Annotated in this window: 39 protein-coding genes, 3 pseudogenes and 4 CRISPR repeat arrays (1 of these 46 running past the window's edge); of the genes and pseudogenes, 27 read left to right on the forward strand and 15 right to left on the reverse strand. The window is 70.9% G+C overall.

Features of this window, described 5'->3' with window-relative positions; all coding sequences use genetic code 11:
- From AB9M23_RS18950 to AB9M23_RS18965, 4 genes and pseudogenes are all read right to left on the reverse strand, one after another.
- Positions 1-241: pseudogene (locus AB9M23_RS18950) on the reverse strand (hypothetical protein); the annotation flags it as partial.
- A gap of 130 nt (positions 242-371) precedes the next feature.
- On the reverse strand, positions 372-3,197 hold the full coding sequence (locus tag AB9M23_RS18955; RefSeq protein ID WP_372426148.1) for an FtsK/SpoIIIE family DNA translocase: 2,826 nt from the start codon (positions 3,195-3,197) through the stop codon (positions 372-374).
- Between the two features lie 233 nt (positions 3,198-3,430).
- Complete coding sequence (locus tag AB9M23_RS22575) at positions 3,431-3,670, reverse strand: hypothetical protein (RefSeq protein ID WP_504985726.1); 240 nt, start codon at positions 3,668-3,670, stop codon at positions 3,431-3,433.
- 229 nt (positions 3,671-3,899) lie between these two features.
- Positions 3,900-4,463, reverse strand: a complete 564-nt coding sequence (locus tag AB9M23_RS18965; protein WP_372426194.1) for a DUF2231 domain-containing protein — start codon at positions 4,461-4,463, stop codon at positions 3,900-3,902.
- 108 nt (positions 4,464-4,571) lie between these two features.
- Here AB9M23_RS18965 and coxB point away from each other — a divergent pair, with 108 nt between their 5' ends.
- The 9 genes from coxB to AB9M23_RS19010 all read left to right on the forward strand — a co-directional run bounded on the left by coxB (position 4,572) and on the right by AB9M23_RS19010 (position 21,055).
- A complete protein-coding gene (gene coxB, locus AB9M23_RS18970) occupies positions 4,572-5,198 on the forward strand; it encodes a cytochrome c oxidase subunit II (RefSeq protein ID WP_372426195.1) in 627 nt (208 codons plus the stop codon).
- The gene (gene ctaD / locus AB9M23_RS18975; RefSeq protein WP_372426149.1) at positions 5,195-7,738 is read left to right on the forward strand and encodes a cytochrome c oxidase subunit I; all 2,544 of its coding nucleotides are present in this window, start codon (positions 5,195-5,197) and stop codon (positions 7,736-7,738) included. The genes coxB and ctaD overlap by 4 nt, the downstream gene beginning before the upstream one ends.
- Positions 7,735-8,097, forward strand: coding sequence for a hypothetical protein (locus AB9M23_RS18980; protein WP_372426150.1), 363 nt, complete (start codon positions 7,735-7,737; stop codon positions 8,095-8,097). Before ctaD ends, AB9M23_RS18980 begins: the two co-directional genes overlap by 4 nt.
- Positions 8,098-8,322: 225 nt before the next feature.
- Positions 8,323-9,729 carry a tyrosine-type recombinase/integrase gene (locus tag AB9M23_RS18985; protein WP_372426151.1) on the forward strand — a complete coding sequence of 469 codons (1,407 nt, stop codon included), beginning with the start codon at positions 8,323-8,325 and terminating at the stop codon, positions 9,727-9,729.
- A 442-nt stretch (positions 9,730-10,171) separates the two neighbouring features.
- Positions 10,172-12,739: a DISARM anti-phage system protein DrmE domain-containing protein gene (locus tag AB9M23_RS18990; RefSeq protein ID WP_372426152.1), complete on the forward strand. Its 2,568-nt coding sequence runs from the start codon at positions 10,172-10,174 to the stop codon at positions 12,737-12,739.
- A gap of 1 nt (position 12,740) precedes the next feature.
- A complete protein-coding gene (locus tag AB9M23_RS18995) occupies positions 12,741-14,492 on the forward strand; it encodes a nuclease-related domain-containing DEAD/DEAH box helicase (RefSeq protein ID WP_372426153.1) in 1,752 nt (583 codons plus the stop codon).
- The gene (locus AB9M23_RS19000; RefSeq protein ID WP_372426154.1) at positions 14,489-17,953 is read left to right on the forward strand and encodes a helicase-related protein; all 3,465 of its coding nucleotides are present in this window, start codon (positions 14,489-14,491) and stop codon (positions 17,951-17,953) included. Before AB9M23_RS18995 ends, AB9M23_RS19000 begins: the two co-directional genes overlap by 4 nt.
- The gene (gene drmB / locus AB9M23_RS19005) at positions 17,950-19,836 is read left to right on the forward strand and encodes a DrmB family protein (protein WP_372426155.1); all 1,887 of its coding nucleotides are present in this window, start codon (positions 17,950-17,952) and stop codon (positions 19,834-19,836) included. Before AB9M23_RS19000 ends, drmB begins: the two co-directional genes overlap by 4 nt.
- A gap of 199 nt (positions 19,837-20,035) precedes the next feature.
- Positions 20,036-21,055: a DNA cytosine methyltransferase gene (locus tag AB9M23_RS19010; protein ID WP_372426156.1), complete on the forward strand. Its 1,020-nt coding sequence runs from the start codon at positions 20,036-20,038 to the stop codon at positions 21,053-21,055.
- A 100-nt stretch (positions 21,056-21,155) separates the two neighbouring features.
- On the opposite strand, the gene AB9M23_RS19015 is transcribed toward AB9M23_RS19010, so the two are convergent.
- From AB9M23_RS19015 to AB9M23_RS19060, 10 genes and pseudogenes are all read right to left on the reverse strand, one after another.
- Positions 21,156-21,302: a hypothetical protein gene (locus AB9M23_RS19015; RefSeq protein ID WP_372426157.1), complete on the reverse strand. Its 147-nt coding sequence runs from the start codon at positions 21,300-21,302 to the stop codon at positions 21,156-21,158.
- Between the two features lie 29 nt (positions 21,303-21,331).
- A pseudogene (tnpC, locus tag AB9M23_RS19020) lies at positions 21,332-22,859 on the reverse strand (IS66 family transposase).
- A gap of 68 nt (positions 22,860-22,927) precedes the next feature.
- Positions 22,928-23,284 (reverse strand): IS66 family insertion sequence element accessory protein TnpB, encoded by a 357-nt coding sequence (gene tnpB, locus AB9M23_RS19025; RefSeq protein WP_029032426.1) that lies wholly within the window; start codon positions 23,282-23,284, stop codon positions 22,928-22,930.
- On the reverse strand, positions 23,281-23,694 hold the full coding sequence (gene tnpA, locus AB9M23_RS19030; RefSeq protein WP_372426158.1) for an IS66-like element accessory protein TnpA: 414 nt from the start codon (positions 23,692-23,694) through the stop codon (positions 23,281-23,283). The genes tnpB and tnpA overlap by 4 nt, the downstream gene beginning before the upstream one ends.
- Before the next feature lie 80 nt (positions 23,695-23,774).
- Complete coding sequence (locus AB9M23_RS19035; protein ID WP_372426159.1) at positions 23,775-24,020, reverse strand: hypothetical protein; 246 nt, start codon at positions 24,018-24,020, stop codon at positions 23,775-23,777.
- A 419-nt stretch (positions 24,021-24,439) separates the two neighbouring features.
- The gene (gene csx16 / locus AB9M23_RS19040; protein ID WP_372426160.1) at positions 24,440-25,699 is read right to left on the reverse strand and encodes a CRISPR-associated protein Csx16; all 1,260 of its coding nucleotides are present in this window, start codon (positions 25,697-25,699) and stop codon (positions 24,440-24,442) included.
- A gap of 219 nt (positions 25,700-25,918) precedes the next feature.
- Positions 25,919-26,951: direct repeats of the CRISPR family, unit length 37 nt; unit sequence GTTATCGGCCGCATTCCGCGTGGATGCGGACTGAAAC.
- Positions 26,952-26,977: 26 nt separating this feature from the next.
- A complete protein-coding gene (gene cas2 / locus AB9M23_RS19045) occupies positions 26,978-27,262 on the reverse strand; it encodes a CRISPR-associated endonuclease Cas2 (RefSeq protein WP_372426161.1) in 285 nt (94 codons plus the stop codon).
- Between the two features lie 4 nt (positions 27,263-27,266).
- Positions 27,267-29,267, reverse strand: a complete 2,001-nt coding sequence (gene cas1, locus AB9M23_RS19050) for a CRISPR-associated endonuclease Cas1 (protein WP_372426162.1) — start codon at positions 29,265-29,267, stop codon at positions 27,267-27,269.
- A 99-nt stretch (positions 29,268-29,366) separates the two neighbouring features.
- Positions 29,367-30,186: direct repeats of the CRISPR family, unit length 37 nt; unit sequence GTCATCGGCCGCATTCCGCGTGGATGCGGACTGAAAC.
- Between the two features lie 64 nt (positions 30,187-30,250).
- Positions 30,251-31,552 carry a type II toxin-antitoxin system HipA family toxin gene (locus AB9M23_RS19055; RefSeq protein ID WP_372426163.1) on the reverse strand — a complete coding sequence of 434 codons (1,302 nt, stop codon included), beginning with the start codon at positions 31,550-31,552 and terminating at the stop codon, positions 30,251-30,253.
- A gap of 1 nt (position 31,553) precedes the next feature.
- Complete coding sequence (locus tag AB9M23_RS19060) at positions 31,554-31,892, reverse strand: helix-turn-helix transcriptional regulator (RefSeq protein WP_372426164.1); 339 nt, start codon at positions 31,890-31,892, stop codon at positions 31,554-31,556.
- Between the two features lie 274 nt (positions 31,893-32,166).
- A CRISPR array of direct repeats spans positions 32,167-32,619; the repeat unit is 37 nt; unit sequence GTTATCGGCCGCATTCCGCGTGGATGCGGACTGAAAC.
- Between the two features lie 204 nt (positions 32,620-32,823).
- On the opposite strand from AB9M23_RS19060, the gene AB9M23_RS19065 reads away from it, so the two are divergent.
- The 18 genes from AB9M23_RS19065 (at position 32,824) to AB9M23_RS19150 (ending at position 56,700) form a co-directional block, all read left to right on the forward strand.
- Complete coding sequence (locus AB9M23_RS19065) at positions 32,824-34,599, forward strand: hypothetical protein (RefSeq protein WP_372426165.1); 1,776 nt, start codon at positions 32,824-32,826, stop codon at positions 34,597-34,599.
- Complete coding sequence (locus AB9M23_RS19070) at positions 34,596-35,267, forward strand: RAMP superfamily CRISPR-associated protein (protein ID WP_372426166.1); 672 nt, start codon at positions 34,596-34,598, stop codon at positions 35,265-35,267. Before AB9M23_RS19065 ends, AB9M23_RS19070 begins: the two co-directional genes overlap by 4 nt.
- Positions 35,264-36,853, forward strand: a complete 1,590-nt coding sequence (locus tag AB9M23_RS19075; protein WP_372426167.1) for a hypothetical protein — start codon at positions 35,264-35,266, stop codon at positions 36,851-36,853. Before AB9M23_RS19070 ends, AB9M23_RS19075 begins: the two co-directional genes overlap by 4 nt.
- Positions 36,850-38,343: an RAMP superfamily CRISPR-associated protein gene (locus tag AB9M23_RS19080; protein WP_372426168.1), complete on the forward strand. Its 1,494-nt coding sequence runs from the start codon at positions 36,850-36,852 to the stop codon at positions 38,341-38,343. The genes AB9M23_RS19075 and AB9M23_RS19080 overlap by 4 nt, the downstream gene beginning before the upstream one ends.
- A complete protein-coding gene (locus AB9M23_RS19085) occupies positions 38,340-38,858 on the forward strand; it encodes a hypothetical protein (protein WP_372426169.1) in 519 nt (172 codons plus the stop codon). Before AB9M23_RS19080 ends, AB9M23_RS19085 begins: the two co-directional genes overlap by 4 nt.
- Positions 38,858-41,014, forward strand: coding sequence for a TIGR03986 family type III CRISPR-associated RAMP protein (locus tag AB9M23_RS19090; protein ID WP_372426170.1), 2,157 nt, complete (start codon positions 38,858-38,860; stop codon positions 41,012-41,014). Before AB9M23_RS19085 ends, AB9M23_RS19090 begins: the two co-directional genes overlap by 1 nt.
- Before the next feature lie 11 nt (positions 41,015-41,025).
- On the forward strand, positions 41,026-42,273 hold the full coding sequence (gene csx2, locus AB9M23_RS19095) for a TIGR02221 family CRISPR-associated protein (protein ID WP_372426171.1): 1,248 nt from the start codon (positions 41,026-41,028) through the stop codon (positions 42,271-42,273).
- A 207-nt stretch (positions 42,274-42,480) separates the two neighbouring features.
- Positions 42,481-43,436: a CRISPR direct-repeat array (repeat unit 37 nt; unit sequence GTTTCAGTCCGCGTCCACGCGGAAGCGGCCTCAGAAC).
- 183 nt (positions 43,437-43,619) lie between these two features.
- Positions 43,620-44,480, forward strand: coding sequence for a CRISPR system precrRNA processing endoribonuclease RAMP protein Cas6 (gene cas6 / locus AB9M23_RS19100; protein WP_372426172.1), 861 nt, complete (start codon positions 43,620-43,622; stop codon positions 44,478-44,480).
- A gap of 182 nt (positions 44,481-44,662) precedes the next feature.
- Positions 44,663-45,922 (forward strand): P-loop NTPase family protein, encoded by a 1,260-nt coding sequence (locus tag AB9M23_RS19105; protein WP_372426173.1) that lies wholly within the window; start codon positions 44,663-44,665, stop codon positions 45,920-45,922.
- A gap of 82 nt (positions 45,923-46,004) precedes the next feature.
- A complete protein-coding gene (locus AB9M23_RS19110) occupies positions 46,005-48,059 on the forward strand; it encodes a hypothetical protein (protein ID WP_372426174.1) in 2,055 nt (684 codons plus the stop codon).
- 308 nt (positions 48,060-48,367) lie between these two features.
- On the forward strand, positions 48,368-49,138 hold the full coding sequence (locus AB9M23_RS19115; RefSeq protein WP_372426175.1) for a DeoR/GlpR family DNA-binding transcription regulator: 771 nt from the start codon (positions 48,368-48,370) through the stop codon (positions 49,136-49,138).
- A complete protein-coding gene (locus tag AB9M23_RS19120; RefSeq protein ID WP_372426176.1) occupies positions 49,135-49,530 on the forward strand; it encodes a VOC family protein in 396 nt (131 codons plus the stop codon). The genes AB9M23_RS19115 and AB9M23_RS19120 overlap by 4 nt, the downstream gene beginning before the upstream one ends.
- A 26-nt stretch (positions 49,531-49,556) precedes the next feature.
- Complete coding sequence (locus AB9M23_RS19125; protein WP_372426177.1) at positions 49,557-50,333, forward strand: AraC family transcriptional regulator; 777 nt, start codon at positions 49,557-49,559, stop codon at positions 50,331-50,333.
- Positions 50,334-50,558: 225 nt separating this feature from the next.
- A complete protein-coding gene (locus AB9M23_RS19130; RefSeq protein WP_372426178.1) occupies positions 50,559-51,824 on the forward strand; it encodes an aspartate aminotransferase family protein in 1,266 nt (421 codons plus the stop codon).
- On the forward strand, positions 51,824-52,780 hold the full coding sequence (locus AB9M23_RS19135) for an inositol monophosphatase family protein (RefSeq protein ID WP_372426179.1): 957 nt from the start codon (positions 51,824-51,826) through the stop codon (positions 52,778-52,780). Before AB9M23_RS19130 ends, AB9M23_RS19135 begins: the two co-directional genes overlap by 1 nt.
- Entirely contained in the window at positions 52,777-53,808 is a 1,032-nt protein-coding gene (locus AB9M23_RS19140) for a zinc-dependent alcohol dehydrogenase (RefSeq protein ID WP_372426180.1), read from the forward strand. Before AB9M23_RS19135 ends, AB9M23_RS19140 begins: the two co-directional genes overlap by 4 nt.
- Positions 53,805-55,502 (forward strand): beta-galactosidase, encoded by a 1,698-nt coding sequence (locus AB9M23_RS19145; protein ID WP_372426181.1) that lies wholly within the window; start codon positions 53,805-53,807, stop codon positions 55,500-55,502. Before AB9M23_RS19140 ends, AB9M23_RS19145 begins: the two co-directional genes overlap by 4 nt.
- 22 nt (positions 55,503-55,524) lie before the next feature.
- Positions 55,525-56,700, forward strand: coding sequence for an MFS transporter (locus tag AB9M23_RS19150; protein WP_372426182.1), 1,176 nt, complete (start codon positions 55,525-55,527; stop codon positions 56,698-56,700).
- A 235-nt stretch (positions 56,701-56,935) separates the two neighbouring features.
- Here AB9M23_RS19150 and AB9M23_RS19155 read toward each other — a convergent pair.
- Positions 56,936-57,671: pseudogene (locus AB9M23_RS19155) on the reverse strand (IS3 family transposase) (it continues 447 nt past the right edge of the window).

The following is a 57,671-nucleotide window of genomic DNA, read 5'->3' on the forward strand; positions in this document are numbered from 1 at the left end:
CGGGCTGCGCGGGCGCGGCCGGCGCCGCGCGGGCGATGGTGCCCGGGCGCGGCGGCGGGAGCACGGGGACGGGCACCGTCGGCGCGATCGCCGTCGGCGCGGGGGCCGGCTCGGGCGCCGGGTCGCGCCGCCAGAAGAAGGCGTCCGCGCCGCCGACGGAGCCGGCGAGCATCGCGCCCGCCAGCATCGGCGCGACGAGGAGCCTCGCGGCACGGTCTCGGGTGGTGCGGGTGCGCGTCATCGCCTGTCTCCCCGGCCTCTCTCTCACGGTCGCGAGCCCCCGACGGGAGAGGGGCGTCGTGCGTTCGCGGTCCCCGATAGCGTCGCGCTGTGGCGAAACGGGGGCTCCGGCCGCGCCGGCGTCCCGCGCCTCACTCGTCGTCGTCGCCCCCCGTGTCGGCGCCGCCGCGGGCGCCGCCCTCCATCAGGATCTCGCGCTTGCCCGCGTGGTTCGCCGGGCCGACGATGCCCTCGCGCTCCATGCGCTCCATCAGCGAGGCCGCGCGGTTGTAGCCGATCTGCAGCCTTCGCTGGATATAGGAGGTCGATGCCTTCTTGTCGCGCAGGACCACCGCCACCGCCTGGTCGTAGACGTCCCCGCCCGGATCGCCGAAGGCGCCCTTGTCGAACACGGCCCCGTCGTCCCCGCCGCTCGCGCCCGCCGCGGCCTCCTCGTCGTCGAGGGTGACGGCGTCGAGATAGGCCGGCCGGCCCTGGCGCTTCAAGTGGCCGACGACGTGCTCGACCTCGTCGTCCGAGCAGAAGGGCCCGTGCACGCGGGTGATTCGCCCGCCGCCGGCCATGTGCAGCATGTCGCCCTGCCCGAGCAGCTGCTCGGCGCCCATCTCGCCCAGGATCGTGCGCGAATCGATCTTGGAGGTGACCTGGAAGGAGATGCGGGTGGGGAAGTTCGCCTTGATCGTGCCGGTGATGACGTCCACCGAGGGGCGCTGCGTCGCCATGATCAGGTGGATGCCCGCCGCGCGCGCCATCTGGGCGAGGCGCTGGATCGCGCCCTCGATCTCCTTGCCGGCGACCATCATCAGGTCGGCCATCTCGTCGACGATGACGACGATGTAGGGGAGGGGCTGGAGATCCATCTCCTCCTCCTCGTAGATCGCCTCGCCGGTCTCGCGGTCGAAGCCGGTCTGCACCGTGCGGGTGATCACCTCGCCGCGCTCCACCGCCTCGACGACGCGGGCGTTGAAGCCGTCGATGTTGCGCACGCCGAGCTTCGACATCTTCCTGTAGCGGTCCTCCATCTCGCGCACCGCCCACTTGAGGGCGACGACCGCCTTCTTGGGGTCCGTCACCACGGGCGAGAGGAGGTGGGGGATGCCGTCGTAGATCGACAGCTCCAGCATCTTCGGATCGACCATGATCAGCCGGCACTGCTCCGGCGTATGCCGATAGAGCAGCGAGAGGATCATGGTGTTGATCGCCACCGACTTGCCCGAGCCGGTGGTGCCGGCCACCAGCAGGTGCGGCATCTTGGCGAGGTCGGCGATCACCGGCTCGCCGCCGATGGTCTTGCCGAGGCACAGCGCGAGCTTGTGCTTCGTCGCCTCGAAATCGTGGGAGGCGAGCAGCTCGCGCAGGTAGACCGTCTCGCGCTTGGCGTTGGGCAGCTCGATGCCGATGGCGTTGCGCCCGGGCACCACGGCGACGCGGGCGGAGACCGCCGACATCGAGCGGGCGATGTCGTCCGCGAGCGAGATCACGCGGCTCGACTTGGTGCCCGGCGCGGGCTCGAGCTCGTAGAGCGTGACGACCGGGCCGGGGCGCACGTTGATGATCTCGCCGCGCACGCCGAAGTCCTCGAGGGTCGATTCGAGCAGGGTCGCGTTCTGCTCCAGCGCCTCCGCCGAGACCGCGGGCGTGCCCGAGCGCTTGGGCTCGGCCAGGAGCTGGAGCGGGGGCAGCTCGTAGTCGCTCTCGTCGAGGAAGCTCGGCTGGGCCTCGCGCTTGATGCGCTTGCCCGGCTTGAGCGCGGCGACGGGCATCTGCACGCGCGAGGGCTGGGCCGGCTCGTCTTCGAAGACCTCGTCGTCGGCGAAGTCCTCCTCGGGCTCGGGCTCGGGCTCGCGGGCGCGCACGGGCTTCGACCCGGCGGGCACGGGCCGCGCGGCGGGTCGAGGGGGAGCGGTCGCCCGACGGGGCTCCTCCCAGGGCGCCGCATCGAGGTCCTCGGCGTCCTCGCGATGCGCCTCCGCCTCCGCCCAGCCGGGCTCGTCCGCGGGCTCGTCCCAATCGTCGTAGGCGGCCTCCTCGCGAGCCGGCGCGGGGCGCGGGGGGGCCGGACGCGCGGGCGCCGGGCGGGCGGCGGCGGGGCGTGCCGGGCGCTGCGGGGGCGCGAATCCGTCGTCGAGCACCGGCTCGCGGCGATGCGGGCCGGCGAAGGCGAAGTCCTCCTCGGCGCGCCGGGCGGCGAGCGCCGCGCGGGCGAGCGCGACGCCGCGGCGCAGCGCTCCGCGCGCGCTCATGACGCCGTGCGCCACCGCGCCGAGCCAGACCAGCGCACGGCCGGGATCGTCCTCGCGGCCCGGCTCGTCGAGGTCGTCGAGGTCGATCGGCCCGCGGCGGCGCGGCGGGGCGACCTCCTCCTCCATCTCCTCCTCGTCGTCGTCGGCGAAGCCGTAGCCGCAGGCGGCGGTGAGCGAGAGGATGGCGATCGCCGCGAAGACGAATCCCACGAAGGCGGCGGCCGGGCCGTCGGCGATGCCCGTCACGGTGCCCACCGCGCCGAGCAGCGCGTCGCCGCACACGCCGCCGAGCCCCGTCGGCAGGGGCCAGCGCGCCGTCGCCGGCAACGCCGCCGCGACCGCGGTCGCCGCGCCGGCGCCCACCAGCAGGAGGCCGATGCGCAGGGACAGGCGCGGCAGCGCGCCCGCCCGCAGCAATTGCCAGCCCCACAGGGCGAGCGGCGCGATCAGCGCGACCGCGCCGAGCCCGACGAGCTGCATCACCAGATCCGCCGCCACGGCGCCGGGGAAGCCGAGCAGGTTGCGCACGGGCCCGTCCGTCGCGTGGTTGAGGCTCGGGTCCTCCACGGACCACGTCGCGAGCGCGAGCGCGAGCGCGAGCGCCGCGGCGAGGAGCACGAGCCCCGTCGTCTCGGCGAGCCGGCGGCGCAGGAACCCGCGCAGGGCGTCCTTGAGCTCGTCGGCGGGTGAGGGGGCGCGGCGTCGTGCGGGCATGGTCCGATCGAAGCTTGGTGGCGACGGTCGGAGGGTAGGGAGGGCGAGTTAAGGGCCGCTTAACCTTGAGGCGATCGTGGCGCGGCGAGGGCGACACGCGGTGCGAACGGGCATCGGGCGCCCGCGCGATGCGCGCGCGAACGGCGCGGAGCGGAACGGTAGCGGCTCCTCGATCATTGCCTCCTGCATCAGCTCGTCCGGAAACGCATGCTCGAGATCTGGCTCAAGGCCTTTCACATCGCCGTCCTGTCGCTCTGGGCGGCGGGGCTCGTCGCGCTTCCCGCCCTCATCGGGCCGCGGGGCGCGGCCTCGGACGACGAGTACGCGCGGCGCCTGCGCTTCACGCGGCTCGCCTTCGAGTTCGTGATCTCGCCCGCGGCGTTGTTCACCGTCGCGAGCGGTGTCGCGCTGATCTTCGTCGCCACCTGGGAGACGCCGTGGCTCGCGGGCAAGCTCGCCGCGGTCGGCGGCATGGGGCTCCTGCACATGCTCATCGGCCGCGGGCTGTCGCGACACGCCCGGCGGCTCGAGGCGGGTCCCGCCCTGCGGGGGTTGATCACGCTGGGCGTCCTCGTCTGCATCGCCGCCGTGCTCGGCTTCGTGCTCGGCAAGCCGCCGCTGCCGGACACGATCTTTCCCGCCTTCATGCGTGACGGACGCCCCGACGGCTTCCTCGACGGCATCGACCTCTGGGGCGCTCTCTCAGGGGGTGTGCGCCAGATCGCCGCCGCCGGCTTGCTCCTCCCGGCTCTGCCGCGCATCCTCCTCCGGCGTCGCGACGCCGAAGCGATGCTCGAAGACGAGCTTGCCGCCGTGCCAGCCGGCGAAGCCCACGAGGAGGAGCTGGAGGCCGGACAGCGCCAGGCCCCAGGGCAGGACGGCGGCCTCGAAATCCTCGATCCGGTGCGCCCAGTTGAGCGCGAGCACGGCGAGCAGCGTCATGGCGATGACGCCGTGCGTCCAGGCCGCCGCGCGGCGCCGCGCTCCCGGCACCAGAATCATCTCGCCGAAGCCCGAGAGCGCGGCGGCGCAGCCCATGACGAAGGCGGCGCCCGCGCCCCACATCCCGGAGCGGGCGAAGAAGGGGTCGAGCGTCCACCAATAGGCCGCGTCGGAGGCGGCGACCCAGAAGGCGCCGGCGATGGGGAAGGCGACGAGCATCGCATGGATCGGATGCCCGAACAGCGCGACGCGGCTGTCGAGATCGCCGAGCGAGCGGGGCTTGTCCAGGATGGTATCGACGACGTTCGAACGGTTCACGCGCATCTCGTCTCCTCGTCTTCTCGCCGCCTGCGGGCGGGTTTCCTCGTCTGTCTCGCGGGCGGGCTCGGCGGCTGCGCGGGCCCGCTCTCGACGCTCGATCCCGCCGGCCCGGTGGCCGACGGCATCGCCACGCTGTGGTGGGTGATGTTCGCCGGCGCGGTCGCGATCCTCGTGGTCGTCTGCGCGCTGGCGATCGTCCCCTTCCTTCAAGCGCGGCGGGGCGATGCGGTTTCATCGCGCGTGCCGCGGGATGCGGTCTGGCTCGCCGGCGGCGGCCTCGCCTTCCCGCTCGTGACGCTCACGGCGCTCATGCTCTGGGCCTTCGTGATCGAGCCGATCGACGACGCCGCCCTGACCGGCGAGGAGCCGGTGCGCATCGCCGCGACCGGGCGGCAATGGGCCTGGACCTTCGTCCACGAGGATGCGCCCGGGGGCGCGCTGGCGCTCGACGGGGTGATGCACGTGCCGGCGGGGCGGCCCGTGGAGATCACGCTCGCGAGCGTCGACGTCATCCATTCCTTCTGGGTGCCGCGCCTCGCCGGCAAGCGCGACGCCATCCCGGGGCGCGTCAACACGATCACGGTCCGCGCCGAGGCGCCCGGCACCTATGCCGGCCTCTGCGCCGAATATTGCGGGGAGGGTCACGCCTTCATGCGGCTCGAGGTCGTGGCGCACGCGCCGGAGGACTACGCGGCGGCGCTCGCGCGTCTGGTCGCCGATGCGGAGGCACCGCGATGACCGAACCCGGCACCGCCGCGCGCCGCGCCCGCGCGATCCGCCTGCACCGGGCGCTCCACGCCGTCTGGGACACGCCGCCCGGCTGGGCGCGGCTCGGCGCGGTGAATCATTCGATCGTCGGGCGGCGCTTCATGCTGACCGCGCTCTTCTTCTTCGTCGCGGCGGGACTGCTCGCGATGCTGCTGCGCACGCAGCTCGCGTTGCCGCTCAACGACGTGCTCGGGCCGGGCGCCTACGCGCAGGTGGTGACCCTGCACGGCACGGTGATGATGTTCCTGTTCGCCATCCCCTTCATCGAGGGCATGGCGCTCTACCTGCTGCCGAAGCTGCTCGGCGCGCGCGATCTCGCGTTCCCGCGCCTCTCCGCCTTCGGCTACTGGTGCTACCTGATCGGCGGCTCCGTGGTGCTGGGCTCCATCGCCTTCGGGGCGGCGCCCGACGGCGGCTGGTTCATGTACACGCCGCTCTCGTCGAAGCCCTATTCGCCGGGCATCGGGGCCGATGTCTGGCTCCTCGGCATCACCTTCGTCGAGGTCTCCGCGATCGCGGCGGCGGTCGAGATCACGGTGACCATCCTGAAGGTGCGCGCGCCGGGCATGTCGCTCGGGCGCATGCCGATCATGGCCTGGTACCTGCTGGTGACCGCGCTGATGATCCTCGGCGGCTTCCCGCCCCTGATCCTCGGCTCGGTCCTGCTCGAGGTCGAGCGCGCCTTCGGCTGGCCGTTCTTCTCGCCCGAGAAGGGCGGCGATCCGCTCCTGTGGCAGCACCTGTTCTGGCTCTTCGGGCACCCGGAGGTCTACATCATCTTCCTCCCCGCCGCGGGCGCGATCTCGACGATCCTGCCGGTCTTCGCGCGCCGCCCGATCGTCGGCTACGCCTGGGTCGTCTCGGCCGTGGTGGCGCTCGGGTTCCTGTCCTTCGGGCTGTGGGTCCACCACATGTTCGCGACGGGCCTGCCGCGCCTGTCGCTCGCCTTCTTCTCGGCGGCCTCGCTGCTGGTCGCCGTGCCGACGGGCGTGCAGGTCTTCGCCTGGCTCGCGACGCTGGCCAAGGGGCGGCCGGTGCTCACGCTACCGATGCTCTACATCCTGGGCTTCTTCTTCGTGTTCGTCGCCGGCGGGCTGACGGGTGTGATGGTGGCGATCGTTCCCTTCGACGAGCAGGTACACGACACCCACTTCGTCGTCGCCCACCTGCACTACGTCCTCATCGGAGGCTTCGTCCTGCCGATCCTCGGCGCGATCTATTATTGGCTCCCGCAGATCAGCGGGCGAATGCCGGTCTTCGGGCTCGGCAAGACGGCGTTCTGGCTGATCTTCGCGGGCTTCAACATCACCTTCCTCGTCATGCACTGGACGGGGCTGCTCGGCATGCCGCGCCGGGTCTTCACCTACGAGGCGGGGCTCGGCTGGCACGCGCCGAATCTGATCTCCTCGGTCGGCGCCTTCGTGCTGACGATGGGCTTCGCCCTCGTCGCGCTCGACCTCTTCCTCCAATTGCGCCACGGCCGCTCGTTCCGGCGCGATCCGTGGAACGCCGGGACGCTCGAATGGGCGATGCCGACGCCGCCGGCGTCGTACGCCTTCGCCAGCCTGCCGCACGTGGCGAGCCGCGATCCGCTCCACGACGATCCGACCCTCCCCCAATGCCTGGCCGCCGGCGAGGGCTATCTCGGGCGCGTGCGCGAGGGGCGCATGGAGACGCTCGTCGTCTCCATGGTGGACGCGAAGCCCGAGCAGATCCTCGTCCTGCCCAACCAGGATCGGGGGCCGCTGTGGACCGCGCTGTCGCTCGCGGTCTTCTTCGGCGCGCTGCTCGCCTCGCTCTACTGGCTCGCCCCGGTGGGCCTCGTCCTCACCCTGGTCTTCGCCTGGCGCTGGGCCGCGAGCGGTGCGATGCGGGCCGATCCGCCGCCGGAGGACGCGGGGCGCGGCGTGGTGCTGCCGCTCCACGTCGCGGCGGCGCGCCCGCCGACCTGGTGGGCGATGCCGTTCCTGCTCCTGGCGGACGCGATCCTGTTCTCGTCGCTCGCTTTCGGCGTGGTCTTCCTCGCGGCCTTCGCCCCCGGCTGGCCGGCGCCGAGCCCGCCCGATCTGCCCGGCGTCGCCGCCCTCGTCTGTGCCGCGGCGCTCGTCGGCGCGGGGAGTGCCGGCGTCGGGGCCGGATGGGCGAACCGGCGAGCGGGAATCGCCCGCGGCGTGGCGCGGGACGCGTGCCTCGCGGTCGCGGCGGTGGCGAGCACGGTCGCGCTCGGTGCGCTCGCACGGCTGGCGCTCGGCCTCGCCCCGACGAGCCACGCGCATCACGCCGTCGTCGGCGCGCTCCTCGCCTACGTCGCGCTCCACGCGACCGTCGGCCTCATCCTGAGCGCGTTCTGCTTGCGCCTGTCTCTCGGCGGCGCGATCTCGGCGCTGCGGCGCTCGCCGGTGGAGATCGCCGCGATGTGGCAGCTCTACACGGCGGCGACGGGTCTCGTGGCGCTCGTGCTCGCGCTCCTCGCGCCGGAGGCCCTGCGCCCGCCGGAGGTCGTCCGGTGAGCGTGCTTTCGCGTCCCTCCGGCCTCCTGTGGCTCGTCGCGGGCTTCCTCGTCTGGTCCTCGGCGTTCCTCGTCCTCTACGGTCTGCACGCGATCGGCTGCGTCCGTGCCTGGGACGCGGAAACGCTGAGGGGCGCCCTCGTCGCCGCGTGGGGCGTGCACCTCGTCGTCGCGGGCGGCCTCGTGCCGCTCGCGCGGCGGGCGCGGCGCGGCGTGCGCGACGACGCGGAGGGGCGCGGCGACGCGGAGGGGCGCGGCGCGGGGTTCGTCGCGCGCGCGGCCGTCGTCCTCTCCACGGCGGCCTTCGTGGCGACGCTGTGGATCGGCCTGCCGCTCCTCGCCTATCCGCTCTGCCGATAGGGCGCCGGGCGTGCGGGACGATCAGAGCCTGCCGTCGGGGCGGCGACGCCACGGCACGAGGCGCCGCGACGATCTCACAGGGCTGGACGAGGGAGGACCTGGTGGAGCTGAGGGGAGACCACCGCAACGAAGTTGAAGGCCTTTCGCTGTAAGGAAAGCCTTGCTAGCCAAGGCGTCCGGGTACGGAACCCGGGTACAAGGGTGGGTACAAGGCGGAGACTCCACATGCCGCGGAAGAGGTCCGGGGACCTGAGCTATCTCGAGAAGCACGGGGCCCATTACCGGGTCACCCTGGGCGTCCCCAAGGAGCTCCAGAAGAAGCTCGGCACGAGGCTGAAGCGGTCGCTCGGGACCGACAGCCTCACCGTCGCCAACGCGATGAAGTTCGCCGTCCTCCACGAACTCCGCACGATCATCGACCAGGAACGGGAGCTCCGGGCCGGCAAGCCGCGTGACGTCATCCGCACCGCTGCGCAGATCCGAGCAATGTACCGCACTGCGCACGGCGAGGAGGCGGCCATGCTCGCGCAGGCCATCGTCGAGCACGCCGCCGAAATCCGCGGCCCAGAGATCGGCGAGGTGATCGATCCGGAGACCGGGGACGCCGCCTTCTTATACGACCCCGGGCGATCCGCGTTGGCCGCCGACTTCAGCCGCGTGGCGACCGGGCGCGCGACGCCTCTGATGCTCTTCCACGACGAGTTTCTCGCGGGCCTCCAGGTCAAGGAGCGTACGAAGAACGACAGCACCCGGGCGGTCGGCTATCTCGTCGACTTCTGCGAGAAGCGGAACATCGCACCGGCGGTCGAGGCGATCACCGTCAGCGTCGCCATTCAGTTCATGGCCCATCTCGGTAAAGGCGGCATGGGGCGTGATCCCGCCACGCAGAAGAAGTACCTGACGCGCCTCAACTGCTACTGGCGCTGGATGGGCGAAACGCACGAGATCGGCCCCAACCCTTGGGCGGAGCGCAAGGTGCCCAAGGGCCCATCCAAGGTCCAAGAGCGGCCGTTCACGGCGGAGGAACTGCGGCTGCTTCTGATCGGCGGCGCTCCGGCGAAGCTGCATGACCTGATGATGATCGCGGCGCTGACCGGAGCCCGCCTCGAGGTGATCACGAAGCTCAAGGTCAGGGACTGCGTCGATGGCGGCATCCGCTTCGCGGCAGCCAAGACCGAGGAGTGCGAGCGCGACGTGCCCATCCACCCCGACCTCGTTCCCATCATCGAACGGCGGTGTCGCGGCAAGCGCCTCGACGACGACATGTTTCCGGAATGGCCTCCGCCGAAGAAGGCAGACTCCAAGAGGGAGCGGTCATTCAAGGCCAGCAACATGTTCACGCTATACCGCAGGAAGGTCGGCGTGCAGGAGATGGTCCCCGGCCAGCGCAGATCCCTGGTCAACTTCCATTCGTTCAGGCGCTGGTTCACGACCGAGGCCGAGCGCGTCGGAGCGTTGAAGAACATCATCTCGGCGATCGTCGGACACAAGGACGGCAACATCACCCTCGACCGGTACAGCTCCGGCCCGAACTGGGAGCAGGCGAAGGAACTGATCGAGAAGATCCGCCTGCCGCCTCTCGACCAGGGCCCGGTGCCCGAGAAGCGGGCTCTGCAGCGGATCAGGCGATAGGGTTGACGGCGTACCCGCCCGCCGCGACTTGTGTTCTGGTTATCGTTCCCGCAACATGATCGTTGGGTCCGTATGTGCGCTAGAATGCACGCAGGCGATTCGTCTGCTACGGTGAAAAGCAAGAAATCCGAATAAGGCCGACGAGCGACGTAGCATTCTAGGGGGCGGGCTGATGTCCCACGATCAGCGGTCCAGGCGAGGGAGCGACCTCGATCGAATGCAGCGGGACCGCGCAGCGGCGCAGGCCCGAAAGCTCGCTATGCTGCCCGGGCTCAAGCGGGTCGGGTCGGAAGGCCCAGCAAATGATCTCCACAGGCCCTCGGAAATCGGCGGCACGGCGTGCGGGACAGAGCCCACAGGCGGGACCGGGCCGGATCATACGATTTCTACGGCAGCCGACGCGGCTTCCTGCTTGGAGCCGCGGTGCCGTGTCGTTGATCGCATGTCGCTCGGGCACGGCGATCTTCAGCCGCCGCACCTTGTCCGCGTAATCGCCGGCATCTGTTTGGCGCCCAGGCCGGAACGCCCGGTGTGCATCGTCCTCCCTTCGGTCGAGCTCCTTGCGTCGCTGGCGGCTATCGTCGCCGCGATCGAGCACTTGGCGTCCGATTTGCCCACGGAGCTCGCCGACTATCCGACCAAGCTGGCACCGGGAACGCGTGTGCGGCTCTGCTCGACCGGCGAGGTCTTCGAGGTGGGCGAATTCAGCCGCTCACTGAATGCGCTCGCCCTGCACCTCACCGACAAGCGAAACCGCACCTCGAACGGGAAGCGCTTCGTCTTCGCCGATCAGGTCGCCCTCTTCGAGCCCACCACGAGGATCTTGCCGAAAGGGGGATCGGGGACGGCGTTCGAACGACCGCCCATGACCGACCTCGATATCGTTCTGGGTACTCCGTTCTACTCGAATTCCGGGCTCGTCCGGACGCGCGTGCTGATGCAGGGCAACCGGACCGATTTCCAGCGGGCGCTCGACGGACTGAAGATACGCCCGCTTTCCGGAGACCCCGAAGCCGCGCCGCTCGCGTCCGGGTTCCCGTTCGGCGGCTTCGGAGACGACGGCGTGCCACGCGTCACGCGCCCTGACGGCTCGGCGGGGCGCCCGCTGGTCGCGACGGCACGCGACTTGTCCGAAATGAAGCGATATTGCGATGGGTCGGAGCCAAGCAGTTGCCTCGTGCTGACCGATCGGATCGACGGGGTGCTCGCGGACCTCGACCTCGCGGGCCGCATCGCGGAAAGGCAGCGCTTGGTCGTCTTGGTAGACGCGAAGCGCCGCGAGGACCTCGCGCCCCTGCGTCGCCAGCGGTGGACCGTCTGGGAGCCGACACCGTCGGAAATACTCGGACGGGAGACCCCGACCTTCACGACCGGATGTCCAGGCATAACCCGCGCGCTTCGCGCCGCCGAGGCGGAGAGGTTTAGAGCGCCGGGCTACCTGACCTCGACCGCGCCGCATTTGGGCGAGATCGACAAAATGATCGAGCGCATCGGTGGCCTCCTGGACAACGAATGCGTCGAGCACGAGCCATGGGTCGAGGACGTCCTCGCGGCCACGCGCGGCGCCTTCTTCGCCGCCGGTTCGTGGCTCGGTCCACCCACCGGTGCGCGTCTCGAAATGATCGAGGCTGACCTTCGCGTTCTTCAAGCCGAGGCCCCCCGGATGCGGTGGCATCTCGGCGCCGAAGCCGGAACGGCGCTGATCGATCTCGCGGAAGCGGTGGTGGCGTTCCGGTCGTCGATCGAGGCTGCGGGCGTTTCGCCGAAGGGGCGGAGCTTGCTGGAGTTGGCCGCGAACGCGAACGGATCGGGGCGTAAGCCCGTGTTCGTCGCAGGGAACAGGCAAAACCGGGAGGAGGCCGACGTCTTCCTTCGCGCCAATGGACTCGATCAGCGGTGCTTGGCGATCCCGGACCTCCATGCCCTCGACGAGACGGCAAGCGTCGTCGCCTTCTCGGTAATGCAGCGCGACCTGTTCCATCGTCTCGTCGATCCGTGGCCCCGCGGGACCGTCCTCTTTCTCGGCTACGCCTACGAGGTCGACTGTTATCGGCGCCGGCTCCTCCGTCGTGAGGAGTTGCGTGCCAGGGGCCGTTTGGACCCCACCCGAAGGCTCGCTCTCACCGGCGTTCCGGACGAGTTCTTCGGCAACGACGAGCCGCTCGCCGATGCGGCCTCCCCGTCGGAGGAGGACGAGCGCCTGACGAAGTTCGACCGCGTCACACGCGACCGGAGTTCCTCGAAGCGGGTGACGTTGCCGTCTGGAAGGCCCGGCGAAGAATTGTGCGACGTGACGGTCGTCCGCTTCGTCGGTCGCTCCATCCTTCCCATGACGGACGAGCACACGTCGATCGTGCTCGGTGCGGCAAAGGGCAAGGCGTCGGTGTCCTCGGCGCGGGTCGGCGACTTGACCGTCGGCAGCCGCATCGTCGTACGCGACGGCGGCGATCGCGACATCGTACGCATCATCGCCGAGGGGCAGGTCGGCACCGCGACCTATGCGGACCTGCGACGGCGGGCCAACCTCTGGCAGGTCGCCCTGCGTTCGAGTGACGGCGATCCGAAGGAGATCGCGGCCGTGCTCCGTGAGCAGGGCGTCGTGCGGAACTTGGTGACGGTTCGATCATGGCTCGTCAACGACGACATGATCGGACCGCGCTCCGAGCAGGATTTCCGGGCCATTCAGGAGGCGTTTCCGCTCCGCGGCCGCGGAGCGCGGGAATGGGACGAGTGTTGGAAGGCGATCAGCGATCTGCGTTCCCTGCACGTCTTGGCCGGGAACAGCCTGACGGAAAGGCTCGCCGCCAGATGCGGGCGGATGCTCTTCGAGCCCTCGGACACAGAGATGGCAGTCGATCTGGGCATCGGAACCGTGTGGATCCTGGAGGTTTCCGCCATCGAGGACGCCACCCGCCAGTGTCCCGCCAGTCACGGCAATCGGCTCATTTGGCTCGATCAGGAATGGCGCCAGCGTCTCCTTGCGATGCCCGTGCAGCACGAGGCGGCCTGAAATGGCGAGGATGATCCCCAACGTCGTCGATCCGTCGGTGGTGGCCTCCGAGAGGCGTGTCTTCGATGCGATTCGCGACGCCGGAGCGGGGCGGGATTGGATCGTGCTGCATTCGCTTGGACTGTCGAGCGAGTGGGGCGGTGAGTTCGGCGAGATCGACTTCGTGGCGATCATGCCCGGACGAGGTATCGTCTGCGTCGAGGTGAAAGGCGGCGGCGTATCGGTAAGCGACGGCGTATGGACCACACGCGACCGCCATGGCCGCACCGAGAGACTGAAGCGGAGCCCATACCGCCAAGCACAAGACGGTATGTGGAAGCTCCTGTCGGCCATCACGAAGCGGTTCGGCGTCGGCTCGCAGGAGGCACGCTGCCCGATCGGTTGGTTGGCCGTGTTTCCCGATGTCCAGTGCCCACCGATCACGACGGAAGCGGCGAGGGACGAGATCGTGGACCGAGACGACTTCGACGAAGACATCGGCCCGCGCATCCACTCGGCACCGTCCCTCGCTCGCCTGCTAGGACGCCCCGATCTGGTGCCGCCGCACCAGGGCGTGTGCGAGCGGATCGTCGGTTTCCTCCGGCCGGGCTTCGAGCGCGTCGCCGCGCCTTCGTCGCAGGACTGGGACGCGGAGCAGCGGATCAAGGCGCTCACCGAGGAGCAGTACGAAGCACTCGACAGCCTCGCCGACAACGCTGCCTGCCTTCTGACTGGTCCGGCGGGTACCGGCAAGACGCTGCTGGGCTTGGAAAGCGCACGGCGCGCGGCTGCCCGGGGCGAAGACGCGCTCGTGCTTTGCTTCAACAGCCATTTGGGCCGCTTCCTCAGCGAGGCAGTCCAAGGCTTTGGGCCGGGGCGCGTCGTCGCCGGCAACGTCCACGCCGTCTTGAGGGAGCGCATCCTCGCCTCGTCGTTCGCAAGCGAATTCGCGCGCACCGAGCGGGAGCTCGCCCGGGAACAGTTCTACGGCGGGACCTTCTACGATCTGGGCGCGCTCGCCGTCGAAGAAGGGTCCGAGCGTTTCGACCATATCGTGATCGACGAGGTGCAGGACATCCCCGCCGCTCGCGTCGGCGACCTCGTGAAGTCCTGGGAGCGAAAGCGGGGCGGAGCCCGGCTCGTCATGCTCGGCGACTTCACGAGACAGGCCCTGTTCACCGGGGCAAGCGACACCTCGACGTCGCTACTGGCACAGGCCGTCGGGCCGTTCGCAAATTTCGGGCTTCGCCTCAACTGCCGCAACACGCGCCGCATCGCGCTTCAAACGGCCACTCTCAGCGGCCTGGGCGATCAGCGTCTCAGCGAAAAGCAGCCGGAAGGCGATCAGGTCAGCCTGCAGTTCTACGACAGCGACGAAGCCGGCCTCGACCATCTCGACCGCATCGTGCGTGCTGTCCGCGAGACAGGGCAAAAGGCGCGCGACGTCATCCTCCTCGGACCGCGCCGTAGGGAGAATTCTCTGCTGGCGAACGTCAGCAAGGTCGGTGGATGGCCCCTCCGCGATCTCGGAGGCGCCGGTCCCGGCGATCTCGCATACTCGACCATCCACGCGTTCAAGGGCCTGGAACGACCGGTCGTCATCCTCATCGACGTGGAGGGCGGGTCCCCGGAGGAATGCGACGCTCTTCTGTACGTCGGCATGACCCGTGCCCGTCTACGCCTGTTCATAGTCGCACCAGCCGCGGTCCGCCCTGCCATGGAACAGCGGATGGCCGCCGCCGCCCTGGCCGCAATCGGAGTGAAGCACCCATGAAGGTGTCCAGCGTCGCCTCCACGAGAGACGTCCGCGATCACATGATCGACGCGCTCCGCCGCGAGCTGATCGGCCCGTCACCCGGTTTTCCGCTCGTCCAGTACCGGGGTAAGGACCACCCACTCAATGGCCAAGAGATCCTCAGGCAGCAGGATCCGCCGCGCTATCGATACTCGGCCGGCATCCTGTTCCCGGCTGGGGTTAAGTTCTCGGCCACACTGGACGCCAGCCAGGAAGCAGCCGACATCGAGGCTTCCCGGGACGTCGGCTCGGAGGGCGTGGGTGGGGTGGCAGACGAAGCTTCCGGCCTCGACCAACCCGCCATCGAGAGCGGCATGGCCGAGGACCGAGCGCCGGACGTCGACATCGAGGTGGACCCGACTTCGTCCTTTCTCCCCAGCACGATGGGCCTCAGTTTCCTCGCCGATGTCGGTGCGGGCATCCGCATCGAGGCTTCCTGGGGCACCTACCACAAGGAGTTCGTGAAGGACTTCCCCGGCTACCGCAAAGACGGACGCGATCCGGAGCTCTGGTTCCGTACGCCGGGAACCGCCACGGAAGAGATCGCCGCCGCCGACATCGTCGGCGTCGACCGCATCATGCGCCCGACACGAATTCGCATCTCGCCTCCCGATGCCCACGGCCAGCTCGACATCGACATCGTCAGCCGCCCCTGGGATGGAAGGCGACGGCTCATCACGGTGACGCTCGTCAACTCCGGGACGCAAACGCGTCCGATCAACGAGAACTGCTTCTTCCAGTGCGAGATGTCCATCGTTCCGTTGGACGGCACCTCGGTCTTACCCTACCAGGGTCGCCCAGCCTCGCTGCAGGACGACGAGGAACGCTCCTTGGCGCTCCTCTATCGCCATCGGCCGAACTTCGCCGTCGGCCACGGCTGTTCAGCGGATTGGAGCCTTTCACCGGAGGGCAATGTTCTCCGTCTCCGAACGGAAACGCTCCCTGTGTTCTCGCAGCCCCCGGTCCTTCCGCTGGAGGAGGCGGAGGGCGTCGAGCTTTCCATGCGGCGTCTGGGCCTCGCCAGGGACGCGGCCCTCTTCGGGTCCTGCAGGGCGCTCGCGAAGGCGTACGATGGGTGGATTGCGAACCGAGCCTCCGAACTGGCCGGAGACGCCTCGCTGGAGCCGGACCTCCGCAGAGTAGGTGAGAAGCATCTCGACGAGTGCCGCGCCTGCCTCGTTCGGATGATCGACGGCATCGATCTCCTCGAGCGCGATGCGGACGCCCTGGAGGCGTTCCGCATCATGAACCTCGCCATGGTCGAGCAGAGGGCGCACTACGCGCTCGCGTCGGAGGACAAGTTCCAGCGATCTTGGCTGAAGGGGCCCTCGGGCCAGGAACCAAGCGCTCCGTGCCCGACGCCGGGCTACCCCGATTCGACGCGCTGGCGACCTTTCCAGCTGGCCTTCATTTTGATGAACATCAGGTCCTTCGTCGACCCGACGCATCCCGAGCGGGCTCTGGTCGACGTGATCTGGTTCCCCACCGGCGGCGGTAAGACCGAGGCCTATCTCGGTCTCGCCGCCTTCGTCATCCTCTTGCGCCGCTTGCGAACGCCGAACGACGCGGGCGCCACCGTTTTGATGCGCTACACTCTGCGGCTGCTCACGACGCAGCAGTTCCAGCGTGCGGCGTCCCTGATCTGCGCCCTCGAAAAGCGCCGTCGGGCTGAGCCGACGCGCTTCGGGGACGTACCGATCTCCATCGGCCTGTGGCTCGGTGGGGCGGTGACGCCGAACAAGGACGACGCAGCGGTCGACGCGCTGAGCAAGCTCAAGCGGGACGGCGGCGACAATCCCTTTGTGATCCTGCGCTGCCCATGGTGCGGCGTCGACATGGGGCCACAGGACTACGACGGGGAGATCAGAGCCTTCGGGTACAAGCGGGACCGGTCGGGCGGACTGGATCGCGTGGCGTTTCGCTGCGAAGATCCGGGCTGCGCCTTTTCGGGCGACGTGGGCCTTCCGCTGGAAGTCGTCGACGAGGGCATCTACCGGCAGCCACCCACGCTCCTGATCGGCACCGTCGACAAGTTCGCGATGATGCCGTGGAACCCGGAAGCGCGCCTCCTCTTCGGGAGGGACAACCCGCAGGCCGCCACCCCGCCCGAACTCGTCATCCAGGACGAACTCCACCTCATCTCCGGTCCTCTCGGATCGATGGTCGGGCACTACGAAACGCTGATCGACGAGTTCAGCACCGCTCACCGCGAGGGGAAGCGCATTCCGGCGAAGATCGTCGCGTCGACGGCGACGATCGCGAGGGCCGCGGAGCAGGTGCACGCCGTTTACGGACGGAAGTCGGCGTTGTTCCCGCCCCAAGGCCTCGTTGCGGGCGAGTCCTTCTTCGCACGCGAGGGCGACGGCGCGTCGGGGCGAACCTACGTCGGCGTGCTCGCGACCGCCGTGCCCTCGCATGTGACCGCCCAGGTGAGGACGCTCTCCGCGCTGCTGCAGGCCTCAACGCTCGTCGACGCGGCGTCAGGCAATCTGGACGATCTCGTGGACCCCTACTGGACCCTGGTCGTCTACTTCAACAGCCTCCGAGAACTCGGGCGCGCCTCGACCCTCGTCCAGGCGGACATCCGAGAGTACCTGAACGCCGTCTGGGACCGGATCGGCCTTCCCGTGATGATGAGCACGGCGGGCGCCCCCGACCGACGCCGCTTCATCAACAATTTCGACGAGCTCACGAGCCGAATGCGGAGCAGCGAAATTCCGGCCACGCTCCAGAAGCTCTTCCGTGCTCGCCCCTCGCGAGACGCGGTGGACCTCTGCTACGCCACCAACATGATCCAGGTCGGCCTCGATGTTCCACGACTGAGCCTGATGTCGATCGTCGGCCAGCCGAAGGGCGCGTCGGAGTACATCCAGGCGTCCAGCCGCGTCGGCCGCGGTCGCGACAAGCCGGGTCTCGTCGTGACGAACTACAACCCGTTCAAGCCGAGGGACCGATCCCACTTCGAAACCTTCCGGTCCTTCCACGAGAACGCCTATCGCCACGTCGAGCCGACCAGCGTCACTCCCTTCTCTATCCCGGTCTGCGAGCGCGCGATCCACGCCCCGGCCGTAGCGGTGACCCGCTTCAGGTTCCCGCACCTTCGCGACAGTCCGCGGCTCGGTCTTTCTGCGTCCGAGCGGGCCGAGGTCACGCGGATCGTGATGGACCGCGTCCGCCTCGTCGACCCCGCCGAGACGGCTCGTGCCCAGGCGACCCTGGACCGCTTCCTCGACGACTGGGACAGGCGCAAGCCCCAGGATTACGGCAGTGTCTTCAAGACGCCCGACGATCCGCTCATCCACCCGGCTGGGCGTGCGTTCCCTGCACATCTGAGCCATCTCGCGGCTTCGGTCAGGGAGACGGCCACCTCGATGCGAAACGTCGACGCCGACTGTGAGGCCACGCCCATTACGGTGTACACGACAGGTGACGAAGCATGACGAACAGGTTCGCTAGAGGCCGCGGCGGTCGGGGCGGACGCCCCGCTGGCGGCGGGGGGGCACCGGCGGCACCGAGGCGGATCCCACGCCGCCGCCCCGTTCGCCGAGGCCAAATCATCTCGCCGTTCGGCGTTGGCGCCGTGAACGACTTCCGCAACGACGAAGCGCTGATGTGCGCGGGGCTGGACCGCTGGTTTCCCAATGCGCCGGACATCGGCTTGTGCATAAGCGAGGAGCGTCTGCAGGCCCGCCTCGGATGCAGCCACTTCGTGAAGCCGCCGGATTTTGGCGAGGGCGAGGGCACTTCCAAGGTCAAGATTCCCCACGTCCGTTTTCCGCTCTGGCATTACTGCCCGCACTGCTTCCGCATGGAGAAGACGACGCTGTTCGGCGGTCAGCCGCAATGCGACGGCTGCGCGCCCCAAGGCAAGACGTGGAAGCGACGCATGATCCCCGTCCGCATCGTGGCCATCTGCGAGGGTGGGCACATCGAGGATTTTCCCTTCCAGGAATGGATCGGCTGCAGTTGCACCGCGGCTGATCGCAAGCTGTTCTTCAAGGCCGGGCGCAGCGCGGCGAGCCTCGCCGGCATCAAGATAAGCTGCACGGCCTGCGATCGGACGAGGTCGCTGGCCGGCGCCTTCGAGGAGGGGGCCCTCACCTCCGTGAAGACGTGCTCCGGCGCCCAGCCCTGGCTCGGCCGCGAAGAGGGCGTGCATTCCTGCCAGCATCCCCTGCAGACGGTCCAGCGGGGTGGCTCGAACGTCTACTTCCCGATCGTCACGAGCTCGATCTACATCCCTCCGAGCCGCTTGGTCGAGAGCGACGTCGTTCGCAACATCCTCGACATGCCGGCCATTTGGCAGCAGCTCTCGTCGGCGTCGGTGAACGGGACCGTCCCCGAGGCGGTCTGTTTGATGCTCGCGGCCGTGTGGCCGGGCGTGACCGCCAAGGAACTCGCGGAGGCCGCGACCGCCCGCCTCGCCGGGAAGCAGTCGGTGATCGGCGTCGACAGCGAGGAGGATTTCCGTCGGCAGGAGTATGAGGTGCTGTGCAGCGGCGCCGGATCCGCAGAGGACGACCTGTTCGTCGAGCGCGCCGACGGTTCCGAGTACGGGTGGCTGGATCGATTCGTCCGCCGTGTCGGCCTCGTTCGCAAGCTTCGCGAGACGAGGGTTCACGTGGGCTTCTCTCGCCTGATGCCGCTCACGGACCGAAGCGACCCCAACGTCCAGCCTCTCTCGATCAACAGCGTCGACTGGCTTCCCGCGATCGAGGTTCGCGGTGAAGGGATCTTCGTCGAGTTGCGTGAGGACGCTATCGATGAATGGCTGGCGGACGGCAAGGCTGCGGCACGTGTCGCGAAGCTGATCAGCGAATACAACCGAAAGCGACGGGAGCGGCAGTTGGCTCCGCGTCTGATCGACGCCCGCTTCATCATGATCCAGACGCTTGCCCACGCGCTGATCAAGGAACTGACGTTCACGTGCGGCTACGGATCCTCCTCTCTGCGCGAGAGGCTTTACTGCAATCTGGAGGACCCGCAGCGTCGGATGAACGGGTTCCTGGTCTACACGGCTTCGGGTGATTCCGAGGGAACGCTGGGGGGGCTCGTTGCTCAGGGTGCCCCGAAGCGGTTCGAGCGCCTTGTCCATGATGCGCTCGCCAGGGCATCGTGGTGCTCGAACGATCCCGTCTGCATGGAGAGCCCTGACGGAGGTGCCTTCTCCTCCAATCTGGCGGCCTGCCACAGCTGCGTCCTTCTGCCGGAACCGAGCTGCGAAGAGGGCAACAGGCTGCTCGATCGAGCTCTGCTGTCGGGAACCGTGGACGATCCCGACGTCGGGTTCTTCCGCGACCTGCCCTTCCGCTGGGCGCAATGAGACGCGAGCAGCTCCCAGCCGTCCCGCGTTCGATCATGGTCGCGGAGCGAGACAGCGCCGTCTTCGGGGTGGATCCGCCCACCTTCTCGTGCAAGTCCCTCATCGGGTTAGGGTTACTTGCACGTCGGCCTGGTAGGGATGATCAGAACCTGGTAGCACTAAGCTGACAGATTCTGCGGGCACGGGAGGGAGGCTTTCCGTGCCCGCGCTGATTCGGGAGGCGACGCTGATGGTCCGGGCTATCGATCTCTTCTGTGGGGGTGGCGGAAGCAGCTGGGGCGCGCAGGCGGCGGGAGCCGAACTGGTCGGCGCCGTGGATGCATGGGACGTCGCCGCGCGCACCTACAGCGACAATTTCCCCGGCGCGGTGGTGGTGAACACGCGCTTAAGCGACGAGAGCGGCCCGGAGATATTCGGGGACATCGGACAGGTCGACCTCCTGATCGCGTCTCCCGAATGCACCCACCACTCGATCGCTCGCGGCGCAAGGCCACGCTGCGACGAAAGCAGACGTTCCGGCTGGTATGTCATGCGCTTCATTCGCGAGATGCGACCGCAGTGGATCGTGCTCGAGAACGTCGCGATGATGCGGAACTGGGAGGGCTTCCGGGAGCTGAAGACGGCGCTCGAGGACGTAGGCTACCTGCTCACGATCCAGACACTGGACGCCGCCGACTTCGGCGTGCCGCAGGCGCGCCGACGTCTCTTCATCATGGGGGAGCGTGGGCCCAAGCCGGACGAGGTCACCGTAACGCCCTCCAATCCGCTGCCCGCGAGCACAATTCTCGACGAGCCCGGCACGTGGCCCGCCAAGCACGCCTTCGACGAACGCCGCGCGGAGGCCACCGCCGAGCGTATTCGAGCCGGGATCGCCGAGCTGGGTGAAGGCGAGGATTTCCTCGTGGTGTACTACTCCTCCGACCGCGCGGGCGGATGGCAGCCTCTCACTCGACCGCTGCGCACGCTCACCACGCTCGACCGATTCGGTCTGGTCTCGTGGGTGGAGGGTATTCCGAGGCTGAGAATGCTTCAGGTGCCGGAGTTGCGCCGCGCTATGGGTTTTGGCCCCTGCCCGAGGACTGGGCGCGAGTACCGTCTCGAATGCGGCAGCCGCAGAGATCGGGTGAAGATCCTGGGCAATGGGGTTTGCCCCCCCGTCATGCAGCACATCGTCGAGCATCTCACCGACATAGGGCGCTCCCTGGCTCGTGCGGCTTGATCGTCGGCACTTGACGGGACCTTGGCGGAGACACGGCAGAATACCCCCGTGTTCTCTCTATGTTCGACAACTTCCACCCGAGTTCCCCCACGAGTACCCGTCATTGGTCATCAGAACCCGGCTCCTCCAATTTTAAGAAATGCCGGCGGCCCTTGACGAAGGCGTTGTCCCACAAGGCTTCCAGCGACTCGCTCGAGGGACCTTGGCGGAAGAGCACGCCGCCGGAGAGCTGGTCGACCTCGCGCATCATCGCCTCCACCGCCGTAAGCGATGTTCTCAGGCCGCGTCGGTCGTGGTGCGGCGGGAGTAAGCCCACGGCAGCAGATCGTGGAGCGCGGCGTTGGGATGGCCGTTGACGATGCGGGTGATCACGTCGGCGAGATAGGCGTGCGGGTCGACGCCGTTCAGCTTGCAGGTTTCGACGAGCGAGGCGACGACGGCCCAGTGCTCGCCGCCGCCGTCGGAGCCGGCGAAGAGCGCGTTCTTCCTGGTGAGAGCAATTGGCCTGATCGCGCGCTCGACGACGTTGGAGTCGAGCTCGACGCGCCCGTCATCGAGGAAGCGGGAGAGACCGTCCCAGCGTGCGAGGGCATAGCGGATCGCCTCGGCGAGCCTAGTCTTCCCGCTGATGCGGTCGAGCTGGGTGCGCAGGAAGGTGCCGAGCGCCTCGACGAGCGGCACCGATGCGGCCTGGCGGTTGGCGCGACGCTCGTCGGGTGCGAGCCCGCGGATCTCGCTCTCGACGGCGTATATGGCTCCGATGCGCTCGAGCGCCTCGCTGGCGATCGGCGCCGGGCCGGCGGCGGCGAGCTCGTAGAAGCGGCGGCGCACGTGCGCCCAGCAGAAGGCGAGCGTCACGCCGCGCTCGGCGAGCGCGTTGTAGCCGGCGTAGCCGTCGACCTGGAGAACGCCCCGGAAGCCGTCGAGATGGGCGAGCGGGCGCTCGCTCGTCCTGTCGGGCGCGTAGACGAAGACGACGGCCGGCGGGTCCGTTCCCGCCCAGGGCCGGTCGTCACGGGCATAGGCCCAGAGCTGGCCGGTCTTGGTGCGTCCGCGCCCGGGATCGAGCACCGGCGCGGTGGTCTCGTCGGCGAAGAGCTTGGGCGAGGCCTTCAGCGCCGCCAGCATGCGCGCGTGGACGGGCCTGAGCAGGAAGGCCGCCCGGCCGACCCAGTCCGCCAGCGTCGAGCGGTCGAGCGCGATCCCTCAGGCCGCGGTAGATCTGCGCCTGGCGGTAGAGCGGCAGATGGTCGGCGTACTTCGCCACGAGGATGTGCGCGACGGTCGCCTCCGTCGGCAGGCCGCCCTCGATCAGGCGGGCCGGCGCGGGGGCTTGCCGCACGCCGTCGCCGCAGGCTCGGCAGGCGTATTTGGGCCGGCGGACGACGAGTACCCGGAACTGGGCGGGGACGACGTCGAGCCGCTCGGAGACGTCCTCGCCGATCCGGTGGAGCGTGCCCCGGCAGCAGGGGCAGCTCCTGTCCTCGACGTCCACGACCTGCTCGATTCGGGGAAGGTGCGCCGGGAGGGCGCCGCGGTTGCGCCGGCGCGCCGCCGCACGCGTCTCCCGCTCCGCCGGCGCCGGATCCTCGGCCCGCGCGCTCGCCTCCGCTTCGGCCTGCTCGATCTCCTCGAGCCCTAGGTGCAACTGGTCCTCGTCGAGCGTCTCGGCCCGTCGCCCGAACCGGTGCCGCTGGAACTGCTTGATGATCAGGCGCAGGCGCTCGACTTCCGCCCGCTCGGCGATCAGCATCGCCTTGAGCGTGGCGGGATCGTCCGGGAGCGTGTCGACCGCGAGCGCCATGGCCGGATTCGAGCATACTGGCCAAGCCCGTGCACGCCCTGAAGCCGCGCTGATTCACCATGCCGCACTCAGCTCGCGGCGACGGGCGCCCGCGCACGCCGGCCCGCATGCACGCGCCGCCAGTCGAGGCCTTCGAGCAGCGCCGAGAGCTGCGCGGCCGAGAGCCTCATGACCCCGTCCTGCAGGCTCGGCCAGCGGAACGCGCCCTCCTCGAGCCGCTTCGCGAACAGGCACACACCGGTCCCGTCCCAGAACAGCAGTTTCACCCGATCGGCGCGCTTGGCGCGGAAGACGTAGATCACGCCCGAGAATGGGTCGGCGCTCATCTCCTCGCGCACCAACGCGGCGAGCCCTTCTGCGCCCTTGCGGAAGTCGACCGGCTTCGTCGCCACCATGACCTTCACCGTCCCCGACGGCCCGATCACGACGTCGTCCTCAGGGCCGCGATCACCGCCGCGACCGTCGCCGCGTCCGCACCAGGCCCGATCCTCACGACCACGCCGCCGATCTCCAGCTCGATCGGCGCAGCGCTCCGTCGGGCTCGGGGCGCCGGCGCTCTGCGGCGCCTCGGCTTCTTCGGCTCGGACGGCGGCGGTACTTCCAGGACCGCCGGCACGAAGGCCGGCCGATCGTCGCCCTCGACGACGTCGGCCAGGGTCGCCCGGCGCGCCTCGCGGCGCCACGTGAACACCTGCTGCGGCGTCAGGCCATGCCGGCGCGCGACCTCGGACACGACCGCGCCCGGCTCGAGCGTCTCGGCGACGATCCCGGCCTTCTCGTCCGCGCTCCAGCGCCGGCGCCCACCAGCACCGTTGATCACCTCCAACCGGCGCACCACGCGCTCCGGCTCGAGCGTAGGCTCAAGTCCAGACACTAAACGATCTCCGATCACCAACCGATCGGGAGACTCGCCCATCAGCTTACGGCGAGGAAGGTGGGCCGGGGACACCGCTTACGCATGCTCGGCAGCGGGCAGCGATAGACGTTGATCCCGCGCTTCGGCTCCCGCTCGCATCCGCGCATGATTCCGTCCTGCTCGCGGCCGGGATCGTCGTCGAAGGCGCTGGTGCGACCGGCCGGCAGGGCGAGCGGAGAATCGATCGAGACGAGATCCGGGCGGTGCGTATCCACCGGCGCGACGAGCTCGTCGTCGCTCGCCACCAGGGACGTCTGCGCACGGCATCCGTCCAGCAGGCACGTGCCGGAGGGGCGTTTCTCGGAGCCGGTGAGATCGATGCCGAGGATCCGGGCCCGCGACGCCTTCTGGTCCGCGAAGGTCGCCGCGAGGCTCGATGTCCAGAAAGAGGACGCCGTCCGGGTCGTCGAGGAGGGCGGCGAGCTCGTCGGCCTTGCGGGGCGCCGGCCGGCGCCCGGGTCGCCCCGCGGCGCGCGTCCGCTCGACACGCTCGCCGCGCCCGCGCTCCAGGAGCCCGAAGACCTCCTGCGCGGCGCCCTCCGTTCCCGACATCGTGCTCCCGCCTCCCCGCGCCTCGTAGCCACAGGCTAGCCAGCCGTCCGGGTCATCGCAATCGAGCCGGGCCGTTTCGCACACTTTTTGGTGCCGCCCACGCCCGACCCGCTCACTCCCCGCCCCAGGCCAGCGGCAGGCGTGCGTCGAACAGCCAGACCTGGCCGGACTGCGCGACGTAGCTGAACTCGAGCTCGCGGTTCATGGTGATCACCGCGCAGGCGATGGAGATGGGCTTGGTGCCGCTCGTCGTGTCGAAGCAGATGTCGCCGAAGGCGAAGCCCTCCTTCACGAGCGCGCCCAGGCTCTGCGCCACGGCGGCCTCGACGTCGCGGTAGTCGTCGTAGTCGACCGCGCGGCCCGCCTGGCGGACCTCGAGCGTGGCGCCGGTCCCCGCGACGAGGCGGGTCGCGAGCGCGCGGAAGGCGGCGAGCTGGCCTTCGCTGTCCTTCGAAACGAGCACCTCCACGCGCAGCCGGCGGCCGGGGCGCAGGTGATGGCGCAGGGCGCGCAGGTTCTGCACCCAGCGGAAGGTCCAGCCGGCCGAGGCCGCGTTCGGCCCGCAGACGGCCTCCAGCGTCGCCTCGGAGGCGGAGGCGAGTTGCGCCAGCTCGCCCGCGCTCATGGAGGAGAGCGCCATCACCACCGCCGAGCGCGCCCGGGTCGGCGAGGCGATCGAGGCGGTGATGCGGGTGCGCAGGACGCGCCGGCCGACGATGAAGAGCCGCAGGCCGACGAGGCCGAAGAACAGGGCGGCGAGCGCGGCGTCGAGCGCATGCGCGCCGGCAACGGCGTCGAGATTGGGCGTGAAGACGTCGACGAGGCGCAGCCGCATCGCCTCGAGGAAGCCCGCATCCGCCGGCACCGCGACCCCTTGCGGCCACAGCGCACCGGCGAGCGCCTCGAGCGCCGAGCCGAGCCAGATCGCGGCGAGGGCGCCGAGCCCGAGCAGCGCCGCGCCGGCGAGCGGTGAGAACCACCCGGCGAACCGGTTCCGGAGGCGCCGCCAGAGACCTCCGGTGACATCCGCCGGCTCGCCCGCGGCCGGCGCGGGGGCGCCGGGGAGCGGGGCCGGCGCCACCGGCACGGGAACGTAGTCGACGAGCCGCGCGCCGAAGCGCTCCATCTCGTCGGGGTCGAGATCCCGCCCGCGGGCGTCCGCCGGCAGGTCGAGGACGAGGTGGGTGTAGCGGGCGCCGCGCGCGACGATCGCGGCGGCGACGTGGACGGGGAGCGTGCCGAGGACCCGGTCGCCGGGGCCGACCTCGGTGGGGTCGAGATGCGCCACCGGCTCGGCCACGATCCCCCGCCGCGCCGCCCACGCCAGCGCGCCCGGGTGACGCCCGACGAACAGGACCCGCCCCTCGGCCATGCCGTTCCCCCATCCCGATCAGCCGTGCGAGCATGCCGCGCGGGAGCGCGCCGGGCAAGGGTCTCGCACGGCGGCGGCTGCGGAGAGGGATGGAGACGAAGAAAATGGCTGCGCTTCCACGATGGGGTGATCAAGTACGCTTCGAGGCGGAAAATTCGGTGCCCATCGTGGATCCGGCATCGAAAGCGCGACCGCTTGACAAGCGTTGCAGAGGGGGGTGTTATCGGCCGCATTCCGCGTGGATGCGGACTGAAACTTTGAGGCCCCGCCATCCCTATTCTCCAGCAGGTTATCGGCCGCATTCCGCGTGGATGCGGACTGAAACGGCGTTTTGGGAACGCCCGCGCCCTCCACGAAGTTATCGGCCGCATTCCGCGTGGATGCGGACTGAAACTGCATGCGGACACGCCGCACGCGACGCATCAGGTTATCGGCCGCATTCCGCGTGGATGCGGACTGAAACTTTCTCGAAGTCGGGGAGGAGACCGTCTTTACTGGTTATCGGCCGCATTCCGCGTGGATGCGGACTGAAACTTGGTGGCCACGCGGGCCACTGCGCCCGACGGCGTTATCGGCCGCATTCCGCGTGGATGCGGACTGAAACGACGCGGCCGCCGACCAGGGTGGAGACGATGTAGGTTATCGGCCGCATTCCGCGTGGATGCGGACTGAAACGGTGTTCCCGGCAGGCCCGCTGGTGGTGGTGCAGGTTATCGGCCGCATTCCGCGTGGATGCGGACTGAAACGACGTACCCGGCTCCAGGGCGCACGCGGCCACGTTATCGGCCGCATTCCGCCTGGATGCGGACTGAAACTCGCGCATGGCGTCGACCGTCGGCACATGAGAAGTTATCGGCCGCATTCCGCGTGGATGCGGACTGAAACCTCCAGATCGGAAGCACGGGCGATCTTTTCGACGAGTTATCGGCCGCATTCCGCGTGGATGCGGACTGAAACATGTAGTTCGGCAACTTCTTGCCGAGGCGCTCCTGCAGGAGCGCGGTTATCGGCCGCATTCCGCATGGATGCGGACTGAAACTCGGCCGCGAGGATCGCGTCGATCTGGGGCAGGAGGTTATCGGCCGCATTCCGCGTGGATGCGGACTGAAACAGGCTCTTGGTCCGTTGTTGAAATTCGAAAAGGGTTATCGGCCGCATTCCGCGTGGATGCGGACTGAAACCGGGGCTGGTCCACGGGCGGGGGTACCGCGACAGGTTATCGGCCGCATTCCGCGTGGACGCGGATTGCGGCGCGCGGAGCGCCCACCAACTCCCCCCTCAAAACAAGAAGAACCGCCCCTCCTCCGGCAGCCGCTCGCGCCCCCGCGCGAAGCTCGCCGCGAGGCCGTCCGTCGTCACCGCCCAGACGCGCAGGGAATCCTGCTCGCCCACCAGCACCGAGAGCCGCTCGACGAGCCGCCGCGCGGCGCGCTCGCTCATGCGGCCCTCGAAGACGCTCTTCTGAATGCGCACGAGGTGCTCGGCCAGGATGTCGTGCGCCCGCGCCCGGGCGCTGTCGCGGGCGATGTCGTAGGCGAAGACGTAGAGGTGCTCGCGGGGCATCGGCTCAATAGTCCATGACGTAGGGCGCGTAGGGCGCGCCCTCGAGCGCGTGCCGGGCGAAGGCGTGGGCCTGGTGCAGGATCAGCCTTCGCCAGAGCATGCGCTCGCCGTTCGGCGCCGCGATCGGGCGCGCGACCCAGCCCTCCCAGGCCCGCAGCAGCGCCGCCCAGCCCTCCCGCGTGAGCGAGACCGCCTCCCCCTCGCTGCGCACGTGCTCCGGGCGGATCTGCCCGCGCGCGATCGCGGTCAGCACGAAGGCCTCGGCCAGCGGCTGGCGGAACTCCTCCATCAGGTCGTGCACCAGCGCGTCGTGCCCCTCGCGGGTCTCGTGCAGGACGCCGAAGCCGAGATGCAGCCCCACCCGCGAAGCCTGGCTGCGCACCTCGCGGGCGAGGCGGGAGGCGGCGATATCGAGGAGCAGGTTCACCGGATCGCGCCGCTCGCGCCGCCGGCGGCGGGGGAGCGCGAAGGCCGGCGGCAGGCAGCGGGCGAGCGCGCTCCAGTAGAGCGCCGCCGCCTCGCCCTCGCGCCCCATCGCCTCGTCGATCGCCATCGGCGCGCGGAAGCGGCGCACGAGGCGCGACAGCTTCACCAGCGTCGCCGCGATCTCCGGGTCGCGGCGCTCGCGGTTGAGGCGGTGGAGATAGGCGCGCTGGTTGCGCACCTTGGCCTCGACGAGGGTCTGCGCCAGCGCGCGGCGCCGCTCCGGGTCGAGCACGAGCCGCGCCTGGGCGAGATGCAGCGCCGCCCGCGCCGGCGCCTCCGGCTCCCATCGGCCGGTGACCTCGCCGTGGCCGTTCGTGCGCAGCACCTCGATCCCGTGCGCGGCGGCGAGGTCGAGCGCGTCGAGGCCGGCATCCGCTTCGGGGCCGAGCTCGATCCGGTCGATGGCGGCGGGCGGCAGGTCGGCGACGCGCCCGAGGCGGTCGACCACCGCGAGCCGGGTGCGCCGCGCCTCGAGCCGCGCGCCGGGCTCGATCACGTAGACCGGCACGAGGCCGCGCGCGTGCCGGCCGGGCGCCTCGTCCGTGTCCTCCGCGCCGTCGTCCTCCGTCGGCGCGTCGCGCCCCTGCGCCTGCGCGCGGGCGAGCACCGCCTCGGCGGCGGCCACCGCGTCCTCCTCCGGCGTCTCGTCGGCGCCGACCTCCTGCACCACCAGCGAGCGCACGAAGACGTGGCCGAGGAAGCGGAAGCCTTCCGTGAAGTCGACGATGCGGGTCTTGTCCGGGTGGAGCGCCAGCCCGTGCTCGGCGAGCAGGTCGCGCATGCGCTCCAGCGCATCCTCGGCCACGGGCCGGCCGCGGCAGAGCAGCAGGAAATCGTCGGCGAAGCGCACGAGCCGCACGCCCCGGCTCTCGATGGCGGCGTCGACGTCGTCGAGATAGAGGTTGGCGAGCAGCGGCGAGATCGGCGAGCCTTGCGGGACGCCGCGGCCCGTCAGCGAATAGCATTCGAGCCAGAGCCAGACGAGGTCGACGAGCCGCGCGTCGTCGACCGAGCGCTCCAGCCGGGAGATCAGGCGCTCGTGGGGAATGGTCTCGAAATAGGCGCGGATGTCGCCGTCGACCACGTGGTCGAAGCCCTGCCGGCGCAGGGCGGCGACGCGGGCGACCGCCTGCGCCACCGAGCGCCCGCGGCGATAGGCGAACGACGAGGGCTCCATCTCCGCGTCGAGCACGGGATCGAGCACCAGCGCCGCCGCGGCCTGGACCACGCGATCGGACACGCAGGGGATGTCGAGCGGCCGCTCGCCGCCGCCCTTCTTGGGGATCAGCACGCGCCGCGCCGGGCCGGGCCGGTAGGACCCGTCGCGCAGGCCGCGCGCGAGCATCTCGATCTGCGAGTCCGCCACATAGGCGAACCGCTCGACGGTGACCCCGTCACCCCCCGCCGCTCCGGCATTCGCCTGCACCTTCGCCCAGGCGGCGCGCAGGGTGGCGGGTTCGCAGAGGCGGGCGAAGAGCGGGGAGGCGGTGGCGGCGGTGGAAATTGCGGGTCTTTCCACGATGGCCTCGAGATGCGGGCTAAGGGTGCCGAAAACCGGCGGGCATCGTGGATATCGTCGCTGAAGCGCGGCCGCTTGACAAGCGTTGCAGAGGGGGGTGTCATCGGCCGCATTCCGCGTGGATGCGGACTGAAACGGAACCTCCACCACGTCTATGCCGAAGCGATCGCGGTCATCGGCCGCATTCCGCGTGGATGCGGACTGAAACTCGGTCTCGGTGGTGAGCGTGGGCTCAGGCGGGTCATCGGCCGCATTCCGCGTGGATGCGGACTGAAACTCTGTATCGGTGCTGAGGACGCCCAACTTCCCGTCATCGGCCGCATTCCGCGTGGATGCGGACTGAAACCCCTTGCGGGCATCGTTCGTGATGTACGTGCGGGTCATCGGCCGCATTCCGCGTGGATGCGGACTGAAACGGGCAGGAGCCCCGCGTCGATGAGTTCCTGACCAGTGCGTCATCGGCCGCATTCCGCGTGGATGCGGACTGAAACTTGAAGATCCGCGATCCTCCGCGAAAGCTCCGCGTCATCGGCCGCATTCCGCGTGGATGCGGACTGAAACGCCGGCGCCGGCGGCCGTCGTCTTGCCGCGCGCGTCATCGGCCGCATTCCGCGTGGATGCGGACTGAAACCCGCCGTGGACGGTGAACCCGTCGGTTTGCTTGGTCATCGGCCGCATTCCGCGTGGATGCGGACTGAAACTCGTAGACACCCCGGAAGTCCTGGAGCTCGGCGCAGTGTCATCGGCCGCATTCCGCGTGGATGCGGACTGAAACACACGGCGCACTCGAGGGCGAATCCCATCTCGTGTGTCATCGGCCGCATTCTGCGTGGATGCGGACTGAAACCGCTGAACCCGGCTGTGGGGGCAGTGACCGTCCCCGTTATCGGCCGCATTCCGCGTGGATGCCGACCGAGAGGTCGCGGCGACATGGCCGCTGTCCCCGGTCGATCATCGCCCGCATCGCGCCGAATCGGCCGACCTCACCTCCCGCGCAACCGCACCAACCCCTCCGGCGCCTCCTCGAAGGCGTAGGCCGGGAGCAGCATGCGGGTCTCCATCAGCGCCCGCGCGGCGGGGGAGAGGCCGGCCTCGGCGGCGACCGCCGGCCAGGCGGCCTTCAGCGCCCGCACCTGGTCTGCGATCAGCCGCTCGGCCGCGTCCGGCGCGAGGTGGAAGGCGGGGGCGGCGGCGAGGCAGGTGGCGAGGCGGCTGCGCCGGTCCGCGCCGGCGATCGCCATGGCCTGCGTCGCCTCGCCCCCGCTGCGCGCCTGCGGGCAGACGTCGTAGGCGGGGGTGAGCGCGAGCCGCGTGCCGTCCCAGAAGGCGGCGTGGTTGCGGGCGTGGTCGTCGGTGTTGCCGACGAGCACGTTGAAGACGAGCCGGGCGAACAGCTCCGGCAGCGTCTCGCGCGGGTTCACGAAGCGGCTGCGCACGATCTCGCAGAGGTCCTCCCAGGCGGCGTAGCGCGCCGTCATCTCGTGGAGCCCCAGCAGCGTCAGGGCCGAGACCATGGCGCGGCGGGCGAGGCCATCGGCCGTCGGGACGCGGTCGAAGCGCTCGACCAGCAGCACGTCCCGCCCGGCGGCCCGGGCGAGCCGCACGGGCGCGACGTCGAGCCCCACATGGGCCGCGAGCCGCATGGCCACGAACTCGGCCTTCACGACGTCGTATGTGTCGCTCGAGGAGGAGAACTTGGCGATCAGCCGCCTGTCGCCGTCGGCGATGCCCGCCTTCGGCCGCGCGCCCCCGAGCGAGGTGCCGTGCAGGAGCGCGCGCTCCAGCTCGGGCGTCAGCGGCAGGCCGCGCTCGATCCGCTCGGCGGCGCGGGCGAGCGCGTCGAGGGGCGCGGGCTGCGGGTCGCGGGGGACGTAGCGCGTCGCCGAGCGCTGGAAATCGAGCGCGCCGATCCGGTCCGAGCCCGAGAAGAGGAGGTAGGTCAATTCGTCGAGCGTGCCCGGGTCCGCATCCCGTCCCCGCGCGCCGGTGAGCCGATCGAGGATGACGCGGCGGCCCCAGGCGTCGGGCGCGGCGTCGCGCAGGCAGCCGGCGATCGTCAGGTCCGGCGCCGGCGCGATGACGCCGGGCCGCAGCGGCAGCTCGGGCTCGTAGATCGGGATGCGGTCGGCGCGCGCCAGGTACGAGCGGCCGTAGTTGAAGACGAAGCCATCGCGGTCGCGCACGATGCGGCCGGCGACGATGGGCTCGGTCGCCTCGGGCAGCCAGATCCATACATAGGCTTCGTTCGGGGCCTCGTCGGGCGGGGGCCGCGGGGTGGAGGGCATTTCAGAAGTCGTCCTTCAGCAGCGACCGGCGGGGGCGCGCCGCCTGCGGCAGGAGCGGCGCCTTCTCCCGCGCGGCGCCGAGCCGGCGCGCGAAGGCCGTGGGCTCGGGCTCGAACAGGGGCAGCCCGACGAGCGCGGCCAGCTCGAAGGCCGCGCCGAGCGACACGCCGGTGTCCCCCGCCTCGACGCGCCGCACGAGGCCGCGCGAGACGCCGGCGCGCTCGGCGAGCTCGCCGGCGGGCATGGCCCGCGCGAGCCGCGCCTCGCGGATCTCCCGCCCGAGCAGCTCCGCCGCCTCGCGGGCATGCCGGGACCAGGCGCGATGCTCGGGCTTGGGCATGAGAATGGTCCATCGATGGTGCAGGAAGGCCGTTCGTGGCTCGTTCATGGATCACCATAGCCCGATCCGGGCGGCTCCGTCCACGGCGATCGTCCGGGGTCCTGAGGCGGGCGGACAGGGGGCGGCGATCGTGGCGACGTCCATGGCTTCGGAGGCGGAAAATGCGGGTGTTTCCACGATGGCCCGAAGTTCGGCGCGTTCGGCCGAAAAAGCCGGGACCCATCGTGGATCTCGGCGCTGAAGCGTGGCCGCTTGACAGGGCTTGCAGAGGAGGGTTATCGGCCGCATTCCGCGTGGATGCGGACTGAAACCTGCACCTGCCCCCCGACGAGGGCGGACACGGTTATCGGCCGCATTCCGCGTGGATGCGGACTGAAACCCGCCGACCCCCCCAGCAGGGCGTTCGGGAATACCTGTTATCGGCCGCATTCCGCGTGGATGCGGACTGAAACAGCATCACGAACAGCGACCCGACGAGGTACGCGTTATCGGCCGCATTCCGCGTGGGTGCGGACTGAAACCTGCGCTTGCAGGCGCAACAGCATGATCTCCGCCGTTATCGGCCGCATTCCGCGTGGATGCGGACTGAAACGGTGCTGCACGGTGGAAGTGGGTTGCGTGGAAGTTATCGGCCGCATTCCGCGTGGATGCGGACTGAAACTCGCGGCCAGAAGCGCGCGACTTCCTCCGGTTGTCGGCCGCATTCCGCGTGGATGCGGCCTGAAACCCATAGCCGTCGCCGTAGCCTTAGCCGGAGCGATATTGGCCGCATTCCCCGCGGCCGCATTCCACCTGCCGCCGCCCCACCCCTATTCCCCACCCCACCCCCGTGAATTGCCCAATCGCTCCGGCACCCGCACGCCCCCCTTGCGCAACGCATCTTCACCTTTCATAAAGGTCTCGAAGCGTCGCCGTACGGAGCAGCCCTCCCGTGCCCACCCTCGCCGTCTACGCCTTCGAGGCGAAGGCCATCCAGGCCTGGATCACCGCCGGCGGGCGGTTGCGGGACATGGTCGGCGGGAGCCGGCTGGTGGACGGGCTGTGCCGGCCGGAGGGGGACGCGCAGGAGGACGAGACGCTCGACCTCCTCTCCGACGTGCTGTGGCGCATGGGCGACGACGCCGCGCCGATCCGCTTCGCCCGGCGGGCCGGCGGCGCCGTGACCGCGCTCGTGGAGGCCGACCACCGTCCGGCCCTGGAGCGGCTGCGCGCGCTGCTCACGCTCGCCGTCCAGGTCGAGGCGCCGGGCCTCCCCTTCATCGACGCGCTCTACGACGCCGACGGGCTCGGCGACGCGCTCGCCGAGCGGCCGGGCGCCCTCGCCGCGGCGCGCGCGCGGGTGGCGCGGCCGGCGCCGCGGGCGACCCCCTTCACGCGGCTCTCCCCCCGCACCGGCGGCGCGGCGGTGCCGCCCGGCGCGGATTTCTTCCGCGGCGACGGGCTCGCGGTCGCGGGCGTCGACGTCACCGGCGAGGAGGCGCTCGACGCCGGCACGCTGGCGCGGCGGGTCGCCGTGGCGCGGGCGCGCCGGGACGGCAAGCGCGCGGGCGGCGCGGTGGGCCTCGAGCGGCGCATGCTGCCGCCGGCGCTCGCCGATTGCGTCTTCCCCACCGAGATGGACGCCGCCGAGGCCCCGCGCGGCGCCGTCGTGTTCCCCTTCTCCGGCGAGGACCGGACGGTCGGCCTCGTCCACGCCGACGGCAACCGCCTCGGCGAGACGCTGATCGCCGTCCAGTCCGCGCTCGCCGCCGTCGCGGACGCCGACGCCGGCGCGGGCTTCCTGCTCGCCCTGTCGAACGCCATCGGCACCGCCACGGCGCTGGCGGCGCAGGATGCGGTGTGGGAGACGCTCTCGCCGGTGGGGCACGTCCTGCCGGCGCGCCCGCTGGTGCTCGGCGGCGACGACCTCACCATCCTGGTGCGCGGCGACTGCGCCGTCGACTTCGCCGCCGCCTACCTGCGCGCGTTCGAGACGCGCACCCGCGAGGCGCTGGCTCCGGTGCGCGAGAGGGCCCGCGCGCTCGGCGGCGCGGCGCTGGAGGCGGCGGTGCCCGCCGCGCTCTCCGCCGGGGCGGGGATCGTCCTCGTCAACGCCAACCACCCGCTCGACCAGGCGGGAGACCTGTCCGAGAGCCTGACCAAGTTCGCCAAGGGGGCGGCCAAGAGGGCGGCCGAGAAGGCCGCGGCGGGGGCGCAGGCCGGCCGCCCCGGCGCCCCGCCGGCGACGCTCGCCTTCCACCGGGTGACGACGGCGCTCGCCGACGCCTACGGCGAGGCGCTGGAGGGCGAGCTGACGCTGGGCCGGGGTGCGGACGCGCGCCGGCTCACCTGCAATCCCTACGTCGTCTCGGGGGAGGCGCGGGACATGGCGTCCTTCGACGCGCTGGCCGAGCTCGCCGACGTGATCGCGACCGAGGGCTTCCCCCGCGGCCCGCTGCGCCGCTACCTCGGCGCGCTCGCCGCGACGCCGTTCCAGGCGCGGCTCGACTACCGCCGCTGGCGGGAGATCATGGAGGCGCGGGCCGGACGCTGGCTCGACGATTTCGATCGTGCGCTCGCCGCCTTCGGCGTGCCGAAGGGCGCCGAGGAGCCCTTCCCGCCGGGGCGCGACGGCGGCCCACCCGCGACGCCGCTGCTCGACGCGTTCGCCCTCGTCCAGATCGGCCGGCGCAGCCGCCGGAGCGCGTCCGGGGAGAAGGCTGCATGAGCGCCCCCGCCTCTGCGCGCGTGTCCGTCGCGCTCCATTCCTACTGGCATTGCGGCACGGGCCGCGGCGCCTCGGCCATGCTCGACGCCGTGATCGCCCGCGATGCGCTGGGCCTCCCCGTCCTGCCGGGGCGCAGCCTGCGCGGCCTCCTGCGCGAGGCGGTGGAAACCCTCGCGGAGATCGGGGCCGAGGTCGGCGGGCGCCCGCTGCCGGCGGACGCGGCGTCGATCCTGTTCGGCACGAGCGGCTTCGAGACGGTTCCCGGCGCGGCGCGGCCGCGGGCGAACCGGGGCACGGTCCCCGGCCGGCTCGCGGTCTCCGACGCGCGGCTCGAGCCCGCCGCGCTCGCGCATCTCGCCCATCTCGACGCCGAGGAGCGGGCCGTGCTCGCGCGAACGCTGGTGACCACGCTCGCCGCGACCGCGATCGACGACCACGGCTCGGCCAAGGCCGCGACGCTTCGCACCGTCGAGGCGGCGGTGCCGGTGGGGCTCGAGGCGCGCATCGACCTGCTGCCGCCGCCGCCCGGCGCCTCGGCCGCCGCGCTCGCCCTCGCCGAGCGCTGGCTCGACGTGCTCGTCGCCGCGGCGCCCTTCGTGCGGGCCGTGGGCGGCGGGCGCACCCGCGGGCTCGGCCGCTGCACGCTCGCGCTGTCGGAGGCGGCATGACGACGATCCGCCGCGCGCGCCTGCGCGTCGACCTCGACGACGCCTGCGTGTTCAGCGCGAGCAGCGCGACGACCGGCGGGCATCGCTCGCTCTCGGTCGTGCCGGGCGCGGCGCTCCTCGGCCTCGCCGCCTCGCGCCTATCGGAGGCAGGGGTCGCTCTCGACCCCTGGACGGTGCTGCACGGCGGCGCCGTGCGCTTCGGCGTCGGCCTGCCGCTCTCGGCCGAGGGCCGGATCGGGCGGCCGACGCCGCGGGTGCTGCACGTCGCCAAGGCCGATCTCGACGCCGGCGCGCATCGCGCGGACGGCAGGCTGGTGGACGCCAAGGTGGCGAACCTCGCCCGGGCGGCGCGGCGCGCGGGCGTCCAGCTCGAGCCGCTGAAGGACGGCTTCCTCGACGCCGCGCTCGGCGAGGTGCGCGTGCGCAAGACATACCGGCTCAAGACCGCCATCGACCGCTCCCGCGGCGTGGCCGCGGACGGCCTGCTGTTCGGGGCGGAGGCGGTCGAGGCCGGGCAGTCCTTCCTCGCCGAGATCGAGGCGGATGCCCGCGCCTTCGCCGCCGACCCGGCGGCGGACGCGGCCGCGTTCGAGGCGCTGGTCGCGCTCCTCGCATCGCCCGCCGGGCGCGCGGCCCGCCTCGGCCGCTCGCGCTCGGCCGAGTTCGGCGGCGTGACGATCACCCGCCTGCCGGCCGCCGATCCGGCCGCGCCCGGGGGAACCGCCTCGGGTCGGGTCGTCGTCTGGGTCCTGTCCGATCTCGCGTTGCCGGCGCGTCCGGAGGCGGGCGACGATACCGTCGATCCGGCCCTGTTCGGCCTCGACGGCGGGCACTTCGCCCCGGAACGCTCGACGCTCGCGACGCGCAGCCACGCAGCCTTCAACGGCCGCTGGGGTGTCACGGACGTCGAGCGCACGGTGATTGCGCCGGGCAGCGTGCTCGTCTTCGACGACGTGCACGGCGGCGTCTGCGGCGAGCGGCGCGTGGGCCTCCATCGCGCCGCCGGCCTCGGCCACGTCTGGATCGACCCGCCGCTCCTCGCCGGCGACCGTCCGGCGGGCTGGGACGAGCCGCACACGTCGCTTCGGAGCGAGACGGCGCGGCCGACCGGCGCGGAGCCTCCCCTCGTCGCCTGGATGCGCGCGCGCACAGGCGATCGCGTGCGCGTCGCGGCGAGCGAGGCGGCGGTGGCGCAGACCGTGGCGGTGCTCGTGCGCGCCTACGACGACGCCGAGAGCTACCTCGGCGCCGGCGCGGACGGCCTCGCCGGCCCCTCGCGGGCGCAGTGGAACGCCGTTGCCGAAGCCGCCCGCGCGGCGCGCCACCGGCCCGCCGGGGAGTTGCATGGCGCCGTCTTCCGCGAGCCGACGATGAAGATGAAGGACGGACGGGTCGACGACACGATCTGGGTGAGGCCCGTCGGGCCGGGCCGCACCCATGCCGACGTCCTCGCCGACACGATCGCGACGCTCGCCGCCCGCACCGATCTCGCCGCCGCCGACGTGCTCGCCATGGCGGCGGACCGGATGGCGCGGGAGACGGACCGGCTTCGCGTCGCCGACCCGCTCGCGGGAGGGCGCGCATGACCCGGCATCGCTGGCTCGCCCGCGTCGATCTGGAGGCCGCCTCCCCGCTGTCGATCGGCAACGGCGAGGCGAGCGTCCACACCGACGTCTCGCTCGTGCGCGACGCCTTCGGCCTGCCGACGCTGCCCGGCTCGGCGCTCGCCGGCGTGCTGCGGCGGATCGTGCTGCGCGCGGAGGGCGAGACCACGGCCGGTCGCCTGTTCGGCCGCGCCCGCGGCGCCGCCGGCGACGGCCGCGAAGCCTCCACCGTGACGCCGAGCTGGGGCGCGATCCACGATTGCCGAGGCGTTCCCGTCGACGGGCCGGTCGAGCGCGTCGACGCGGCCGCGCTCGCCCGCGACCCGATCCTCGGCCCGGCGCTGGAGACCGCGCCGATGCGGCGCGACCACGTGCGCCTCGATCATCGCGGCGTCGCCGCCGACCGCGCCAAGTTCGACCGCGCCGCCCTGCCGCGCGGCCATCGCTTCACGATGGACGTCGCGATCCTGCTCGCCGGGCCGGACGACGACGCCGACGCCATCGTCCGCGCCGCCCTGCGCGACCCCTGGCTCGCCATCGGCGGCGGGGCGCGGCGCGGCTACGGGCGGCTGCGGTGTGTGCGCCTCTCCGAGCTCCGCCTCGATCTGGCGCGCGCCGACGATCGCGCGACCTTCGCCGCGTGGCCGGGGCGGCTCGACGCACCGCTGCCCGAGGCGGTGATCACGACCGATTTCGAGAACCGGGACGAGGGCGGCGTCGCGATCGCGCTGACGCCGTTCGATTTCTGGCGCATCGGCGGCGGCAAGGCGCCCGCGCGGGCGACCGGCGCCGACAAGCCGCCCCACCTCTTCCCGCTCACCGAGCGGGCGGTGGTCTGGGACCAGGCCGGGCGTTCCGGCCGCATCGAGGAGACGCCCCGCTTCGTCGTGCCCGCGACGGCGATCAAGGGCGCGCTGCGCCACCGCACGGTGTTCCACTACCACCTGATCAAGCACCGCGAGGCGCTGGCCGGCGGTGCGGCGACGTCGGATCACGTCGTCATGCGTGAGGCGCCGACGCTCGCGCAGATGCGCCCGCAGGCCGTCGATGCCCTTTTCGGCTACGTCCACGAGCCGGACGAGCGTGAGGCCAAGGACCGCGGCGGCGAGGACCCCGTCGCCGCCATCGGGCGCGTGCTGATCGACGACGTCGTGATCGCCGACGACGACATCGCGACCGGCGTGCTCTGGCACAACGGCATCGACCGCTTCACCGGCGGGGTGCTGCCGGGCATCCTCTACGGCGAGGAGCTCGCCTGGCGCGGCAAGCTCCCGGTCCGGCTGCGCCTCGACGACGCGCGGGACGTCGACGCCGCCGCGCGCCGCGCCTTCGTCGAGGCGCTGCGCGATCTCGTCGAGGGCCGCTTGGCGCTCGGCGCGGGCGCCAACAAGGGGCACGGCTTCATGACCGGCGAAGCGTCCCATCTGGAGCCGCTCGCCGGCTGGGTCGAGACCGGGGAGGCCGTGGGATGACGTCGCTCGCCACCCTCGCCGCCGATCTCGACGCGCTCTTCGGCACGCGCGATCATTTCACCCCCGTGTGCCTCGTGGTGGAGGCGTCGCACGTGCCCGCCGCCGACGGTGTGGAGGCCCTCGCGACCGCGATCGCCGCGCAGGCGCCCCGCGAAGGCTGGCTGTGGGGCGACGGCGGCCCCCGGCGGCTCGCCCCCGGCGCCCCGCTCGCGCTGCCCGGCCGCCTCTTCGCCGCCGAGCTCGCGCTCACGGATGGCGCGAGCCTCCATGTCGACCACGAGGACGAGGGCCCGGGCGCGCCCGCGGGCTGGCGCCTCGTCCGGTACGCCGAGGCCGCGGGCGAGCCGACCCATCTCGCCGAGCGCGTGCTGCACGTCTCGACGCTGAAGGACGGCACCGGCCGCTTCGCGACGGGGCTCGTCTACCGCCGCTACTGGCGCGCGCAGGCGGGCGAGCCGGCGCGGACGGTGGCGGCGCGGTTCCTGGGGTTCGAGGGGTTGGGGGAGGAGGGGTGATGGCCGAGCCGACCGAGCTGCCCGACCTGATGCACGCGCCCTACAATTTCGTGCCGCTGCCCCCGGTCGTCATGGAGCCGGACTGGCAGGCGGCGGTGACCCAGGACGTTCCGCTCGCGGATGGCGTCTGCGGGACGTTCCCGATCCGCATCGAGGCGGTGACGCCGCTGTTGGTGGGGGGCGAGCGGGTCAAGCATGACAAGCGACCGACGGAGGTGCGGTTCTTGCTCGGGCCCGACAACGTGCACTATCTCCCCGGGTCGTCGCTCAAGGGCATGATCCGCGCACTCGTCGAGATCGCCTCGTTCGGCCGGATGAGTGCGGTCGCGGATCGGCGATTTCCGATCCGCGATCTCTCCGCGGGGCTGAGCGGCCTTTACCTCCCCCGCGTCAGGGAGGTCCATGCCGGTTGGCTTCGCTTCGAGGGTGGGAACTGGCGCGTGACCCCCTGCCACTATGCGCGCATCCGAAGCGCCGCCCTCGGCATCGACACGCAATACGCACCCTTCAAGTTCGCGTCAGCGAAATACGAGCGCTTCTACGGCCTGTGTTCGTCGGAACGTGCGCTCGTCCTTGAGAAACGCGGTCTGGGTCCCGACGACACCATTCTCGAGCTTGCGCCCGCCGGCGCGAGCGGAGCTCGGAAGGGGCGCATCGTCCTGACAGGCCAACCGAACGCCAACCGTCCCAGTGAGCGGAGCCCGAAGGACGTGGCGGCGGAACTTCTGGCCGCCGAAGAAGCGCAAACTTCCGGCGAGACGTCGTCCAAAAAGACGAAGAAGCACGTGCCGAAGCATCTGGACTTCGTCTTCTACGACAGGGAAGATTTTGATCTCGTCATCGACGATGACGTGATCAAGCGATTCCGAGATGTCAACGAGCAGGCGGATCGCTCTGTGAACCCCCAGGGACGAGGTCACTACGAAACCGGCATGTCGACATGGGACTACTTCAAGACCAATCGGGGCAGAAACCTGTTCGGCGGCGAGATCCCGATCTTCTACACCAAGAATGGGCGCGGCGACATCACCTCTTTCGGCTTGTCTCGCATGTTCCCGATACCGTCGGACGCGTCGGTGGGGGTCATCCTGAAGAGCACCTCGCGGCAACAGGTCGCTCTCGGCCACGGAATGGATCTCGCGACCCTGATGTTCGGCTGTATCGGCGATCAGGACACGGACGCGACGGCCGCCTTGAAGGGGCGCGTGTCATTCTCCCATTGCATGGTGGAGCCCGGGTGGGAGCCGGAGCTTCAGCCCCCATGCGTGCTCGGTCCGCCGAAGGCGAGCTTCTCTCCCGGGTACCTCGTGCAGCCCCACGATGGGGACGGGCGCTTGCGCGGCCAGAACTATGTCAGCTGGATGGATAGCGACGCGAAGCTGCGGGGATGGAAGCGATACCCGGTGAGGCCTCCCGCCTTGGCCGGCGTTCGCGGGCCGCCACCGAACGCGAACGTGAAGGTCCAGACCCAGCTGGAGACGATGCCTTCCGGAAGCAGGTTCACCGGAGACGTCCGCGTCCACAACCTCGGAACGGTCGAGCTCGGGGCGCTGCTCTGGGCGATCACCCTCGGCGGCGATCCCGCGAGGCGGCACGCATTCGGCATGGGCAAGCCGCTCGGCCTCGGGCAGATCCGGATCGAGATCGACGAGGCCGCCTGGACGCGCACGATGCGCGCGAACGCCGGAGGCCCAGCGCCGTCGCCTTCGGAGTGCATGCGATTGTTCGAGGAGCATATGCTGCTCTTCTGCAGACGTTCGGCGGGAATGACGTCCTGGAAGCAGAGCGATCCGATCCGGACGCTGCTCGCCATGGCGGATCCGGAGCAGGTCCGGGAGGTCAAGGGACGGCCGGTCGGACCTGCCGGGCTGCTGGAGACTATGCCCCTCGCCGATTTTCGGAGACGAAAGGGATCTTCCGGTCTCAACTCGGTGTCGCAGGTCCTGATGCCGTACTTGCGCAAGCCGGCCGCCGGGGCGGCGGCGAAGGCTGTCTTGGCGCGGAAAGGTAGCGCGGTCGTATATCAGGGTGAAGAAAAGGTCGTCTTACTGGAAGACCTCACACAGGCCGCCGTGGATCGCAATGCGAAGGTGAACGTGCAATTCGGCTCCGATCCGGAGCCGGTCGATGCCCGCGACCTTTCGGTCGAGAGCTAACGGCCCCGCCGATGACCGCCCCCCGCATCCTCCTCACCTTCCTCGGCGCCGGGCAGTACACGCCCACGACCTATCGCTTCGCCTCCGGCGCGGAACGCGAGACGGCGTTCTTCGGGACCGCCCTCGTCGAGGAGCTGCGGGCGGAGGGGATGGCGCCGGATCGGGTCGTGCTGGCGGGAACGTCGGGGAGCGGGTGGGGCGTGGCGCTGCGGGCGCTCGACGGCGAGAGCGATCTCCAGGCGCGTCTCCACGCGGAGGCCGAGGCGAACGCGAAGGCGTACGGGAACGCGTTCGACGAGGCGCTGCTCGAGGAAGCCCGCGAGCGGTTCACGGCTGCCTACGGCACCACGGTCGAGCCGGTCGTGCTGCCCTACGGGCGTACGGAGGCGGAGGCCCTGAGCCTCCTGCCGCTGCTGCACGACCGCGTCCCCCCGTATGCGCGTCTCGTTCTCGACGTCACCAACGGCCTGCGCCACCTGCCGATGACCGCGCTCGCCGCCGCGCTCGCGCTCGAGACGCTGGCGCCCGCGCCGATCGACGGCGTGTACTATGGCGCCCAGTCCATGAAGACGGAGACCGGGGCTGCCCCCGTGCTGCGGCTCGACGGGCTCATCCAGCTGATGCGCTGGGTGCGCGCGCTCGCGGTTTACGATGCGACCGGGCGGATCGGGCCGCTGGCGCGGGCGGTCGAGGGCGGCGCGGCGACGCGGGGCGACGCGGACCTCGCCGCGAGCCTCGATCATGCGGACTTCCTGGAGCAGGCGGGCCGGCTGGACGAGGCCGTGCCGGCGCTCGACGCCCTCGTTTCGGCGCTCGCGTCGGCGCAGGGCCCCGTCGCCCCCCTCGTCGCGCCGGCCCTGTCCGCGCGTCTCGCCTGGCGCGCCAACGCGACGCACTCCGCCCGCCAGGCGGCGCTCGCCCGAACGGCGCTCGCCGCCGGCGACTACCTCCGCGCGGCGCTGCACGGCTTCGAGGCAGAAGTGTCGCGGCGGATGGAGGCGGAGGGGAAGGACCCGCGCGACAGGAAGGCGCGGACGAGGGCACAGGAACTCCACGGGAAGGACGCCGTCGCGATCGTCGAGAAGAACGCGCCGGCCTCCGAGCGCGAGCGAGCGGCCGCGGCCACCCATCTCGACCTGAAGAACCTGCGAAACGCGCTCGCGCACGGGACCGAGCCCAGGGGCGAGGCGTTGAAGGCAGCCCTGGCGGACAAAGGCGCGCTCGTGGCGCTGCTCGAGCGGCTCCTGCCGGTGTCCTGAGCGGCCGCCGCGGGACGAGGCACACCCGACGAGAGCCGCCACACCCAACGGGGGCGTGCTCGGCTGCGCCCGCGACGGAGGCGCATCGGCGAAATTCGGCCGAGAAGGGGCTCCTCGGTCTACGCCCCCTGACTGGGGTATCAGTCCCCGTCCACGCGGAATGCGGCCGAGAATCCGCCGAGATCAACGCCGCCCGGGATGCCGGGTGTTTCAGTGCGCGTCCACGCGGAAGCGGCCTCAGAACGGCTTCGACAACGGCATCAATGCCGACGTCGAGGTTTCAGTCCGCGTCCACGCGGAAGCGGCCTCAGAACCGCTCGTGATGGTGTTCAAAAGCGCGCAGGAGGTTTCAGTCCGCGTCCACGCGGAAGCGGCCTCAGAACCCTCTTCCGTGCTCTCCCTGCCCGCGCGACGGGCGCCGAGTTTCAGTCCGCGTCCACGCGGAAGCGGCCTCAGAACGCGGCTCGGCTGGAGGAAGGACGGCCTCGGCGAGTTTCAGTCCGCGTCCACGCGGAAGCGGCCTCAGAACGGGCGGCATCGTGAGGTTCAACATCCGGACCATGTTTCAGTCCGCGTCCACGCGGAAGCGGCCTCAGAACGCCTACAGCTTCTGGCAGGCCCTGGGCGTAGCCCGTTTCAGTCCGCGTCCACGCGGAAGCGGCCTCAGAACATGCCCAACGGTGTCATCCGCGCCGAAGCCGAGGTTTCAGTCCGCGTCCACGCGGAAGCGGCCTCAGAACGACTCTCGTCGAGGCGCGGGTGCGGGGCCAGCTCCGACATGTTTCAGTCCGCGTCCACGCGGAAGCGGCCTCAGAACGTGTACGGCCCCGTGATCGCCGACTTCACCGGTTTCAGTCCGCGTCCACGCGGAAGCGGCCTCAGAACAACACAAGAAGGAGGGGCGCGCCAAGCGCGACGTTTCAGTCCGCGTCCACGCGGAAGCGGCCTCAGAACACCGTCCTCTCCAACATCGTGGCGCGGCTCGGGTTTCAGTCCGCGTCCACGCGGAAGCGGCCTCAGAACCATTCAAGTAAGGGCGGTCTACTCCCCGACTGCGTTTCAGTCCGCGTCCACGCGGAAGCGGCCTCAGAACTCAGAATTCGCGGGTGTCCAGGTCGAGGAGGTCGTTTCAGTCCGCGTCCACGCGGAAGCGGCCTCAGAACACCCCCTCCCGCAGGTCCTGTCAAGACTTTCCTGTCCGAGGCCCGAATCCACGATGGGTGCCGATTTTTCGCGCCGGAAGCGCCGATTTTCGCCCCATCGTGGAAATACCGAAGTTTTCGCATCGCCGCCTCATCCCTTCTTCCCCCGTTCCCAACCCCCGCCCCCACCGCTAAGCTCCCCCCATGCACGCCCCCGCGCAACCCGCCCCCCTCACGCCCCGCGTCGACCCCGACGCCCTCCTCGCCCTCTGGCAGCACGAGGAGATCCGCGTCGTCGCCGCGCGGCCGCGGGGGCTCGAGGATCATCCGGACCTGCCGGTGCGCATCCGCGGCGCCTTCGGGCGGGCGTTGGCGGATCGGCCTCCGCCCCGGCGGGCGGATCCGTTCGGGCGACCGCGCGCCTTCGACACGCTGTTCGGCGAGGGACAGGCGCCGCGGCCCTTCGTGATCGACGTCGACGTGCGCGGCGACGTCGTTCTCGTCGACCTGCGGCTGTTCGGGGCGGCCCGCATCCATGCCGACGATTCCCGCGAGGCGCTCGTCGCGGCGCTCGCCGGCGGCGTGGCGTTGAAGCCGCGGGGCATGCGCGTGCCGTTCGCCCCGCTCGATTGCCTGATGCGCCGGGCGAGCCCGCCCTGGCCCGCGCCGGCGGCGCGGGAGGCGCACGTGCGCTTCCTCACACCCCTCGTCATCCGCTCCGGCGGGCGGCTCTCGGCCGCGCCGGACGCGCTGCTCGTCGCCTGCGTCGAGCGCGTCAACGGGCTGGCCGCCTGGTCGGGCCTCGCGCCGAGCTTCGACCGCGCCGCCGCCCGCATCGCCGCCGCGCGCCTCTCCGTCGAGGCGCTGGAGACCATTCCCGTGCGCATGACACGCTGGTCCCAACGCGGCGGCGACACGCCCATCCCCGTCAGCGGCTTCCTGGGCGCGGTCCGCATCCACGGCCCCCTCGGCCCCTTCGCCCCCTACCTCGTCCTCGCCCGCGACACCCACATCGGCAGCCACGCCGCGATCGGGTTCGGGCGGGTGGAGGTGGCGCTGGGATAGGGACGGGCAGGGTCGCGGTCTCGGTTCGACAGGGGATGTGCGCGGGTCACCGGAGGTGCCGCAATGGTCGGCGATGCGCGCTGCGGCGTTGCCCCGGTGCGCAGCCGACGTCCCGGGCGTGCGCCGAGCTGGCGCGCCCACCTGTGCGCCCCTACACTGAGGCCGACGAAGAATCGCCCTCCATGACTCCCGACCGCGTCGACAAGGTCCGCGCCTCCCGCGACGGACATCAGTTCCACGAAGCCTGGGTGGCCCGCCATGCGCTGGGCCTGCTGCTCGCGCGCGGGCGAGCGGAGGACCTGTGCGGGATCGCCGTGGAGGGTCTCTCGCCCGAGGATGGCGAGGCGGCGGCGGACGAGGCCGTCGAGATCGCGGACGTGACGCTCTACTTCGGGGACGGCGTCTCGTTCGATGCCTGCGCGGGGCTCGAGGTGGCGCAGCTGAAATACTCCATCTCGAAGGCCGACACGCCCTTTCGAATGGCCGACGCGAAGAAGACGCTCGGCAAATTCGTGGCCGCCGACGCCGATTTCACGATAAAACATGGGCGCGACGCGGTCCTCGAGAAGGTCCGCTATGCCCTCGTCACCAACCGGCCGATCGATGCGGCCGCGCTCGACGCGGTAGAAGCGGCGGCGGCTGGCATCGAGCCGGCCGGGCAGGAGGCCAAGGATCAGCACGCGGCGCTGAAGACGGCGACGGGCCTCGAAGGCGAGGCGCTCGCGGCGTTCGCCAGGCGTCTCTCGTTCTCGGGACGGGTCCCGGAACTGCGGCGGCTCGAGCACGGAAACGGCCGAACCCTCGTCGACTGGTCGGCCTCCGACGACCTTTCCGCCGGCAAGCGCCTCGGGGACCTCCGCGCGCTCGTGCGCGACAAGGCGGGCTTCGCGGGGCAGAAGGACAATCTCATCACGGTGGTCGAGGTGCTGCACGCGCTCGGCGTGGACGAGGAGCAGGACCTCCTGCCGACGCCGGCCGCGTTCGTGGACATCGGGCCGGTGATCGAGCGTCCCCAGCTCGCCGACTTCGCGGCGGGGCTGGGAGACACCGGAACGTGGCTCGTCACCGCCGCGGGCGGCCTCGGCAAGACGGTCTTCCTTCAGAGCCTGGCGGAGCACCTGCGCGCCCGCGACGAGGTCGTCCTCTTCGACTGCTTCGGCGGCGGCGCCTGGCGAGCGCCGCAGGACGGCCGGCACCGGCCGGAACGCGGGCGAAACCGACGAGGAGGCCCAGGCGCGCCGGGTGCTGGACGCGGCGGTGTCTTCGGCGAACCCGCTCGACTTCGCCTCGATCGACGTCGTAGCCCGCGCCGCCGATGCCGTTCGTCCGAAGCGCGACGCGACGCTCGAAGCGTTCGCCACGCTACGCGCCCGTGTACCGTTCGGCCGGCGAAAAGCTCACCTCGACGCCATCGTCGCCTCGGAGGCCCTCGACCTCTATAGCAAGACCGACCTCCTCGCCGCAGCGGGAGAGGCCTGGTCTGCCAGCTCGGCTAGCCTTCCGGCGGCACTCGCCGCATGCGGCGTGGCGCTGGTTCAGCGGCACGCGGAAGAGCTTCTGCACGAGAACTGGGGACCGGCCTACCGACTGCACCGCCTCGCGGAGGCGACCGGCCGCGCGGTCCCGGATCTCGCGCAGCGCCTCGTCGAAGCTGCCGGCGCGCAGGGCCTGGAGGCCCGGGCGGGAACGTGGCTCTACCTCGCCTCCCGGCTCGCCCCGCGCGCCCAAGCCGGCCTCGCCCGGTCCGCCCTCGAACGGCTGCTCGACAGCGGCGCGGCGCGGCTCGCGGAGACGGTCGGCGACGGCCCGTATTCCGCCGCGCTCGATCCGGGAGCCGATGCCGATCGCATCGTCGCCGGCATGGTCTGGTTCCGGCTCGGCGCGCCCGAAGCCGAGGCGCGGTGGCGGGCCGCGCATGCTGTGCGCGCGCTGGCCCGGCTCGGGCGCTGGCCCGTGATCGACACGCTATTCTCGCTCTACGACGGGCCGGACGCCGGCGCCTTCCAGGCGCAGGACCTGCCGTTCTTTCTGATGTCGGCGCAGCATTTCCTCCTGGTCGCCATCGCCCGCATCGCCATCGCCCACCCGGCGGAGATCCGGAAGCATCGCGAACGGCTGGAGGCGATCGCCTGCGACGAGGACGTCTCGCATGTCGTCCTGCGCGAGACGGCCCGGCGCGCGCTGCTGGCGGCCTTCGCCGACGACGCGAGTGCCGAGGCCGACGCGCTGCGGGCGAGGCTCGCCGCCGTCAACGTCTCCCCCTTCGCGCTCGTCGAGACCGACGGGCCCTCCGCGTCGGCCTACGAAAGCCGGCCGAGCGGCGTGCCCGGACCGGAGCCGCGGTTCTGGTTCGACTACGACTTCCGCAAGACCGACATCGTCCATCTCGCCAACCAGTTCGGCTTGCGCGCCTGGGAGTTGGAGGACCGCTGCACCGCCTGGATCCGCCGCTTCGATCAGCGGATCGAGCGCATGCACGACCTCGCCGGCCGTGACCGCCCGCACGGTTACACCCGCGAGGCGACGGGCGCCGGCGAGGCGTTCCAGTCCTACGGCGCCTACCTCGCCCGGCACGCGCTCGCGCTCACGGCGGGCGAGCTGCTGCGCGAGCGCGCCCTGGTTCGGCACCGCTCCTCGTACGAGAGCTGGGACGACTGGCTCGCCGACCACCTGCCCTCCCACCGGGAAGGTCTCTGGCTGTCGGACGGCACGGACACGAAGCCTCCGGTCGCCTACCATCACCTCCGCGCCGGGGACGACGGCCCAGACAGGCCCTGCGACGACATCGCCGTGCTCGCCTCGCTTCTCGGCCTCGGGCCCGACGGCACCCTCGGCGAGCGGGTTGTCGTCGACGGCTTCTGGTCCTCGCCGGACGACGTCCAGGTCCAGATCCTCTCGGCGCTCGTCCCGCCCGCCGAGGCCGACATCGCCGCCCGCGCGCTCGCGACGGCGCACCCCTTCGACGCCTGGCTCCCCACGGCCGAGCACGACGTGGAGGGCTATCCCGAGGCGTCGCCCCCGCCCCACCGCGAGTTCACCCCGCTCGAGCCCTGGATCGTGCGGCGCGACGGATCGGTGAAGGTCGACGCGCACGATCCGTACGGGCCCCGCGCAGCGCTCGGGCGGTCTCGGCCGGCGGCGCACGTCTCGACGGCCCTCGGCCTCGCGTCGACGGACCCGTGGGAGCGGGAGTGGCGCGATCCAGAGGGTCGGATCCTCTCGCGTGCCGAGGCCTGGGGGCGCCCGCTGCAGGGCGGGTCGATGTGGAAGGAGGGCCTTGCGCTGCATGTCCCCACGGCGAGCCTGGAGCAGATCCTGGCTGCCCTCGGGCGAGACCTCGTGGTCATGGTCCGGCTCCAGCTCCACCTCGAAGGTGCTGGTCGGCATTCCCTTTGGGAAAGCGACGAGGACATCCCCTTCCGTCATTCCATCGCGGTGTTCCGGATCGGAGCGGAAATGAGGACGATGCGCATCGTCCCGAGCGTGGAGGATCTGGCCGCGATCGGACGCCTCTCCCGCCGCGACCGAGCGGACTACGCTGCCCGGCTTGCGGCGCTGCGGCGGAAGGCAGGCTCCTGAACCGCCTGCCTGACTCTCTCCCCCGGGGGATTGTCCCGAATGCCGCCCTGCTGCGGCGTCGGGAAGGGCTGCGCCCACTATACAGCGTGACGAAACGTGCGAACCTCGCATGTCGCCTCGGGAGCGCGTCTCCGCCGAGCCGAAGCCCGGATGTCGGAAGCGCACCCGGACGATCTCGTGCAGCGGCAAACGCGTGCAACCACCTAAAATCGCACCGCCGGACGAATCTCCTGCAGGCTTGCATTCGGAAGCCTGATTCTGCATGATCATGCCGGATTTATCTTGATCTTGCGGAGATCTGCCGACTCATGCTCACCCAGGAACGCCACGCCCTCATTGCGGAGCGCCTTCGCAGCGCCGGCAGCGTGGTCGCGAGCGCGCTCGCCGCGGAGCTGGCCGTCTCGGAGGACACGATCCGGCGCGACCTGCGCGCGCTCGAGGCGCGCGGCGTCTGCGAGCGGGTCCACGGCGGCGCGCTCGCGCCCGAGATGCAGCCCCGGCCGCAGCCCGTGCGGGAGCGCACGGCGATGGCCGGCGACGAGAAGGCGCGGCTCGGCGCGGCGGCGGCCCGGCTCGCGCCGGCGGACGCGCTCGTCTTCCTCGACGCCGGCTCGACCAACCTCGCCCTCGCCGCGGCGCTGCCGCGCGACCGGCGCCTCACCGTCGCGACCAACGCCCCGGCGATCGCGGCCCTCCTCTACGACCGGCCGGGCGTCTCTGTAATCCTGGTCGGCGGGCGCGTCGATCCCCAGTCCGGCGCCTGCGTCGGGGCGGACACGGTGGCGGCTCTCGCCCGCCTGCGCCCGGCGCTCGCCTTCATCGGCGCCTGCGCGGTCGACGCCGGGCACGGGCTCACGGCCTTCAGCCTCGAGGAGGCGCAGGTGAAGGCGGCGATCGCCGACGCCGCCGCGGCGATCGCCGTCGCCGCGACGCCCGACAAGCTCGGAACCTTCGCGCCCTTCCGGGTCGTCCCGGCCGAGCGCATCGGGCATCTCGTCACGACGCGGCGCGGCGCCGCGTGCGACGCGCTGGCGGATGCCGGGGTCGCCGTCCACGTCGCGGGTCCGGATCCGCAATGAACCGCGCACGCATCGCCCATGTCGCCTACTGGACGACCGACATCGAATCACTCGCCGCCTTCTGGGCCGAGATGTTCGGCGCCGAGATCGGACCGCTCTACGAGAGCGCCCGTCGGCCGGGCTTCCGCTCGCGCTTCCTCCGCCTCGGCTGCACCGTCACGGTGGAGCTGATGAGCGCGCCGTGGGTCGGAGGGCGGAGCGACGGGGACGCGGAGCTCGGGGGGCTCGCCCATATCGCCGTCTCGCTTGGCTCGACGGAGGCCGTCGATACGCTCGCGGCCCGCCTCGCCGCCCGCGGCCGGCTCTTCGCGCCTCCGCGCTGGACCGGCGACGGCTTCTACGAGGCCGTCATCGTCGATCCCGACGGGAACTCCGTCGAGATCACGGCCTGACGCGCGGGGGCCAGGGAGGATCGTCGATGTTCTCGATCGTTGAGCTCCGTTCGGCGGGTCTTGCCGACCGGGTCGACACGCTGACCCGCCTTCGGCTGGTGATCCCGCAAGGCCCCGGCGCCACGGTCGTCTCCGTAGACGGTGCGGCGGTGGGGCTGGCGCAGACGGAAGCCATCCTCATCGGCGCGGGCCGATACCTCTCGGTCTCGTCCGCGGCGCCTGCACTCGCCCTCGAGATCGGTACGGACGATCCCGACGAGGCGCATAGGATCAGGGCGATCTGCGCTGACGCGGAGGCGAGACGGCTGCCGCTCGACAGAAGCCTTCGTCTGCTGCGGGACTTCGTGACCGCGTCCCCCGGAGCGCTCCAGGAGCGAGATGCGGCGCACGCTTGGGCGAGCCTCGCCCTGCATGCCATCGCGAATGCCGCGCCACCCTGGCCACGGGCGCTGCACGCTGCTGTCGATCACATCGAGCGCCATCTCCAGGAGCCGCTGTCGATCGACTCGATAGCGGCCGCCAGCGCCGTCAGCCGACGGACGCTGCACGACCTCTTCCATCGTCATCTCGGCGACTCCCCCTACGCCTTCCTCTCGCGGCGGCGGATCGAGCGCGCGCTGGACATGCTCGTGGGTGACCCGAATCTCTCGATCGCCGCCATCGCACATGCGACCGGGCACAAGGATCAGAGCGCGCTGACGAGGGCTGTTCGCGCACGGTGCGACACCACGCCCGGCGCATACCGCAAGCGCCACCTAGCGCGAAATATCGGCATCGCGTGTCCAATTGACAGAAATCTGTAGGTTATAATCTATGGCTTATTCGTCGAATATTGATGCCCCGGTCGTATATTCGTGAATAATACTCAATGCAACTGGATAAATACAATTCACGTTCGCACGATTCGGCAAAACAGACGCATGAGCGGCAAAGACAACCACAGCATGGTAATGCACATTCCGGATCGCCATAGAGCGCAACAAGCGTCTTTAAATTGCGCACGCAAGAGTGGCGACGAGGAGACTCAGATGATCCACGTGTCAACGGGCAAGAACCTCTACTACCCCGTCTCGGAGCGCAGGATGGTGCGCGGCAGCGGCGTCCGTCTGTACGATTCCGATGGGAACGCCTTCATCGACTGCGCGGCGGCGACGTTCAATCTCAGCCTCGGCTACTCGCATCCGGAGGTTCTGGAAGCGATGAGGGAGCAGGCCGACAAGCTCATCCACGTCACGTCCTCCTTCCGGACCGATCCGATCGATGCGCTCGCGCACAACCTCGCCGCGGTCGCGCCCGACGGGCTGAGCCTCGTCAACCCGAAGGTCGGCGGCGGGTCGGAGGCCAACGAGGGCGCCATCAAGATGGCGCAGCGCGCGACGGGGCGCAGCCAGGTCATCACGCTATTTCGCGCCCATGTCGGGCAGACGCTCATGATGTCGTCCATGTCCGGCAATGCGTTCCGCCGCGAGCCATTCCCCGTCGAGCTGCCAGGCTCGCTGCAGGTCCCGGACCCGTACTGCCACCGCTGCTTTTACGACAAGAGCCCGGAAAGCTGCGGCCGGTTCTGCGTGGACAAGATCGACGACTTCATCGAGTTCGCCAGCACGGGCCGCGTGGCCGCCATCCTGGTCGAGCCGATCTCCGGCAACGGCGGCAACATCGTGCCGCCCGAGGGCTATTTTCAGAAGCTGCGCGAACTCTGCGACCGGCACGACATCATGCTGATCTTCGACGAGATCCAGACGGGCATCGGCCGTACCGGCCACATGTTCGCCGCGCAGCATTTCGGCGTGACGCCGGACGCGATCACCACGGCGAAGGGCCTCGGCGGCATCGGAGCGCAGGTCGCCGCGATCATCACGACCGAGCGCATGGGCGGGCTCCCGTCCGACCAGCATTCCTTCACCTACGGCTCGAACCTGCTCGCGGCCGCTGCGGCCAACAAGACGCTCGAGATCGTCGGCCGGCCGGAGTTCCTCGCCAACGTTCGTGCCACGGGCGCGCACATCATGGGCCGGCTCGCGCAGATCGCCGAGCGATTTCCCTTCGTCGGCGACGTGCGCGGTGTCGGCCTGATGATCGGCTTCGAGATCGTCGGCCCTGGCAACGCCCCCGACGTCGCACGCACGAACGCCCTGGCCCAGAAGGCGATGGAGCATGGGCTCATCCTGCGCACCTCGCGCTACGGCCGCGGCAACGTCCTGAAGATCCGCCCGCCGCTGATCCTCACGCTCGACGAGGCCGAGGAGATCTGCGAGCGCCTCGAGCGCCTGTTCTCGGCGGAGGCGGCGTGATGATGGAGTTCCTGCTCGCGCTCGGCGCCCACATCCGCGCCGAGCTCCACGCCTACCGCCATCGCGGGCTCGCGAGAAACGTGCACGGGGTCTCCCCGGGCGGCGACGCGCAGTTCGACGTCGACGCCATCGCCGAGGATGCGGCGCTGGCCTTCATCCGCGAGCACGCCCCGCGGCCGCTCGCCGTCTACACGGAGGACGGCTCGTTGGTCGAGATCGGCGGTGCGCCGCGCGACGTGCTGATCATCGACCCGATCGACGGCACGCGGCCGACCTCGGCCGGCCTCGAGATGGGCATGATCTCGATCGCCCAGGCGCCGCTCGGGTCGGGGGATCCGAGGATCGAGGACGTCGAGGCGGCGCTGCTGCTCGGGATCAAGGACGGCTGCGCGCTTTGGGGGGACCGCACGAAGGGCCTCTCCTCGAGCGGCTTCGACCACCCGGTCCCCAACCTGTCGAGGACGACGGAGATCGACAGGATGTTCTGGTCGATCGAGTTCAACGGCCACCCGATGCGGCTGATGGCCTCGGCCTACGCCGAGATCGTGGATCGCTCGGCCAATACGGGCGGCGTCTTCGTCTTCAACAGCGCCACTTTCTCGATCTCGCGGATCGTCACCGGGCAGCTCGACGCCTACGTGGACATCGGCAACCGCATCTGGCGCGACCATCCGGCGACGCGCGCGGCGTTCCTCGCCGCCGGCCGCGGATCGATCCTGCACCTGTTCCCGTACGATATCGCGGCCGCGGCCTTCCTGGCCGATCTCGCGGGCGTGACCATCAGCGACGCGTACGGCGCGCCGCTGGGGTCGACCCGGCTGCTCGACATCGCACCCGAGAACCAGCGCTCCTGTATCGCCGCGGCGACGCCGGAGCTGCACGCCGCGCTCCTCGACGCGGTCGCCTGGGACGATCCGGCCTTCGAGGCTCGCGAGACGATGGAGGTGGCCCGATGAGAGCGCTGGAGCTTCGCGCGGGTCCCTCCCTCGCGCTCGTCGACCGCCCGCGGCCGCGGGTAGAGGCCGAGGACGACGTCGTGGTGCGCATCGTCCACAGCGGGATCTGCGGCACCGACCGGTCCATCCTCGTCGGCAAGTTCGCGGCCGTGGAGGGCACGGTCCTTGGCCACGAGTCCGTAGGCCTGGTGGAGGCGGTCGGCCCGGCGGTCGAAGCCTTGCAGCCGGGAGATCGCGTCATCGTCAACCCGACGCTCTACTGCGGGCAGTGCGACGCCTGTCGCGCCGGGCGCCTGAACTTCTGCAGCGAGAAGCGCGGCAACGAGATCGGCATCGACCGCGACGGCACCTTCGCCGACGCCTTCCGCGTCTCGGCGCGCTTTCTGCACCGCGTGCCGGACGACATGAGCCTGGAGCGCGCCGTGATGGTCGAGCCGCTCGTGTGCGCGCTCAACAACGTGCGCGCAGGCGGGCTCTCGGTCGGGGAGACGATCATCGTGCTCGGCGGCGGGCCGATGGGCGTCATAACCACGATGCTCGCCCTGCGGATCGGCGCGGTGGCGACCCTGGTGGAAGCCGACCCGACGCGGCGCGAGCTGTGCCGAGAGATCCTGGGAGGCCTCGACGACGAGCGACTCACGATCGTCGCGCCGGACGCTCCGGCGCTCGCAGCCGGCGCCGACGTGGTCGTCGACAGCGTCGGCAATCTCCTGGAGACGGCCGTGCCGCTCGCGCGCAGCGCCGGCCGCGTCGTCGTGATGGGCTTCGATTCGCGCGCCACGGCGACCCTGAAGCCGCTCGACATCCTGATGCGCGGCGTCCGAATCATCGGCGCCGGCGACTACGACAGCGCCATCTTCCCGCTCGGCGTCGAGCTGGCGAGGACCCTGCCCCTGGAGCGGGTCGTCACGGACCGGCTTCCGCTCGAGAAACACGAGGAGGCGTTCGCACGGCTGTCGCCGCAGAAGGGCGCTCCCTACGGGGCGATGAAGGTGCTCCTCGTCTCCAGCCCGGAGGATGCGTCATGAGCCGGACGCAGTTGGCGTGGCCGGGCGTCGATGCGAGGCGGCCGGTGCTCGTGGGAGAGCTGCCCTACTACCGGGCGTCGCCGGATCGCTGGCGGCCCACCCTCGCCGCGATGAAGGAGGCGGGGATCGACGTCGTCTCCTTCTACGTGCCCTGGCGCTTCCACGAGCGGAGCGTCTGCGGTCCGGCGGCCGAGCGCTTCGATTTCGTGGGGCGCGACGATCCGCAGGCGGACGTCGTCGGCTTTCTGCGAACGATCGGAGAGACTGGCCTCGCCGCCCTGGTGAAGCCGGGTCCCTTCATCCACGCGGAGGTCCAGCTCGGCGGCCTTCCCGATCGGCTTTGCGATCCGGAAGTCGTGGCGTCCCATTCGGGGCGCGGCGGCGCACGCCTGATGTCGCAGGGCAAGCCGCTGCCGCGGGTGCACGATCCCGTGTTCCGGCGCGAGGTCGACGGCTGGATGGCGGCGGTGAACGAGGCGCTGATCCGCCCGTTCGCGGATCCGCGCGGGCCGATCGTCGGTGTCCAGCTCGGCAACGAGGGCGTGATCGGCGAGGCCTGCCGTCCGGTGGCGCTCGCCGATCTCGGCACGGCGCGACCGGCCGATGCGGCGGCACGCGCGGTCGCGGCGGCGGACGCGATCGTGCGGCAATGGGCTCTCCTGGCCGAACGGATCGACCCGGGTCCGGCGCGCGTCGTCAACGCGCCGCTCGTGCGCATCGGCGCGGGCGGCGAGCCTGGGGCGCTCGGCAGCTGGCTCGCCCGAACGGCGGCGTTCCGCGCCGCGCCGGTGCATCTCGGTCACACCGAGTGGGTCGGGGACGCGTCCTGCGACGCGGATGCGTTCGTCGCCCACGCGCTCCAGATCACCGCCGCGGGCAGCGACGTCGCCGAGGCAAACTGGGGCTTCACCTGGACCACTTCGCGCTTCGCCGACGGGCGAACGCCTCTCTTTCACGGGCTGCTCGCGCTGGCCCTCGGCGCGCGCACGCTGTCGATCTACACGGCGGCGGCGACGCGCAGCTGGAACGCCGCGATCGACATGGACGCGGACGGGCTCCGCGCCGACGGGCTCGATCCGGCGCTCTACGGTCCGCCCTACTGCCCGGGCGCACCGTTCGAGGAGAACGGCGGCCGCAACCCGAACCATTCCGCTCTCCTCGCCCTGCGCCGGCTCGTCGACGCGCACGGCGCGGAGCTGGCGGCGAGCGACGCCGCGCCGGACCTCGTCGTGGCCGTCGATGCGGCCGTGGCGGCGCGCGCGGCCGAGGCGGGCGAGGCTGCGGAGGCGCTCGATCGGTTCGTCGCGCAGCTCGGCGCCTGGCTCTTCGCCGACGGTCGCCAGGTGGTGCTGTCCCTCGACCCGGGGGGCAACGACGTGGAGGCGATCTGGCGTGGCGACGCCGATACCGAGGTCATCGCCGCGCGCCTGTCGGCGCTCCCGCGGCCCCACGTCCGCGGCCGCGCCGGTCGGGTCGCGTCGTTCGTGCGCCACGGCGCCTCCGCATCGTTCGCGGCGATCTTCAATCCGTTCGGCGAGGCCGACGAGGCCGAGGTGGTGCTCGGGGGGGCGGCGCGTCTCCTGCGCCTGCCGCCTCACGCCGGGCTGATCGTGCGCGCCCGAGACGACGCGCTGGAGATCCTCGCGACCACCCATCCGGATACGGCCTTCGTTCCGCGCGAGGCCTTCACATGAGCATGCATCCAAGGAGACCGGGGTGAATCAGAGCATCGCCAGCATCGACGGCGCGGCCGCGCCGGATCGCGCAGCCACCGCCGCAGGAATCGTCGCGTCCTGCTTCGGCTTCGTCGTGATCGGGGCGCTCCAGGCCCTCTACGGCCCGGCCATCCCGCATCTCCTCGCCGAGTTCGCCATCACGCCGGCGCAGGCCGGCCTCGCGCTCTCCGCTCATTTCGTGGGCGCGCTCATCGGCGTGCTCGCCTTCAACCGGGCGCATGCACGATTCACCAACCGGCAGCTGCTCGCGGCGAGCTACGGCGCCATGGCGGCGGGCTGCGTCCTGTTCGCGCTCGCGCCGGTCTGGAGCGTCGCGCTCGTCGGCGCCTTCGTCGTCGGGCTCGGGTTCGGCGGCATCGATTTCGGGCTCAACTTCCTGTTCTCGGTCGGCTTCGGCCGCCGCAGCGCCTCGATGGTCAACCTGCTCAACGCGCATTTCGGGGTCGGCGCGGTGCTCGGGCCGCTGGCGATCGCCCTCCTCGGCGCGGAGAACTTCCGCGCGATCTTCCTCGTCTTCGGCGTCCTCGCGCTCCTGCCCCTCCTCGCCGCCGGGACGATCTCGAACGCCGTCGGCACGGTCGCGACCGGCGCCTCGCACGCCCAGGCCCGCGGGCGCGCGACGCTCCTCGTGCTGGGCGCCTTCTTCGCGATCTACGTCCTGCACGTCGCGATCGAGACCGGCGTCGGCGGCTGGGCGACCACCCACCTCGTCGCCGTCGGCTGGGGCGCTGCCTTCGCCGCCGGCGCCACCTCCGCCTACTGGCTCGCCATGACGCTCGGCCGCTTCGGCGCGGCCTGGCTGAGCCTGCGCGCGACGCCGGCGCAGATCATGGTCGGCGCCTGCCTCGGCATGAGCGTCTCGCTCGTCCTGGCGGCGAACGGGACGCTCGCGCCCGTCGCCTACGTGCTGGTCGGCCTGTTCATCGCGCCGATCTTCCCCACCGGCCTCGCTTGGCTCGCCGCGGTGCATCCCGCCTCGCGCAACGCCACCGCGTCGGTGATCGCCGTCTCGATGGTCGGCGGCGTCGCCTTCCCGCCGCTCATCGGCGCCGTGATCGGACTCGCCGGCGCGCCCGCCGCGCCGCTGTTCATGGCGGGGCTCTCGGCGATCTGCGTCTGCGCGGCGGCGCTCGTCGTGACCATGGCCCGGAGATGAGCGGGAGAGCGAGAAGGCGCAGCGGGGGCGGGGCGTGTGTGGGCGATCCCGTCGTTGGGGCCCCCGCAGTTCCCGCGGGCGCCGTCGCCGTACCGAGCGGCATACGCACGACGAGCGGCCGGGGGTGGCGTGAGTTCGCCGGCGTCCATCAGATCCAACGCGACCGGGCCGTAGTCTCTCAGGACCGCATGCTCCCAGCGCTCATCGGCACTCGGAGTGCTGTGACCCCGTTTCTTCATCCAGCCGAAAGCAGAGCCGCGGCGTGAGTTTGGCGGTTTCTCGCCGTGGGAGCAACGGGCGCTCGGCGGAGCTGGTCGGGGTTGCGCAGCCGAGCGCCCGTTGCGGTGAAGGTGGCGGCATACGCCGCCGGTGAGAGATAGCCGAGCGCCGAGTGCGGGCGCGCGGTGTTGTAGTCCTCGACCCAGTCGCCGACGCAGGCCCGCGCGTGATCGAGGCTGCGAAACAGCGTCTCGTTCGAGAGCTCGTCGCGCATGCGGCCGTTGAAGGCCTCACAGATGCCGTTCTGCATCGGCTTGCCCGGGGCGATGTAATGCCAGGCGATCCCGGTCTCGGCGCACCAGGCGAGGACGGCGTTCGCGGTGAACTCGGTGCCGTTGTCGCTGACCACGAGATCCGGCCTGCCATGCCGGGCAACGAGAGCTTCGAGTTCGCGCACGACGCGCCGGCCGGAGATCGAGGTGTCCACGACCGCGGCCAAGCAGCGCTTCGTCGCGTCGTCGATGATGTTGAGCACGCGCAGCCGCCGCCCGTCCGCGAGCTGGTCCTGGACGAAGTCGAGGGGCCAGCGGGCGTTCGGCGCCGCGGCGGTGAGGATCGCCGCCCGCGTCCCGACGGCGCGCTTGCGTCCCGTCGCCGTCGGACGGTGAGCCCGAGTTCGCGATAGACGCGTTGCGTACGCTTGCGGTTGATCACCACGCCCTCCTGCCGGAGAAGAACGTGGAGACGCCGGT

This window comes from Salinarimonas chemoclinalis (genome assembly GCF_041514305.1).
Taxonomy (GTDB): domain Bacteria; phylum Pseudomonadota; class Alphaproteobacteria; order Rhizobiales; family Beijerinckiaceae; genus Salinarimonas; species Salinarimonas chemoclinalis.

Excerpts from the sequence above, each read along its gene's own strand:
- AB9M23_RS18955 (WP_372426148.1), bottom strand. The coding sequence starts at position 3,197 with ATGCCCGCACGACGCCGCGCCCCCTCACCCGCCGACGAGCTCAAGGAC.
- AB9M23_RS22575 (WP_504985726.1), bottom strand. The coding sequence starts at position 3,670 with ATGCCGCCGACCGCGGCGAGCTTGCCCGCGAGCCACGGCGTCTCCCAG.
- AB9M23_RS18965 (WP_372426194.1), bottom strand. The coding sequence starts at position 4,463 with ATGCGCGTGAACCGTTCGAACGTCGTCGATACCATCCTGGACAAGCCC.
- ctaD (WP_372426149.1), top strand. The coding sequence starts at position 5,195 with ATGACCGAACCCGGCACCGCCGCGCGCCGCGCCCGCGCGATCCGCCTG.
- AB9M23_RS18985 (WP_372426151.1), top strand. The coding sequence starts at position 8,323 with ATGCCGCGGAAGAGGTCCGGGGACCTGAGCTATCTCGAGAAGCACGGG.
- AB9M23_RS18990 (WP_372426152.1), top strand. The coding sequence starts at position 10,172 with ATGTCGCTCGGGCACGGCGATCTTCAGCCGCCGCACCTTGTCCGCGTA.
- AB9M23_RS18995 (WP_372426153.1), top strand. The coding sequence starts at position 12,741 with ATGGCGAGGATGATCCCCAACGTCGTCGATCCGTCGGTGGTGGCCTCC.
- AB9M23_RS19000 (WP_372426154.1), top strand. The coding sequence starts at position 14,489 with ATGAAGGTGTCCAGCGTCGCCTCCACGAGAGACGTCCGCGATCACATG.
- drmB (WP_372426155.1), top strand. The coding sequence starts at position 17,950 with ATGACGAACAGGTTCGCTAGAGGCCGCGGCGGTCGGGGCGGACGCCCC.
- AB9M23_RS19015 (WP_372426157.1), bottom strand. The coding sequence starts at position 21,302 with ATGCGCGAGGTCGACCAGCTCTCCGGCGGCGTGCTCTTCCGCCAAGGT.
- csx16 (WP_372426160.1), bottom strand. The coding sequence starts at position 25,699 with ATGGCCGAGGGGCGGGTCCTGTTCGTCGGGCGTCACCCGGGCGCGCTG.
- cas2 (WP_372426161.1), bottom strand. The coding sequence starts at position 27,262 with ATGCCCCGCGAGCACCTCTACGTCTTCGCCTACGACATCGCCCGCGAC.
- AB9M23_RS19055 (WP_372426163.1), bottom strand. The coding sequence starts at position 31,552 with ATGCCCTCCACCCCGCGGCCCCCGCCCGACGAGGCCCCGAACGAAGCC.
- AB9M23_RS19060 (WP_372426164.1), bottom strand. The coding sequence starts at position 31,892 with ATGCCCAAGCCCGAGCATCGCGCCTGGTCCCGGCATGCCCGCGAGGCG.
- AB9M23_RS19070 (WP_372426166.1), top strand. The coding sequence starts at position 34,596 with ATGAGCGCCCCCGCCTCTGCGCGCGTGTCCGTCGCGCTCCATTCCTAC.
- AB9M23_RS19075 (WP_372426167.1), top strand. The coding sequence starts at position 35,264 with ATGACGACGATCCGCCGCGCGCGCCTGCGCGTCGACCTCGACGACGCC.
- AB9M23_RS19080 (WP_372426168.1), top strand. The coding sequence starts at position 36,850 with ATGACCCGGCATCGCTGGCTCGCCCGCGTCGATCTGGAGGCCGCCTCC.
- AB9M23_RS19085 (WP_372426169.1), top strand. The coding sequence starts at position 38,340 with ATGACGTCGCTCGCCACCCTCGCCGCCGATCTCGACGCGCTCTTCGGC.
- AB9M23_RS19090 (WP_372426170.1), top strand. The coding sequence starts at position 38,858 with ATGGCCGAGCCGACCGAGCTGCCCGACCTGATGCACGCGCCCTACAAT.
- csx2 (WP_372426171.1), top strand. The coding sequence starts at position 41,026 with ATGACCGCCCCCCGCATCCTCCTCACCTTCCTCGGCGCCGGGCAGTAC.
- cas6 (WP_372426172.1), top strand. The coding sequence starts at position 43,620 with ATGCACGCCCCCGCGCAACCCGCCCCCCTCACGCCCCGCGTCGACCCC.
- AB9M23_RS19105 (WP_372426173.1), top strand. The coding sequence starts at position 44,663 with ATGACTCCCGACCGCGTCGACAAGGTCCGCGCCTCCCGCGACGGACAT.
- AB9M23_RS19115 (WP_372426175.1), top strand. The coding sequence starts at position 48,368 with ATGCTCACCCAGGAACGCCACGCCCTCATTGCGGAGCGCCTTCGCAGC.
- AB9M23_RS19120 (WP_372426176.1), top strand. The coding sequence starts at position 49,135 with ATGAACCGCGCACGCATCGCCCATGTCGCCTACTGGACGACCGACATC.
- AB9M23_RS19125 (WP_372426177.1), top strand. The coding sequence starts at position 49,557 with ATGTTCTCGATCGTTGAGCTCCGTTCGGCGGGTCTTGCCGACCGGGTC.
- AB9M23_RS19130 (WP_372426178.1), top strand. The coding sequence starts at position 50,559 with ATGATCCACGTGTCAACGGGCAAGAACCTCTACTACCCCGTCTCGGAG.
- AB9M23_RS19135 (WP_372426179.1), top strand. The coding sequence starts at position 51,824 with ATGATGGAGTTCCTGCTCGCGCTCGGCGCCCACATCCGCGCCGAGCTC.
- AB9M23_RS19140 (WP_372426180.1), top strand. The coding sequence starts at position 52,777 with ATGAGAGCGCTGGAGCTTCGCGCGGGTCCCTCCCTCGCGCTCGTCGAC.
- AB9M23_RS19145 (WP_372426181.1), top strand. The coding sequence starts at position 53,805 with ATGAGCCGGACGCAGTTGGCGTGGCCGGGCGTCGATGCGAGGCGGCCG.